We start from the raw sequence: 57,671 nt of genomic DNA, 5'->3' as shown, positions 1-57,671 counted from the left end.
TTTCCCTTAAAAGATCAATCTCTTTTTTCGACTTTTTTAATTCATCTCCTGTTGGAATTAATTGATCATTGAAGTCAGGAATTCGTACTTCCTCCTCTCCATAGGCGGCCACCAAAAAAGCAGCAAAGCGGAAAAGACACTGTATCAAGTGAACCGAGTCTTCTGGCTTGACCCGCTGATTGTGGACGGCATTATTACCAATTCTTCTGATTAGATGAAGCTCTCGATACAAATTACCATAGGAATCGAATATTTCTTTGAAATCTGCTTCATGCATCAAACTGGCCAGCTTTTTATCGAAAGGCCATTCTAAGTCAGCATCATTCTCATACATCCAGTTTACACCCAATTCCAGTGCAGCTCTTGCATTAAAGCAAGACTCCACCGGGCTGGTCAAAGCGAAAGCTTCAGCCTTCCTAGCACGGTCTGCTATCTCTGGAAATTCGGTTGATATAAACTGGAAGTTGCTCATTTACCTAAAAATACTACTTTCGTAGGAATCTATCGAAGCCAATAGATTTCCAATTGGTAGCTGTTGTAGATTGTGCTTTTTTTGTTTCCATTTTTTGATTTTATTTCACCAAGTTGCCTTTAAAAGCTTTCTGCAAAAGGTGATTGAAAAGATCCTCAGACCAATTCAAAGATTTGTTTACCTTACCTTTTTGATTTAAAATCGATTGAATTTTTTGTTGATATGAATCCTGTACGGGTTTAGGCGGAATCAGTATTTTAATCTTTTGAAGTTCCTTAGCATTGATGTTAGCCATACCTACTATATTTTTGCACATATTCTCTAGTGTGAGTTTGGACCATTTTGAATTTAGGTGAGACCAAACGTAGAAAGGGTTTGCTTTACTATTCAATCTGACACGTATCAAATAACCGGCTATTGCACGAATTTTATCATCCAAAATTATCCCTGTTTTACCTACTAATTCTTTACTATTAGTTCGATTAAAAAGGAGATCAAACTTTTGAGTTGTATATTTATCCAATTCATTATCCTCAAGGCTAATATATTTTAAATTTGAATAATTCATATCACCATTATACGTGATATTATTCATCCTTAAATACTCCAAATTTCCATTATCTTCCGCTTTGGAACTTGTGCCATATTTGACTTCAGAAACAACATCAGCAATAATTCCAACCTCCCACCCCTTCGGATTCGTCACAGGATCCCCAAACATCTCCAAAAAGATGCTTTGGGCAAGTTGATCGTATTTGGTGAGGAGTTGCTTGGTTTTTTGGCGGTGGGCATCAGCTGCATCCAAGATGGCCGCTATTTTCTTTTGGGTGGATAGTGGCGGGAGATTAAGCTCTAATCTATTTATATGTTCAATCTTGATTCCTTTAACTGTTGCACCAGATGACACTTCTTGAAAATAGGCATTATTTGCTTTTAAGAAATAAAAAAGGAATTTTCTATCTAGCTCTTCTTGAACTTCTATTACCTTTAAATCTTGATTTATAGCCATATCAACAGAAGCAAAAGCTACTTTACCTACAGCCATTCTTGTAGCAATGATAAGGCTTCCTTTAGGTACTACTCTTGTAGCACTATACTTTACACCATCTTCAGAAATTCTATCTGTAGGGAATACTAAATTCCCTTCCCTTAAATCCTTTACGCTAGCCCAAGGAATGTTTCCACTCCAATAGGCATCAACCTCTTTACTAGGGGTACCTCCTCCGAAAAGTTTAATATGATTACCTAACAGGGTCTTCATAACAGCAATTCCTTCAAGGCTCTTAAAGATTGGTTTCTTTCCATGTCCAATTCTTCAATCCTCTTTATAATTTCTTCAGGCTTCTCATACTCCACCTCCTCATAAACAATCTCCTTGTAGCGGTTGATGCTTAGATCATAGTCGTTTTCAGCTATCTCGGCTTTGGGCACTAAAAAGCTTTGTTCCGTACGTGCCCGGTCAGCTTCCTTGTCTCGGTTTTGCCAGCGGTTTTGGATGTCAGGAATATTATTTTTTGCATGTGATTCTTCAGAAGATTTTTTACCATAGGGCACTCGCTCCTCCGCTGCTATCCCCATTCCTAGTGCATTTTCTATTTCTTCTTCTACCGTTTCATTTTTATTGAGTAAAGGAGTTCGTTTATCATCCAAACTAAAGCCATCGGCTTGCATATCGTAAAACCAAACCTGATCAGTACCTCCACTATTGGTTTTGGTAAAAATCAGCACCGCTGTACTTACTCCCGCATAAGGCTTAAATACTCCAGAAGGCATGGAGATAATGGCATCCAGCTTTTGGTTCTCGATTAAGGTTCTGCGTATTTCTTTATGCGCATTAGATGAGCCAAAGAGTACGCCGTCTGGCACAATCACGGCTGCACGTCCGCCCACTTTCAGCATTCGTAAAATCAGAGAAATAAATAGAAGCTCCGTCTTTTTGGTCTTGGCAATGCTAAGCAAGGAGCTTTCCACCACATCATAATCAAGACTTCCCTTAAACGGTGGATTGGCCAAAATCAAGGAATACAAATTGGTTTGATCTTCATTGGATTCACTCAGCGAATCTTTACCAATAAGCTTTGGACTTTCGATGCCATGTAGTTGCAAGTTCATTGCACCGATTCGAAGCATGGTCGCATCAAATTCTATCCCTGCAAACATCTGATTATGGAAGTGCTTTCGGAACTTTGCATCGAGAAACCAGTCTTGATGATTTTCATATAAATACTCGGCAGAAGACACCAAAAAACCTGCTGTACCAGCCGAAGGATCACAAATAATATCCTCCCGCTGTGGCTGCATCATATCTACCATCATTCGGATGATATGCCTTGGCGTGCGGAACTGCCCGTTGGTACCTGCTGTAGAAATCTTCGAAAGCAAATACTCATACAGGTCTCCTTTAGTGTCTCGATCCTGCATATTGATTTTATCAATCATTTGCACCACCTGATCCAGCAAGCGTGGAGTAGGAATCATAAAGGTGGCTCCTTTCATAAATTCCGCAAAAGCACCCGCTTTCTTGTCCATTTGCTTCATGTGTTCGAACACCGTCAAGCCATTGGCATCGGGACGAGTGAAAAGGGCATACATGGTTTCAGGATCCTTGTCTTTGAATCGACTCCAGCGAAAGTTTTGCTGATCTGCTGTAAAAAACTCTAACTGCTTGTCAATACCCATTTGATTGGCCTTCTTCTCTTCGAGCGTTTCCATTTCATCTATCCTTCGGATAAATATGAGGTAAGTAAGCTGCTCGATGACAGTGAGAGGATTAGCCACACCTCCCGTCCAGAAGGAGTTCCAAATTTTATCTACTTGTGATTTTAAGTCTCCTGTTATCATCTAATTTCTTCTATTGTTCCTAAAGCTCGATATAAAAGTAGCTCAAGCTGTTGTTTTTCGAGATTATTTAAACTTATCATTCTTTCCATTTCTACTAAAGTCCATATTTCTTGCTGTGATAATATTTCTGGCAAGGCATTTCTTAATCCATAATCCTTATATTTTTCAATGTATTTTGTAATAGCTTCATCCTCCAAGTAAAGAAACCCAAAACTTAAAAATACTGAAAGTGCATTATGTTCAAAGGTCTCTTTCAACTCTTGATACAATTTATCCATAGCCTCATCTAGATCATCTGCCTCAACGAGCTTTTTGGCCATTTGAGATCTAAGGCCAATTTTCTTATGAATTTTACTCCATACAGATTGCGGTACTTGATGCATGGGTTAAGACTCTTCCAACTTATCCTGGATTTTGATTTGGTTCGGGCGACATTCTTAGGATTTAAAAACCGAATCCAAATTATAAATATAATGTGATAATTCTAAACTGTTTCTGAACTATTGCAAAAGGACTTGAACAATAGTGAAAAAGAAAGAGTGAATTTTTAAAAATTCACTCTTCCAAAATCGATTAAATGTCGATGTATTTGTGGCGATTTTATTTCGCTTTATTTACTTAAGTAAACCCAAAAACCAACGGAAACAAAAAGGTGACAATCAGCAACCAAATAAAGTAAAGTGGAATATATCTGGCGATGGTGTTGCCTACTGTGTGGATGTCGGCTTTGTTGGTGATCACCTTGTAAAGTTTCGTAGCAATCAAAAGCAGATTGCTTAAAATCAGAATATTAGCACCAAATACAGCTAGTCTGTTTGGTGTGATGCCCATTTCAATAATTCTGAAAACAATCGCAGAAAGTGCAATTCCATTTACCAAAATAGTCACTGAAGAAAGCAGGAAGAGCACCCAAACTTCTGCCTTGGTTTTGGAGGAATTTGAGCCTTCTGCTAGTGCAAAGAATATAATGGCCATTACACCAATAAGCATGGCATTGAATATCATTAAGAACTCACGGTCGTTGTATGGATTCTTCCCTGAAGAGATAATAGCGATCAAATAAATCACTAGCATCACCAACACAAGTGGACTGAAAATTCGGGCAATAACCGGCGACACTTTGCCTACTAATTGCGGATTGGTTTGCGTGAGAAAAGTGCCAATAATTGGTGCGGCGGCAAGTCCATAAACACCCACGTTTTCCATATACCATTCCGTAATTTCAATACCAATCAGCGAAAAAAGGCCAATGGTAAGTCCAGACAAAATTCCTCCCGCTATTAGAATAAGGGTGGTCATCACTATCAAATCTCCATTGAATTTTAGGAAATCTAGTCTGCGACCCAAATCTCCCAATTTTTCACCTACAAAAGCTAATCCCATAACAACCCACAAAACCAAAGGCAAATGAATGCAGGCGAGGATAAATGTATCGCTTTCGTTGTTTTCTGGGAGTAAATTGATGTAGGTAAGTGAAGCGAGTGTCACCAAAGCAAGCAGCAATACCCGCTTGCTAGACAAATTATTTTTCCATGCGAAATAGGCTGCAATCAAGGGCAAGAAGATAAAGCCCATATTTCTGGGATAGAAAAAATCTTCGCTAATTGGAAACCAAGAAGGAATTTTGGCGATGCTGCCGGCAATAAGTCCAGCGATAAGGATAAAGCTTAATTCGAATTTGCTGCCCCAATTAGTTTCATCATTTTCGAAATTGAGTCTTTCGTTCCAAGCTTCGGCTATTACATCGCCTTGGACTGATGGGTAAATGGAGTTGAAGTCCTTTTTGAATTGGGACTTATTGCTGCGATACAACTTCTCGAGCGCACTCGGATTATTTAGATTGGATTGTATTTCGGTTTTCATGGTGGTAAATGCTAATGGTAAAAAGCAATATTTTTTAGCGGGAGGATAATTTGTTTAATTCCAAAGAGTGCCGTTCAATCCTAATACACTACCCATCCAAACAGCAACAAAGTAGCCAATTATACTGATGAGATAAGCTGCGATTTTGATCCAGCCATCCATCTGGCGAAAGTGATCCATGTAGTAATAGAAAAGACCTCCCATTGCACCCATCATTGGAACGACTAAAAGTGGTTTTATCATCCAATATTTCCCCCAAGATGGATCCGAGTTATTGACTCCCGAAAGGAACAGCACTATTAGAAATAGGGCGATACCGGCGCCTTGGAGCATACGCACACTCGCTGGACGAGAATGAATTTGCTGATTTTGAGTTTGATTAAGCTGTGTCATGATAAATTGATTTTGTGGTTTAAATATTTCAAAAGTACTTTGTATTACAAAGTTTATGGACAAATTTTTTTAGCTTCTATTTTTGGGTTTTAATTAAGTTTTCCAATGCCGTTAAATGTTCTTCGAAAGCTTTTCTGCCTTCTTTAGTCATGAAATACTGCGTGTTTGGTTTTCTGCCCACGAAGGTCTTTTGCACTCCAATAAACGCTTCCTTTTCCAGTCCCTTGAGGTGGCTGGCCAGATTGCCATCTGTGACGTCTAGAAACTCCTTGAGTGAGTTGAAATCGAAGGTATCGTTAACAGCTAGGGCGGACATAATGCCCAACCTGATTCTGCTTTCGAATGCCTTGTGTAAACCATCGATTGATATCTTCACCGCTCGTATTTGAAATGCATATAAATGCCATAAACAATATGCACCACGCCAAAACCAAAGGCCCAAATTACCAGTCCATAAGCTGTGAAATAGGCTGCTACTAATCCCAATGCGATTTGAACTAGTCCCATGGTCTTCACTTCGTCGTAAGTGAATTTACCTGCATTGAACAATGCCATACCGTAAAACAGAAGCGTAACCGGAGCAATGAGGGAAATCAATCCTTGAGAAATTAAGATAAGAACTAGTAACCCTCCCGCCATTAAAGGAACTGCCATATTCACTACTACCCTCTTGGCAGTGGCGTTCCAAAGCTTCTCCCCTTTTTGCTTCGCTTTCTTTATTGAAAATAAAATTGCCGTGCAAATAGCCAATGCCAAAACACCCAAACCCAATAACATTATCTGCTGGAAATTATCAGGAATACTGTTAGGACTGGAAGTAATTTCGCCAATATTAAAACCAAATGTAGCCGAAGCAAAGTAAGCTCCAAGCAAGGCATAAATACCCGCCATGATACCTGCCCAGCCAGAGAGGGACACAAACTTGGAAGAACGCTCCATCATGGTGCGTATTTCTGAAATGTCCCGAATGTAGTCCCGTTCTTCTTTCATTTGAAAGTACTTTTTTTTTCAAAGTAAGATAGGAAAACATTGCAATCCAAATTTTGGGAAATAATTATCTGCAATAATTGATGTGAATCTAAAAAACCTGTACTAACGGAAGATCAACTGGTTAAAATTTAGAGGAACTTATTAAGCAACCCTATTTTTAGTCGCCAGACGACCCGCTAGGTAGCTCATCGGAATATAGGCGATCAATAAATCGACAAGCGTAAACCACAGAGGAGACGGCAATACCGCAACCATGTAGATGCCTCCCATTAGAAAAAATCCTCCAATAATCAGTGACATGATCATTTGATGGCTACTTGCCACAACTCCTGCTACTAATGCGCCTGCAAAAGTACCTATAGCATGAGCCAAGAATGGAAATAAAAAATGCTGTAGCTCAAAAAATTCCATGGCTGCTTGCAAGCCTTCCATCGTGGATGTATCAGATCCTGCTGGTGGAGGGATGATATTTCCACCTACGCTAATAATGGCTCCGTTGAATCCGCTGCCTACTACGAGGCCAATAATTACCGCTAAGATATTTCTTACTGTAGAGTTCATGGTTGGTTATTTTAGGCTTTATAAAATCAAGCCTAAGCTAAATAATTTTTGGGAGAGATAGAATAGTAAAAAAAATTTCGAAGCTTATAAGTTACTGATCAATAAGAATTAAAATGAGATGCCCAGGTGAGACGAAATAGAAGGCAATACATCAATCCCATAATGAAGAGCCAGCAATAAGTAAATATTTCTGTAGCGATTCCAGAGAAAGCCGAAAACCAAACCTAATATAAAACTTGGCAATATGGTGCCTACCATAACAGATGTAAAATCTCCAGCTAAACCTTCAACTCCGGAAGCAAGTACATAGCGAGAGGGGAAATGAAACAATGCGAATAATACGCTGGAAAGCAAGATGCTGATTAGCCATCCAAACTTCTTTTCGATTCTTGTTTGAAGCATTACTCTATAAAATAATTCCTCAGGTAATGCCGCAGTGAAAAATGGAATGATTAAAGCCAAAACCAAACTCAATACTTGCGTCTCATCAATTTGCTTTAACTCAATGAAAATCTTTGGCAAATGAGATTGATTCAAGAAAATTCCAAATGCTAATGAAATGAGAATATATCTAAGTGTGGTCAATTTTGAAGACTTGAACCGGAACAAAGATTTGATGCTGTATCCTAAATACTTCCAAAGTAGCATTGGTACAATCAGGAGAAAAATAAACTTGCTGAATAATAAATACCAAACATCATCGGTGAAGCTCGCTGCATTTAGAATGGGCAAAGGATAAGCTTTCTGAACCAATGCGAATGTCCAAACCAAACCAATAAAAATTAGTGAATAAGCAAGCAAAACCTTTAATTCCTTTGTAGGATCAAAAATCTCTATTTCATCAATTTCGACCCTCTCTTTGGTAATCCATTTCACAAATTTGCTCATCCTATTTTTCTTAAATTCAACGTATTGATCGGCAAAAAAGGAAACTTTGAAATAAGAATATCCTCCAATAAGAGGATTGGTTTAGCGTGAAGATTGGTGGTAATATCTCCATTTAATATTAGCGAAGCCATCAAATTACAATACTTTTAATATTTCATCTAATTCCTAAAAGCATTAGTTATAACTTCCTACAATTCATTTTTATTCTATTAATTTTGGCCTTCAAATCTCTTGGAATTATGCGTCCTATACTTGTATCGATTTCTCTGTTTTGCCTAGCCATATTACACATTCAGTGCAGCAATCCACCCACTGAGCAAGAGCCTATGAATCTCACTTTTGCCACTTACAATGTAAGTATGGAGTCCGAAAATTACCTAGGACGCTATGCCGATAGCGTATCGGCTCAGATATTAATTGATGAACTTGCATCTGGCAATAGCCTACATATCAAAAACATCGCGAAGATTATCCAAACGGTGAGGCCTGATGTACTTCTGCTTAATGAGTTTGATTACATAGAAGACCCTGCACAAGGCGTTGAGCAATTTATCAAAGCTTATCTGGAAGTGCCTCAAGACAGTGCCCAAGCGATTAGCTATCCATATTATTACTATTCTACTTCAAATACAGGAATAGAAACTCCTTTCGACTTAAATGGTGATGGCAAATTCGAAGGCTCTGGAAATGATGCATTCGGCTATGGTCGCTACCCTGGTCATTATGGGATGGTACTACTTTCAAAATATCCCATTGATGTGGCCAATATTCGCACATTCCAGCTTTTCAAATGGATGGATATGTCCAATGCCCTCCAAACCACCAATGCAGATGGCAGCCCTTGGTATAGTCCGGCGGCTTGGCAGGAATTCAGGCTTTCATCCAAATCGCATTGGGATGTACCGGTCCAAGTTGGCGACAAAACGATCCATGTTTTAGCCAGCCATCCTACACCTCCCTCCTTCGATGGTGAGGAAGATCGCAATGGCAAAAGAAACCATGATGAAATCAGATTTTGGACTGATTATATTGATGCGAATAATGGCTCTTACATTTATGATGATAAAAAGCAAAAAGGTGCATTGGGTGATAAATCATTCGTGATTATGGGCGATTTGAATGCCTCTCCAGATGGAGGAAATGCCTTAATCGAAGGCATTAGCAGTCTATTGAATCATCCCAAAGTAAATAACAAATTCACTCCATCGAGCAAAGGTGGCGAGCTGCACAGTCCGGATATTCCGACAGGTAAATATCACACGGCACTGTGGAGAATGAGAGCGGATTATGTATTACCATCTGTAGATTTGAATGTAATTGATTATGGCGTTTTCTGGCCAGCGTCTGGAGAACCACTATACGAAATGATGGAGAATAGAGAAGCCAGCTCGGACCATAGAATGGTATGGGTGAAAATTTCTCTCGAAAATTAAATCCAAAAAAGGCGGGAGGTAAAGGGATCTAATTCGCTTCCAACAAGCCAAAGCACAAATTTGAATCAGCAATGAGTAATTCCAAAGATATCATAATAATAGGTGGAGGTATTGTGGGCTTGGCCACCGCATTACAATTGTTGCGCAAAAATCCCTCTCTTAGCCTTACCATTATTGAAAAGGAAAATAAAGTCGCAGCCCACCAAACCGGGCATAATAGCGGTGTAATCCATTCTGGACTTTACTACAAGCCTAGTAGTTTGAAAGCCCAAAACTGCCTCCTCGGATACAAATTGCTTGTGGAGTTTTGTGAACAGGAAAACATTCCATTCGACCTCTGTGGCAAAATAGTGGTAGCCACTCGCGAAGATGAAATTCCAAGACTCAAAGATTTGCATGAGCGTGGTATCGCCAATGGCCTTGTAAATAATAAGTGGATTGGGCCTGAAGAAATAAAGGAAATCGAGCCTCATTGCACGGGTATTGCCGGACTTTGGGTGCCGTATACAGGTATTGTGGATTACAAAGCCGTATCCGAGAAAATTGCAGAAATCCTCCAAACACGCTTTGGTGCTGAGCTACATCTTGGAGAGAAAGTAATTGACATCAAGCGCGTCGATGGATTGATGGAAGTTATTACCGACAAGCGGGCTTATCTTACCAAGCAAATTATCAATTGCGCAGGACTGTATTCTGATAAGGTAGCCAAATTCACCGTTCCCAAACTCGATGTTAAAATCCTTCCCTTTCGAGGTGAATATTATGAGCTAAAGCCAGAAAAAGAGTATTTGGTCAAAAACCTGATCTATCCAGTACCTGACCCTGCTTTTCCATTTTTGGGCGTGCATTTCACCCGAATGATGGGCGGTGGTGTTGAGGCGGGACCAAATGCCGTGTTGGCATTTGCTAGAGAAGGCTATACCAAATCGGACATCAATTTAAAGGAATTAGGCGAAGCGTTGATGTGGCCGGGCTTTCAGAAAATCGCTGCTAAATATTGGCAAACTGGCTTTGGCGAGTTTTATCGATCCTATTCCAAAGCAGCATTTACCAAAGCGCTACAGAGGTTAATTCCCGAACTCCAAGCAAATGACTTGGTGCATGGCGAGGCAGGAGTTCGCGCGCAAGCTTGCCATAGAAAGGACGGTCTTATTGATGATTTTATGATCTTGCAAGAACCTGGAGTAGTGAATGTATGCAATGCGCCCTCCCCTGCTGCTACCTCCTCCCTTAGTATTGGGCTTACGGTGGCTAGTCTGATTCAGCCTTAAATTATATGGAAATTTTTGTTTGTAGGATTTGAATTCTACTTCATTCTACATTATGTAACCGAGGAATTGAAACTGAATGGTCAGGTCATTAGGCTTGATGCGACAAGGTTAAATACAAAGCCTTGAGACTTTTGCTTATTGAATCGCGAACTTCAGATGGGGCTTGATTTACTCTATTTGTCAAATAGTCTACATCCAAAAGCTTGGCTTTTACATATTCCCTTCGCTCACTTATCATTTTTATATTTTCTCGTTCAGATTTGAAATTATTAAGTATTTCGGAATTCATCCTGTCCAAATCTCTATAGACAAGTGCTTGGTCACTAGTATCTCGGAAATAGCTAAGATTTCGATGCTCTATAATGGCAGCATAGTTAGAAAATAGGCTTTTCATACAATGAGGAGGTTAACAGAACACAGTAATTAACATATTACATTGTCGAATTTAAGTATTTCTTAAACGTAAACAAGTATAAACATGAAAAACATAAGATGACTATCTCAAAATATAAAGTTTACCAAATCCATTTTTGAAGCCTTGATCGCCCGCAGAAGCTCTTGTAGCCATGGTTCCTCCCGCTTTTTGCACTAAAACTCTGTAGAAATACACACCATTTGCGAGCCTATCGCCAAATTGATCAGTACCATCCCATGCGAATTCTGTGAGATTATTTCCAATCCGTACATTACCAATTTCCTCCATTCCAATTTCCCGTACCACTTTACCTGAAATGGTCATCACTTGTATGCGAATATCATCCGGTATTTCGGATCCTGTAAGTGTGAATACGAATCGTGTACTGGTAGAAAATGGATTTGGATAAGGATAGAAATTAGTAATTTCAGAAGCATTCGACACTTCGAAACTGATAGAATAAGGCTCAAACCCAGCGGCATTTCCAGCCGCATCGGCTGCTTGCACACGCAATGAATAAATACCATCTTCTAATAGTTCCGGCTTCAGCTCTACTCTAAATGGACTCGTTTCTGTAGCGGCAAACCACTGTACTTTTGGGCTAGAAAAAGGAATCGTTTGAAATACACACGCTGCGCAAGGACTCTTCAGAGAAATGACCATTCCGGTAGTATCGGTTTTGAGTAAAAATGCATTATCATCCCTCAATTCCACACTGATGGTAGGGCGGGAGGAAACGATCTCACCGTCCATAATATACGCTCCATCAAAAGCAACATCTACTACAGGTGCCACCCCATCCGAACTCACATTCAAGAAGTTGTTTAATGTCAAACTGTTGTTCAAATAGTCTTGCTCTGGAAGTAGATTGTCGTTGACAGAAATCACCAAATCATTCACCCCTACCATATCGACAGTTGAAATTGGCAATTCGATAGTAATCCCTTCACCAGCATTTGGCGCATCCACTAAAAACTCACCTGCTTTCTTGAGGCTTGTTTCGTGGTTGGTAATTTCATATTTCACCAAGAGCGAGTCTGAAAAAGTGCCAGATGAGATATTGAAAAACTCAAATTCCGATCTGAAAACAGCTCCTTGCACTACCGAGTTTTCTGAAGTTGGCTGGAGACTGTAAAGTACTCCCTCAGCCAATTCATCATAGCTGATTATCCAATTTTTCAACTGCGCCGGAGAGAAGGTTTCTTCATTTTCCAAAATCAATTCCATCCTCATATAAGGGTAGATATTGGCTGGTATATTACTTAAATTGAGACTACTACCTTGCACATTTGAAAAGAGCAACTCTTCACCCTGCAATGGAGTGATTCCATAAATATTGAATTGTCTTTGTTCCAAAGCTGAATTCGCTTGAATGTTTCTGGTGAACCTACCCCATGATACCGCCGGGCCAATATTACCGGTTTTGAATCTACCGGACCCAAATCTGCCTGTAATAGTTTGTTCAATGATTATCTCCTGCTCTGAAGCATTTCCTCCCGCTTCAGCTTTTACAAAAGTAGCTGTTCCAGTAGCTGCTCCTTTCACTCCATACACAATCATCGGCTCGCCATTTTGCAGGGCTTTTATGCTTTCGGGATCCAAACCAATTTCTGCAAATGCCTGATAAGTAGCTTCTGTCCATGATTGGTATTGCACCAAACCTGCACTATAAATTACTACTACATCACCTTCTTTCACCCTGCTCACATAGGTTTCCAACATTCTACGACTTCCTGTAATATCAGCTTGGGTCATATTGTTAATTACCTGCGGCACACGCCCACATGAAGCGGGGTCGAGCACTTCGAACTGATTGTATGACAGCACTCTATACGGAACCGACGAATACTGATCGAAGGCGATTGCATTCAAGGTATTATTTCGGCAAGCCCCATAGCTCGCATTGATAATAAATTGAAAATCATTCAATAGCACTTCGATATTGGTATTGTTGAAGTTTGGATGATTGGCGCCATAAGTTCTTACAAACAACTCATTGCGGCTACTTTGGAATTCCCATCTTCCGTCAGGATAGTTTGGCTCCAATCCAGCCGTTAGATTTTCCTCCAACTGCATCTGATGGGCTTGCGCCCAGCCTTTTGGCCCATTATTGATGTAAGTAAATGAACTTACTGTCCAAGCAGTATCCTCATTTGCTAATGCCTGCCCGTATTTACTTCTCCAATAGAATACGGCGGTGTCTTGGTTGGGAAGAAGATTTGTGAGATCTACTTGCCATTTGCTAATTCCATCTCCAAACTGACTTATCCGGCGAGTTGCAGGGCTATTGAAAAAGCGGGTGGTATCGAGTTCCATCAAGAATTCACGTTCACCTTCCAATAGATCATTTGCTAGCGTAATTAATTCTAGGTTAGTCTTATTTTGGATAGAGAAATTGCCAGGAAAGATATTGGCAGTACCCGAAATGGAGATATTGAACTGGAAACTGGCTATATTATTATCCTTTCTCAATTCATCCAACTTATTATCGGGATCGAGCCTTACTTGAATAGTATTGATGCCGGCAGGTTCTAAATCCTCCCTAATTATGCTTACATAAAGCGTATCTTGATTAAAAATATTTTCAAACACACTTGTCGATTGGTTTACCACTCTTCCATCCGGCAATGTTCTTCTAACATCTATTTCCAATGTTGATAATGTAGCCAAACCAAAATTCTTAACTGGTATAGCAAGTCTAAAGGAATCCAATTCAATGCGCACGTTTCTGCCATCGAAAGCCTCTACATATAAATCCTCAGAAGCTACAGCATAATCCGCTTTTGGCGCTGCAAAAAGCCTTATACCCGGGTCTCCCTGAAAGTTGGTTTGTTGCAAATGAGCTACATCACCAAGATTTTCGGTGCGTCCTTCAAGTTGTTGTCTGAAAGCTTCGTAAAAAACTTTACCAATCGGCTGATTGATATAAGCAGAATCTGTAAGTGCAGTACGATAAAAAAACTCTGTAAACCTACGAAGCTGACCGGTAATCCCTACGTGACTATGAGCAATAAAACCTATTGCACCTCTATCTTTGGTAGTCATCCAATCTTCACCAAAGGTTTTTGTAGTCGTACTATAATTTCCAGCATCACAACCATTTACCAGGAGGATTGGATATTTTCCCTTATTTCGATAACCGAAACCATCGATAGAAGCAAAGCCAATATCAATATCGGCCACGTCCGCACCACTATGGCCGAAAAACGTAATTAGAGCAACTCCCTCATTTACTTCTTGAGAAATATTGATTAGCTCCACCGTACTTGTGGTTCGCTTGCCAACGGTTGTAACATCCGCTCCCAATAAAGGCCCTTCTGCAATTGTTTTAAAGGAATTTAAAAATGATCTAAAAGCATTGAGCTCTACCGTATTTGCTCCTCCACTAAGGTGTAGCATTTTCTTGCGATCCAAATCATCAAATGGCCTCGCTTCATGCTCAATCACCTTGTCAAGGTAATTGGCTACTTGCTCTGAGTTTCGGGCATTCAAGCGCCCGGTTGGCACATAAGGTAATAGCGGATTATCGCCTAAGCCTAAAGAGAAGAGATTGTCTGACAGAGGTTCGCCAGCAGTTGGCACAAAGTCTCTATTATTTTCATTTGGGTTAGGATTGCGGTAAGGCGAAAGTCTTGGATTCACAGGTTTACCAACCAAAAACATTGAAGGTTCTCGTCCACTATCATAAATGTATTTGGTAAAGCGCAACAAACCTGTGGCAGTAGCTTCACCGTAAGAAAATTGATTGTAGATGTCGTTGATCTCAACTGCCAATGCATCGAAACCACCTCCTTGAGCAGAAGCACGATAATCACGATAAGCCGCTACAGGATTGGAATAACTTCCTCCCGCTTGCATCAATAGATAATGAGAAACTATATAGTAATTGTAATCGGCAGGATTGAATTCGCTAAAACTCACTTTCTCCAAAACAGGCATTTTTATATCAGCTGTTGCTGCTTTCCACAAAGTCTTTTCTGTTCCAGCCTGGAGCACTGCCACTTCTGTATTTGTGCCACTAGAGGCCTTTCTTAAAATTCGAATATTATTGGTATCTGTAATATCCAACACTTCAAATAAGCCCGTTGAATTTGGCAAAGCTATTTTGGCATTTCCTGTTGCTTGTGGTGAAGTAATTATTTTTTCGCTACCTGCTCCATCGAATGTTTTGGGATATTCGATAAGGAAATATGCAGGGCAATGAAAATCATTAGAAACCCCAGCTACTCCAACAGAGGACACTCTCACGACCATTTGCCCATTCTCGCCAATATCCGACCAATTGAGTTCGAAATTCCCTTTGATGGCATTATGATCCTCAAATTCAAGAAAACCCAATGAACGAAGATTAGCGGCATTTGGTCCTACAAGTATTTGACTTCTATGCGGCCCTATATTTCGACCAATAAGCATCAACTCCAATGTAGGATTTGGGCCTGAGGTATTTCGACCTGTTAGGTTTGTAATTGCATGATCTCGGCTCTGCCCCCTGCGAATTTGAGTACCCATAAATGCCCCACCATAATCGAACCATGACATGAAAATATTGGTAACAGCACCTTGCGTGTAGGATAGCCCCGCATAAAAAGCTCCTACTTCAAGTCTGAAAGCTTCAGCTTTGGTAACCGCTTGCTGACTCATTGTAGCTATATTCCCTCCCGCTGTTTCGCGAACCATGCGCTTACCTTGGCCTGCATCTAATCTGTAAGTGAGGAAATATGCAGTAGTATCTGAATAGATATTGTGATATTGATGTGGCTGCGCTTCTCGTGGTCGATACAATTCAGCATCTAAGGTTCCATCATTTTTCTTTCCATAGAAATAAAGCAAGTCGCCTGTATTAAAGCTCCCATCTGCTTGACCAGTAATTTCTATAGCTTGCTCTATACCTCTATGAAACAACTGAATTTTCCTTGGATCGATAGAATTAACAGGAAAGCCCGCAGCAATCAATTGCTGATAGGTAAGACGGTAAATTCCATCTTCTGCAGTTTTTACTTTTAGATAGCTTTGATCGTAATTGATCCACTCATTGCCAACTTGCGCATTAACACTAAGCCCTGTCCAAATTACCAATCCGGCGATTAACCATAAGCTCTTTTTCAATATCGTATTCAGTATTTTCATCAGAAGGAAAGCATAAGTGAGAAAATATGAGAATATGGTGTGTCGGAAACATCGCCGATATCGGTCATGGCGTAGTCGATATGGAATTTGCTAAGCTTGAGACCTAGACCAAAGTTTGGCTGCATAGTCATGACTTCGGCATTTCGCAAGCCTTGTACTTTTTGAAAATTATTCAATCCCGTTCGCAAATAGAGCATATCCTGGAAGCCCAATTCCAAACCAAACGACGGGTCGATAGAGGTGAAATTACTCCCTAGCAAAACATTTCGCTGTCCATCGAAAGTCATGGAGAGGTCGAGCATAGCGAGTAACTTGAATTGCTCGTTGATGGGAAAATTCCGACCTCCGCTAAGTATTGCTCTTGGTACGGTCACTTCAATTCCATTTTGCGGGAGGGTGTTTCCTGTGCTTTGGTAAATCTCCTCCACCATTGAGGCTTCATGTACCCAAGCGTTGAATGTACCTGTGATATCTCTCAGCATTAAGCCAAATTGCCAAGCTCCATTTTCGTATTGCGCGCCAGCATCTAAGCCTACACCCCATGCATGAGCAAACTCACCAACATTGCGATGAATTACCTTCATGTTGGCTCCAAGTCTCAATCCATCCAATTTGGGAATTACTCGCGCATAAGAAACAATAAAACCATAATCGGCAGCTGAGAAAAATCGAATATTATCATAATTGAGCCTACCGTCTGCATCGTAAAGAAATCTGGTATCAGGAATATCATCAACTGCAAAGCGAATAGCTGATATGGCTAAACGCCCAAGAGAATCGGTGGGTAAAGTGAAAGCTAGGTAATCATAATTGGCCATGCCTGCGAAATAGGAAGCGTGCATAAGTCCTGCTTGGTACTTTTCGGTAATCCGCGTAAGTCCGGCAGGATTCCAATATCCGGCCATTACATTATCTGTGGCAGCAACTTGCGCATTGCCCATACCGAGCGCTCTCGCACCAACTCCCAAATTCATAAACTCATTAGAGTATTTGGGTGTGGTTAACTGCGCAAAGCCTGAAAATGGGAAAACAAAACACAATAAAAGCAATGCTTTCCAACAAGACGAATAAATAATGCTTCGTTTTTCCAATTAAAAAATGGATTTAAATTCTTGTTAATCTAAAGACAAATGTACTATGTACAAAGTGATACCCATAAATAAATCTATTTGGTTCAATTTTCAGCAAATATAAAAATGTGTTCACTTCCTTACAGTGAGTGTTCGCAATCGCACAATTTTACCCTCCCGCCTATTTTAGACAAAAGTCTTCGAAAAAAAAATTAAATTTATAAATCGGCCTTGAATACGGCCTAATAGCAGTTTTCACCTTCTCCTAAACCAGTACTTGGCATTGCATAGTAATGAGGTAAAGTATTTGTCATTCTATAGAAAAATGAAAAGCCCATGAATCTGGAAAACACACAAGTGCAAATGCGAAAAGGCTTACTTGAGCTTTGCATTCTGCACATTATCGCAAGGGGCGAAGTATATGCTTCTGACGTGCTAGAAGAATTGACCGCCGCAAAGATGATTATAGTAGAAGGTACCTTGTATCCGCTACTCACTAGACTAAAAAGTGCAGGCCTAGTAGAATACAAATTGGTAGATTCGCAAGCCGGTCCGCCACGCAAGTATTATAAAATTACTGCTGAGGGCGAAGCTTTTCTAGCTACTTTAGATAAAAGTTGGCTGGATTTAGTTTCTACAATCCATCAAATAATCGACAGAAAAAACGAAATTTAAGCCCGCCATGAAAAAGAATATAAGTATAAACATCAGTGGAATCATCTTCCATATAGAGGAGGACGGGTACGAGAGGCTAAAGAGTTACCTTGATTCTATCTCAAAGTATTTTTCCACCTTTGAAGACAGCCAAGAAATTGTAGCTGATATCGAAAACCGTATTGCAGAAATTTTTCTTGCACGGCTAAAAGATGGCAAACAAGTAATCAATAGCGAAGATATTGAAACGCTAATCTCCACAATGGGTAGCATTAGCGATTTCGAAGCAGTAGATGAGTTGGAGGAAATGAAAGCTGAATCTGCCAAAGATGAACCAAACTTCAATACTGAGAGTAGCCATGAATTCCATGAGCAACAAAGGTTGCGGAGAGATAAAGGAAAGCGCATTTTCGGTGGAGTAGCATCAGGTATCGCCCAATACTTCGGTATAGATGCGGTATGGATTCGAGTATTATTCCTTTTACTTTTCTTCGGATTTAGTGCACTTGATACACCTATCGGTGGAATTACTTTACTGGTTTACATCGCATTATGGATTGCCCTTCCAGGAAAAATCTATAGAGATGAAGATCGTAAGAAGATCCGCAAAATGTACAGAAATCCATCTCAAAAGGTACTTGGTGGTGTAGCGGGAGGATTGGCTAATTACTGGGGTGTAGATGTAACTGCCATTCGCTTGATCTTTATCTTGCTAATAATCCCAGGTGGTTTTGGTATAATCGCTTACATCATCCTTTGGATCATATTGCCAGAAGCAAAAACCATTACCGAAAAGATGGAAATGCAAGGGGAGCCTGTAACACTAAGCAATATTGAGTCGAACATCAAAAAGTCACTTAATGTGCAAGAGGAGAAGGAAGAAAGTTTTATCACCAAAGTAGTGTTGTTTCCTTTCCGATTGATTGCAAGTTTGTTTAAAGCAATTGCTATGGCATTTGGACCGGTGTTAGTATTCTTAGTAGAATTCATAAGAATAGTTGCTGGCTTATTTATCCTACTATTTGGCTTATCAATGGTATTCAGTGTATTAGTTGGTGGTGGCACCTTGATCGGCCTCTTTTCAAGCTTCTCTGGATTCGAAACTGGCGACTTGATTCCTTTTGAGTTGATTCGCGAGGTAGTTCCAAATCTATCTTACTTTGGCATATTTGGATTGATTTTTATCCCAGGTTTATTGTTAATAATAGTAGGCTTATCCATCATGATCAAAAGAAGCTTGATGAAGCCAGTAATAGGCTGGATAATGCTGGGTCTGTGGATTGTGTCGCTTATTATAGTACTGATCACTGTACCAAAAGCCATAACGAACTTTGGAACAGAAGGCGAATACAACGAAACAGAAACCTATTACTTGGATAAATCTCCTGTGCTTACCATGCAAGATGTAGGAATGGAAGGCTACCAAACCACCCGCTTGGAAATAAGATCGCATCAAGACTCTACTATGAGATTGGTGAAAAGATTCCAAGCAAGAGGCCAAAGTAGACTAGACGCTGCCAATAATGCCAAAATGGTAACCCATCAGGTTCGCATTCAGAATGACTCTATCATGGTAATTGATTCTAATATCCTATTTAATGAAGATGCCAAATTCAGAGCTCAAGAACTTTCCTTAGTATTGTACATGCCATATAACAAGGTGTTCTACATGAATGAAAATCTGAAAGAAATATTACGAAACACATTATCCAGAAATGGCTATCGTGTATCGCAAATGGAAGGCAACCAATGGATGTTTGATGAGAATGGCAAATTGACTTGCCTCACCTGCGAGTAAGCACCTAGACAATCATAACGAAAGCAAGATAAATTGATGCAAATCGTAATTTATCTTGCTTTTTTTTGTTACTTCAACTCATGGATGTAAGAGTAAAATTTCTTGGTGGAGCAGGTACAGTTACCGGCTCCAAGTATTTATTGGAGATTGATGATTTCAAATTACTGATAGACTGCGGCTTATTTCAAGGGCTGAAGGAATTGAGATTGCAAAACTGGGATGATTTCCCGATTTCGCCGAGTGAGATAGATGCCGTAGTTCTAACTCATGCACATATCGACCACTCAGGCTATCTGCCTCGGCTGGTAAAGCAGGGTTTTGGCGGCCCAGTCTATTGCACCAGCCCGACCCTAGATTTGGTCACCATACTGCTGACAGATTCAGCCAAACTCCAAGAAGAAGAAGCTGCTTATGCAGCAAAAAAAGGCTATTCCAAACACGCCAATCCTAAGCCTCTTTACAATTCGGAAGATGTGAAAATGGTCATTCCAATGCTGAGAAGCAGCGAATTGAATAAAGAAATAGAAATCAATGAAAAAATAAGTCTTCACTTCTTATATGCCGGTCACATTTTAGGTGCTTCATCGGTGTATCTTAAGCTCAAAGGCGATCATCAAACTAAGTCCATCTTATTTTCTGGAGATTTGGGACGCTACAATCACCCTATTTTCTACGATCCTGTAGCTCCGCCATCACCTGATATTCTGTTTATAGAATCTACTTATGGCAATAGGGTAAATAATGCCAGCAATGTGGAAGATGATTTTGCAGATGCCTTGAATGAAGCACGCCGAAATGGTGGCTGCACTTTGATTCCAGCCTTTGCAGTTGGACGTACGCAGGAAGTATTGTATTACATAAAAAAATTATTAGATGATGGGAAAATCGAATCCCAAAGGGTCTTTGTAGATAGCCCAATGGCGATTGACGCAACGAAACTATATGTGCATCATCCATCTTACCACAGGCTTACAGACGCGGACTTACACAAAGGAGATAATTTCCTGCATTTCAAAGAATTGACCTATTGTCAAACGCAGGAAAGCAGTATGGCATTGAATGAAATAAAATCAGGTGCTATAATTATCTCAGCCTCCGGAATGTTGGCGGGAGGTAGAATCCTCCACCACCTCTATCATCGATTGCCAAGGGAAAATGACACTTTACTTTTTACTGGTTTTCAAGCAGCAGGCACAAGAGGACGAGACATACAAGAAGGCAACAAAGAAGTGAAAATTTTCGGCTTAAGTGTTCCTGTTAATTGTAATCACCTAAAAATAGATGGATTATCTGCACATGCCGATCAGCCAGAATTGATTCGTTGGGCTTCAAGCTTTGCCGAAAAACCAAAAATGGTCTTCCTCGTTCATGGCGAAAAGGAGAGTTCACAAGAACTTTCCAACATACTCCATGAGAAATTGGAATGGAATACTGTTATTCCAGAATATTTAGAATCAGTTCAACTATTTACAAGCATTTAATATGAAACGCCTAATACGTTTGAGTTTACTTTCATCTGCATTCATGTTACTTATCATGACTAGCTGCGTGAGTCAACAAACAATGCAGGCAAGTAAGCAGGGTCTATTTGGCAAGGTGCTTTGGGTTGCTGGCAATCAAATGCCGATGATCATTGAAGAAGGTCAACAAGACGATCGTAAAGGCCCTAGACCTATAGAAAGGGAAATTGTAGTGTTTGAACAAACCAGAACTAGCGACACCGAAATGGAAAATGGTTTCTACAAAAACATCAAAACCAAAGAAGTCGCTAGGTTCAAAACAGATAAAAATGGCCAATTTTTCATCAATCTAAAGCCAGGAGTTTACAGCTTGTTTACAGTGGAAGAGGATGGCCTTTGGGCAAATACCTTCGATGGTGAGAATAGAATAAATCCCATTGAGATAAAGGAAGATGAAATTTCGCTAATCACGATAACCATAAATTACGACGCTGCTTATTAATAAGGCTTCTCTCAAAAAATCAAATACCCTCCCGCCTTTTGCCAATTAGAATTGAGCATAACACATCTAATGAGATATTATGCTCAATTCCAACAATCCTCATTAGCGTTTTTTCTCAAATCAAATAATCTGACTATTAACAGATTACAGAAAACTAATTTCCTAAATTTGACAAAATCAGTGACCCAAATACCTATTTTTCAAAAATATTATTCACCCAAAGCAACCTCCAAGTCACTATCTGCATCTTGCTATTGAAACCTTGACTATGAGACTAGAGATCAGAAAATCTGAACAAGAGAATCAACTCGCCGAAGGCTGTCGAAATGGAGATCGGAAATCCCAAAAGGCAGTGTATGAGAGATATAGCGGGAGGATGCTTAGCCTTTGCCAAAGGTATATTGCCCAGCAAGACGAGGCCGAAGATATCATGATCAATGCCTTTATGAAGATTTTTCAGAAGATTGATCAATATAAAGGAGATGGGAGTTTTGAAGGCTGGATGCGCCGAATTGTAGTAAACGACTGCCTTTCGCATCTACGAAAAAGCCGAAATATGTATTTGGAAAGTAGTATTGAAAAACTGGACTCAGAGCCGGATTTGCAACTACTAGAAGATCATTTGGAAGTGGAAGACTTGATGAGCCTCATTGCAGATTTGCCAATTGGCTATCGTACCGTCTTCAACCTATATGCAATTGAAGGCTATTCTCACAAGGAAGTAGCTGAGGCATTGAACATACAAGAAGCTACTTCTAAATCGCAGCTGAGTAGAGCGAGAGTGCTACTGCAGAAAGAATTGAAGCGATTGGAAGAGCAAGTAAACATTAAAAATCGAAGCTATGAGCAACAATAAAATAGATCAGTTCTTCAGCAAAAAGCTGGAAAACCACTCTGCGACTCCATCGGCTGATGCTTGGAGCCGCTTAGAAAGCAAGCTTGATAAAAAAGAAAAGAGAGTAGGAATGATTTGGTGGCAATTCGCTGCGGCAATCCTTCTGCTGTTGACAATAGGTGGATTATTCTATAATTCAATGCAAAGTAATGATCCTGCGAACATGGTGAATGAAACAAAACTGCTTGCAGAAGAAGGCGAAACAAACAATAATAACATTGTGACAGAGGAAGAGAAAGTGCAAGAACCTGAGGAAGTTGAAGAACCTGAAACTCTAATAGCTGATAATAAGCCAGCTGTAAGTGAGAAGTCGAAAGCTACAGTAACTAACACAAGCAGCAGTAATTTGATTGCTCAAAATGAAGTAAAAGTAATTGAGAAACCAATTGAAATTTCCATCGCAGAATTAGAGAAAGTAGTAGCAAAATCTGACTTGGAAGATGTAGAAACTTTAGGCTTGGTAATTCCTACAGAAGTGGTAAAACCTACTAAAGTGATTCAAGTAGCTAGCTTCGAAGTGGAAATTTACAGAGGCTTAAATAAGCCAGAACAGACAACTGCAAAAACAACCGAGAAAAAGAGCACTTTCAAAAGAGCTTTAGAAATAGCAATGGATGTGAAAAACGGTGAAATCGCTCTAGATGACTTAAGAGGCTTAAAAGATGGCTTTATTTCAAATCTAGATGATGACAATAAAGCTGAAAGAAACAGAAAAGTCATTAACTAATCGTGATTCAAAAGTAAGCAAGATCAGAAAACAAAAACCAATTAATATGAAAAAGCAATTAATCATCCCAATACTCATGGCTCTGCTTAGTTTTCCGGCTATGGCACAACAAACACAAACTCCCGCAGCACAAGATTCCATTGTAGTGAAGTTTGGCGACAATAGTAGAGTAGTTTTCCTCGTGAAAGATGCAAAGGATTATGAAATCCTGAGAACGATGGACTTAAACAAAATTGCTAGGGAAATCAGTGACGCTAATAGAGAGTCAATTCGTAACGTGGCTTATGTAACTGTAGGTGGCAATGGCAAAACAAAAAACATTGAAGTTGAGGTAAATGAGTTGCCGGGAGAATCGTATACGGCCCGAGTAAAGCTAGGGAACTGGGAAATTATTACAGATGATAGGATCGAAGATTTAGATGAAATTGAGAGTATTCGTTCTGAAAAGAAAGTAGAAGTTAGGGTTGACGAAACAGTGAAAACGAAGAGAAGCTTCAATATTGATTTAGGAATAAATAATTTTATTGAAGGAGAAACAACCCAAGTCAATTTTTCTCAAATCGAATCTCAATTACCACCTCAGTCAATAATCCTTGGAGATCAATATGATGTGAAGCCTTGGGGCTCTTGGTATGTAGCACTTGGTTACAATAATCAAACAAAAGTTGTCGGCCCATTTACGATTAATTACGGTGGTAGCTTTAGCTTCTATAACTTTAAATTTGGCAACACGGCTACAGTCGTAGAAAAACTAAATGATCAAACGGTCTTTTATGAGAGGCCAAATGCAGATGGCATCAAAAGTAAACTAGCAATTTCTCACGTGAACTTACACTTTGTGCCAATGTTCGATTTCGGATTTGGAAGAAAAACAGTGATCCAAAGAGAAAATGGTCCTGTAACTATTAATCGCTACCGTGATTATGGCTTTAGGATTGGCGCTGGTGTATATGCCGGCCATAGGTTGGGTACCCATGCAAAATATCGCTACAGAACTGATGGAAATGCACAACGCGATAAGGACAAAGATAATTTCTTCCTTGAAGACTGGAGGTATGGTATAAGAGGTCAGATAGGATGGAGAAACCTAGATGTATTCGTAAATTATGACATGAACCACATGTTCAAAAAAGATAGAGGACCAGAATTAAATGCAATAAGTTTTGGGTTAATTCTCTAAATCAATAATTCTAATAAATTCGAAAGGTCTCAGCAAACACTGAGGCCTTTTTTAGTATCTTCTTTTCAAAGGCTTTTCCTCTTTCACCTTTTTAACCCTTTTCTTAAGGCCTATTTCAAATAGTATCTTATTATTATCAGGTCTAATAGTAGTGGCATAAACCAATAACAATACGTAGATCGCAGCAAAAAATGGATCTTTGTAGATGTATAAGCTCAAAATCAGAATAAAGGCAGCAAATGCTACAAGCAAATAGCGTTTGAATGCAGATTTTACATACTCCTTATATTTCTCATCAATGTCCTCAATCTGTTTAATTCTCACTAAAGATTTGCTGAATACTCTATAGGATTGCCAAACCAAAACAATAACAATCAGTACAATCCCAACAGAAATAGTGACCTCTTCGCCCTCAGCAACACCACCAAGCCATTCATTTCCGCTTTCAAAGCCCAAATAAAGCCATAGGAATAAGCACATGTGAAGGACAATAAGTCCCAAGTAGTTCATCTCTAATTGTACTACATCTTTTCTTTTTTGCTTTATTATTGGCTCTTTCGAATCAGACATTTGGCTAATCATTAATTTCTTACAAACTTAAGGTTAAATTGAATCTATCAAGAAAGCGCATGAAAATTAGCTCAAACAAAATCTTGCTAACGAACGTTAGGTTGTTTATATTTGTTAAATGAACGAGGCATTAAATATATCTCGCAAGGAGCAGATTGAAGTTACTGCAACTTCACTTTTCCAGGACAAAGGCTACGCAGCTACTTCCATGAGGGATTTGGCGACAGGTCTTGGTATAGAGGCCGCAAGCATTTACTCGCATATCAAATCCAAGGAGGAGATTTTGCAGAATATTTGTTTCAAAATGGCCGATGAATTTTTTGCAGCGAAGGAGGCTATAGAAAAAAAGAACCTCCCGCCTATCGAAAAACTGAAAGAAGCTATCAAAGGCCATGTGAAAGTGGTAACTAAAAATGCAGCTGCTTCGGCAGTATTTTTCACAGAGTACAAGCACTTAAGTGAACAGGCACTCAATGAATTCTTACAAATGAGAACTCATTATGAAGATTGGTTTCGCAACATCATTATTGATGGAATGAAACAGAAAAAAATGCGGGAGGTAGATCAGAAATTTACCATACTTACCATTTTATCATCCATCAATTTTATTTCGAACTGGTACAAGCCAGAAGGAAAAATGAGTGCTGACGAAATTGGAGAAAGGCTCTCCAAACTATTTATCAAAGGATTGAAATCATAAAAACACTACAATATGTACGGCGGAGGAACCATATTTGAACCAACTAAATTAGACGCATTGAAGGATGAAGATCCAATCAAATTAGCGGAATTTGAGGCTCGAATTGAGCGGGGAGAGAAAATAGAGCCAAGCGATTGGATGCCACAACTCTATCGCAAGCAATTGATCCGAATGATTGAGCAACATGCTCACTCAGAAATTATAGGATCTTTGCCAGAAGGCACGTGGATTACAAGAGCTCCTGGCTTCAAAAGAAAACTAGCATTGATGGCCAAAGTCCAAGATGAAGTAGGTCATGCGCAACTGCTATACAGTGCAGCCGAAACCTTGGGCAAGTCCAGAGAAGAAATGATCGAAGACTTAATTTCAGGCAAATCTAAATACTCAAACATATTCAATTATCCGGCATTTACTTGGGCAGATTCATGCTTCATTTCATGGCTGGTAGATGCAGGTGCAATTGTAAACCAACTCGCAAATTCCAAAGGTAGCTATGGCCCATATTGCCGAGCATTAGAAAGAATTTGTGCTGAAGAAGCATTTCACTTAAAATACGGCCACCATTGTGTTATTCACTTGGCAACAGGCACTCCAACCCAACGCAAAATGATGCAAGAAGCACTTAATCGTTGGTGGGCGCCAATGATGCACTTCTTTGGCCCGCCGGATAAGATGTCTGTTCACACCGAAACATTAATGAAGTGGAAAGTAAAAATGGCTTCTAACGATGATATGCGCCAGCAATTCCTCGATATGTATGTGATGAAAATTCGCGAAATTGGATTGACAATACCAGATCCAAACCTTCGCAAAGACCCAGAAACTGGCAAATGGATTTACACTGAGCCAGATTGGGAGGAATTCAAAAGAGTAATTAATGGTGATGGCCCTTGCAATAAGGAAAGACTTGCTGTGAGAAGAATGGCTGAAGAACGTGGAGCTTGGGTAAGAAAAGCCCTAGCTGCTCCAAAGAAAGAATATATTGCTCCGCTCGCCTAAGGAGAATAATACTAACCTAAAAATGCATGGAAGTGATACGCTTCCATGCTTCCTAACCCTTTGAAAACCACCATGAGTTTATCTTCATTAGACCCTAGAGTTACTAGACTACAAATCCCAGATTGGACTACTCCAATGGATGCCAAAAAGCCAATGGATCAATTCCAGACTTTTCAGGCATTTGTGCAGCATAAGGAAAATAAACCAATCGAGCATGTTGGAGTAGTTCATGCTCCAAATGAAGAAATGGCCTTTCTCTTTGCAAAAGAGCAATATACTCGCAGAGGAAATACTTGTTTTGCGCTTTGGGTGGTGGAAACTTCGAATGTGATGGTAAGCCCATACACCGAAAAAGGTGAAAGCTTATACAATATGATCGATAATGAAGCGGTAGAAAATCTTGAAGAAGGTGAAATGCCTTTTGAGATATTTCATCTTTACAAAAGAGGCAAGCAACATATCTACGCAGGTCGTGTAATGGCAGATAGCCCAGATGAGGCAATTGTCCAAGCAAAAAAACTCTATGGCAATGAACCTAAGCCAGTTTTAAATATCTGGGTTGTTCAAACAGGCGATATCCTATTCTCTGACGAAGATGACAAAGAGATTTGGAACACATTGTCCGAAAAAGTTTACCGCGAAGCCATAGATTACAAAGGCGCTGATAAAATCAAGCAATTCAAAGAAGAGAACCAAGCTAAATAAGAAGACAGAAATGAATACCGAAGCAATAAAAGATCTCCTATACAAAATGGCCGATGACCAATTAATATTGGGACATCGAAACTCCGAATGGACTGGTATGGGGCCACTCTTGGAAGAGGACATTTCATTCTCTTCTATGGCGCAAGATAAAGTTGGCCAAAGCTATGTGCTTTACCAAATGCTTCATGACTTAGGCGAGCAAGAACCTGACACCGTGGCTTTCACTCGTAATGCAGAGCAGTTTCACAATTGCCAAATGGTAGAATTACCAAATGGTGAATACGACTTCAGTTTGGTTCGTCACTTCTTCTACGATAATGCTGAAATCTTGCGTTTCCAAGCTTTAACCACCTCAACATTTGAGCCCTTAGCAAAAGCGGTAGTCAAATTCCGTGGTGAAGTAAGGTATCATGTGCTTCATGCAAATACCTTTATCAAGCAACTCGGAAGTTCTACGGACGAGGCCATTGCCAAATTGCAGGCTTCAATTGACATCCTTTTTCCGTATGCTTTGGGAATGTTTGAGAAATCGAAATTTGAAAAAGAACTGATTTCCGATGGAGTATTTACAGGCGAAGAATCACTAATCGAGCCTTGGATAGAAGCTATCCAAAAAGTAATTGATCAAACAAGCCTTCGATTGCCGGATTATAAAACGATCACACCGGTGTATGGCGGGAGGTACGGAACTCATACCGAAGACCTACAGCCATTGGTCGAAGAAATGTCTGCTGTATTCAGAGTAGATCCTGCAGCCGATTGGTAAAAAAGGAAAATTATGAAACTTACTGAGAAAGAGATACTGGCGTGGTTGGAAGAAGTAAAAGACCCTGAAATACCTGTGTTATCATTGGTAGATTTGGGTGTTATTACTAAAATAGATATTGATGATAGCGGCAAAGTAAGGGTAATAATGACACCCACTTTCTCTGGCTGTCCAGCTATGGACATGATGAAGCGGGAGGTGGAAGAAAGCCTCGAAAGAAAAGGAATTCAAGAATTTGAAGTTAAGATTAACTTTGATGAGCCGTGGAATTCCAATAAAATTTCGGAAAAGGGACGCAAAGCCTTAAAGGAATTTGGATTAGCTCCTCCACCAACAGATACACTAATTGTAGATTTGGATATTCTAGAGCACGTGGCTTGCCCATTTTGCAATAGTGAAAACACCATAATGAAATCTCCATTTGGGCCTACACTTTGTAGATCATTACATTACTGTAATAATTGCAAGCAGGGTTTTGAGCAGTTTAAACCTGTGAATCAGTAAAGCAGCTGAATTCCAATTCAGTCTTCAAACTTCTTCTCAATATAATCAGAGCTTAGTAGCGCCAAGGCGCCCATATATTTCAGATTAAAAGTTACCAAATCACCAACTTGGTAATTATGCTCATTATCTCCCAAATCGAGGATAATCATATCTGAGCTAGCACCAGTTACTTCAAAATCTTTGTCTACAGGAATCAAATAATTTGGTGATATATCCAGCAATCCCAAATCCAATATTGCTCTGAAAGACATTTTACCATAATCATCTTCATTAATCTCTAATACTTCACCAGAAGGATTCGAAGCTAATGACCCAATTGGTACTTTTGGTTTTTCGTATAACTCAATAATTTCTGCCTTGAGTTTGATCACATCATGATACATTTCATCAATATTTTCCCCGGTAAATAGATTATTGCCAAAGAATAACATCTCACCGATACGAAAGTGATTAATGCCCTTAGGAACCATTCTGTGATATAATAAAGGCACCACAACCGAAGTACCACCCGTAACCCAAGGAATATGAATATTAAATTTTGCTTCCACCAATTGCTTATACAAACTCAATTGAATTAGTTTGTCCTCACTAGGCATGACTCCATGTAAACAATTTAGATTAGAGCCAATACCTGAAATTTCGATGTTTGGCAAATTGATAATACTTGCATAAAACTCGACTAGGTGATCACCCATTACACCCTCCCGCAAATCTCCCAACTCAATCATTACAATTACTTTATGAATCTTCTTTTGGCGAACAGCCTCATCAGAAAGCAATTGCATAGTTTCGAATTGTGTATTGAAACTCACATCTGCATACTGCACAATCATTTCTAAATGACGTTTTGCAGGTGGCTTTATATACACAGTCTGCACATTCGGATCGATCTCTTTTACTGCTTTAAGGTTTGAAATTCTAGAATCACAAACCTCCTTGGCACCTAATTTTATAACTTCCTCTAAGTACGGCTTATGTCCACAAAGTAGTTTCGTAACTACTGCCCAAGAAATATTGTGCTTTTGAAAAAGTGCTTCGAGGTAATTATAATTTGAAGCTAACTTTGATTTATTAAGAGTTATAAATGCCATGTTATTCTACTATTTGTCTAGGTATTGCTTGGTCAAGTCTGGTTATTGACTCGTAATTAAGCTGATGACTTAAGTCGCTAAATGACCCGATGGAAACATCCATATCACCTTGCTTTCCAATTAATATTACTTCATCTCCTTTCTTAACATCAGGCACGTCGTTAAGGTTTATAACTAGTGCATTCATGTTCACTAGGCCAATCACACTTACTCTATGCCCACTTACTAAGACACGCCCTAAGTTGCTAAGTGAACGGCTAAAACCGTGTCCATAACCAACCGGAACCACACCAATGATTGTGTTTTTCGGTGTGTAATAAGAATTTCCATAGCCAATATACTCATTTGCCGGCACATGTTTCAATTGCATAATGGTACTCTTCCAAGTAAGTAGTCTTTTCGGCAGATTTTCAACCTCTGGATTCTTAGCTCTAAACTCCACGAAAGTTTCTCCATTTGGCCACAATCCGTATTGAAGTATTCCTACCCTCACCATATTACCATGTGCTTCAGGATAGCGTAGCATGGCAGCTGAGCAGGCGGTGTGGATATATCGAAACGCGAAATTTTCATCTTGAAAGAAGCTTTTCCATTTCTCAAAATTTTCAATTTGCTGTTTAACCCTTGGCATATTACTTAGACTCTCTGCTCCGGCAAAATGGGTACACAATCCATACAAACCGATATATTCAATATTATCCTTTATAACCTCAGCTAACTCAACACGTTCCGACCATGACCAGCCGGTGCGATTCATTCCTGTTTCTACTTCGATATGAATTTTAGCTTTTTTACCAACTTCCTTGGAAAAGGAAATCGCATCATTCAGTCGCTCAATATCAAAAACGAAAAATTCAATCTCATTCTCAATTGCCCATTTGAGTTCATCTCCTTCGATCATACCCATCACAACTATATCTGCATCGGTATTCTTCACCTGAAAAACTCTTAAAGCTTCATCGCTACTGAAAACACCGAAATAATTGACTCCATAAGATTCAGCTAGCGGGACATAAGATTCAATTCCATGTCCATAAGCATTGCCCTTCACCACAGAGCAAAAGCGTACATTTTCGCCGATTTGTTTACGGATAAATTCAATGTTTTGCCTAAGGGCACTTCGACTGATTTCGATTAAGGATGTATTAAACACGAGCTTAAAGTAATTTTCTCACTATTCTATCAAAAACGGCGATACCATTTTCCATTATTTCATCTGGAAAGTCATAATCTGGATTATGTAATGCTGGCTGATTTTTGCCTGAACCCAATCCAAATAAAGCTCCCGGGTAGCGGCTAGAAAATTCTCCAAAATCTTCGCCCCAACGTAAGGGATCAGATATACGAGCATATTCGATATTCAATTCATCGCAGGCATCTGTGATTAATTTCACTGCCTTCTTGCCATTGATATTGGCTGTAAATGGCTCCATCCACTCAAAATCAGCTGATAGATTTGCTGCTTTAGCTTTGTCCTCAACAAATTTCACCAACTCCTTTTTCTTCTTTTCAAGCAATTCATTATCAAAAGCCCTTAATGTGAAATGAATCTCTCCATCGCCGGCAGAAATTCCATAGGCCTTTTCACCAGCATGGATATATACTGGTGTAATCAAGCAAAAACTATCGCTTTTGGCATTAGTATTTTGCAGCCTCAATACCTCTGAAAGTATTTCCCCAATCAGCCAAGTAGGATTATGACCTTGCTCAGGCTCAGCAGCATGAGCCGTTTTGCCAGATAGTCTAATTGCGACACTTTCTACAGCCGCTGTGAATGCGCCTTCTTTTACTACAATTAATCCCTTTTCATGACCGGGCAAATTATGTAAAGCATACACATAATCAGGCTCGAATGGCTTGAAATTCTCATGTTCTATAATTTCTAAAGCACCTTCGCCGGTTTCCTCAGCTGCTTGAAAGCACAGAATAACGCGGCCTTTAGCGGGAGGATTTTCAGCCAATTTCATAGCCAAACCACACACAATCGCCATATGACCATCGTGCCCACAGGAATGTGCTTTCCCATCAAAAGCAGAAGTGTAATCTAAATCAGTTTTTTCTTTAATAGGAAGCCCATCCAATTCTGCTCGCACAAGCACACTTGGCCCTTCCACCATTGTATCCAATACCGCTACAAATCCAGTTTCAGTAATCTGATAAATTTCAAAAACTTTTAAATCAGTTAAAAATTGCTGGATCTTTGAGGAGGTTTTAGTTTCCTCTTTTGATAGTTCAGGATACTTATGTAATTCTCTTCGTAGAGCTATTATTTTATCAATCATGTTATCTATTCAATCGCATTTCGAGGTATTTGCTAGTAAAGCCCAATTTCTCATATAAGAATTTGGCGGGGTTGTTAGGTTCTACATGTAGCGCAATATTTCCTTTAGCTTTGGCAATGGCTGCTTGCATTAATTTTTTACCTAAACCCTTCCCTCTTTGATCTTGATGCATAGCAATGTACACAAGGATATTTTCAGGGATATAGCCTGACATACCTGTTTCATTTATTACGACAGCACCTTTGATTTCACCATCAATAACACCAAGCACAATGAATCCTCCACGTGTGTGTACGTAATCCAAGCACTTTTGAATATCCTCCTTTTTGTCTCCAAATTCATCCAAATGCACGAACAGAAAATTTACAATTTTATCATCTGTATAAACAGCATGACGTCCATCTTTAGGGTCAATAATTATCGTTTCCATGTTTTTAAACTTTTTCGATTTTAACTTTTTCCTTTCCAGGAATAAGCTTACTAAATATAATAAATACGATGAGACTTGCTGAAAGTCCAAAGAAATTAGGATCTAATCCCAAAGGTGTTTCCCAAGCACTATAATTTATAGCAATGGTTACCCCACCTCCCGCTATCATAGCAGCCCCTGCACCAAAAGCACTACTTTTTTTCCAGAAAAAGGCTCCTATTACTGGTACCAATAATCCAGATACCATAAATGAGTATGAGAGCAACATTAGGTCTAATACACTTTCCAAGGTCGAAGCAATCATTATTGCCACAGCACCTACAATAAATGTGACAATTTGCGACCAACGCAAAATATCCATTTTTCCATTAAAGAAATATTTTCCGAATATATCTGTAACAATATTACCTGATGCCGCCATCAGACATGAATCAGCAGTGGACATAATCGCCGAAAAATATGCTGCCATCATTATTCCCATTAAACCTATTGGCAAAATAGACCGAAGCAATAATGGTAAACCCATTTCAGGGTCGATATCACTACCCGCAGCAAAACCTAGCTCGGCAAACATGCCTTGCTGAAAGGCTACTTTCGCAAATAAACCGAGCAAAACTCCCATAAAAGCCATAATTGGCCATTCGAATAAACCAGCTACAAACCAAGCTTTTTGAGCTTCTTTCGCATCTCGGCAAGCATAAATTCTTTGATAAAGCGTCATACCAACAAACCAAATTGGGATGATAGTAATAGCCCAATTGAAGAATTGTACCCAGCTAATATTTGTCAGACTCAGCATGGCCGGATCCAACTCAGCTTTAATAGATTCCCAACCTCCAATGGCATGGTAACCCATAGGAATTCCAATAAAAACCAATCCTGAAAGCAACAATGCCCATTGGATGGTATCAGTATAAATCACTGCTTTTATTCCACCCATTACGGTGTATACCACAGCAATTACCCCCATTATTATAAGGGCATAGTTCATATCTAATGAGGGAAAAGTAGCTGAAGCAAGTTTAGCACCCGCAAGTATTTGTGAACTAGTAAAACCTAAGTAGCCAATTGCCGATATAAAACCAGCAAGCAATGCTACTTTGGCTCCATAAAATTGCCCGAAAATTTGAGGAAAAGTTTGAAGGTTAATCCGCTTGCCCAATTCAGAAACTTTGGGAATAAGCAAAACAGCACTCAGCCACGCACCTACCAATCCTGTAAAAAGCATCCAAGAGCCCGATAAGCCGATAACAAACCCAAGCCCACCAAGGCCTATAGAAAAACCGCCTCCTACATCAGTAGCCACAACTGAAAGGCCCACGTGACCATAACCTAAATTTCGTCCGCCCACAAAATAGTCATCGGTGCTTTTGTTCTTTTTCATAAAAAAGTAGCCAACACCGAGCATGGCAATCATATAAAAAACGAAAATACTTAAGTCAATGTAATGCATATAATAAAGCTAAACCAAAAGATTCTATAAAGACAAAATTCTTGGAAAATGCCTAGGATGGAAAAAGAAGTGGGTTTTTCTGGGGAGTCTCACTTTGAAAAACGCGGGAGGTTTTCAAAGTCAAGGGAATGGTAACAAATATCCTGTTGCTCTTTGCTAAGTCAAACATTGATACAAAGGTACGAAAATTAAGGGAAAGGATGTTGAATAAACCCCTTTCTAGATTCAGAGTAGGCCTGAAAAAATTAAACTTCCTTGAGTTTAAAGCATATAGGAATACTCAATAATAGTAAGGCTGCCAAAAAACCAACCATCAATTCTAAACTGAACACTTCAGCAATCACACCTAAACCCGCTGCCACTATCGTCAAAATCCCAATTATCGAATTTGACAGTGATACATATAAAGGGCGTTCATCTTTAGGAGCGAAGTCTATTAAGTATGTTTTGCGACTTAACCTGGCTCCACCATGAGCAATTACATTGAGCAAAATTGCTGGAGCAAATGTGTAGATATTTTGCCAATCGGAAGGCAACATTGGAAATAGCAATACATAGGCTGCATTGACAATTCCTAGAGCCGCAACCACCATCATCATTTTACGACTGGATTTGTCTGCAAACTTACCCCAAATAGGACTGCTGACAATCCCTGCAACTCCTACGGCAATTACCATAAGCCCTAGACCTGAAACTTCACCTCCCGCATATTCCTTTCCGATTATTACATAGAAAGGCTGTGCTAAAGGAATAGCCATCAATAGCCCTCTTGTGAAAATGAATTTCCTTAAATTATCATTGCTGAACCAAAGTTTTTTGGCTTCCTTCAATTCTTTGACAGGTGTACGACCTCCTTCTGTAGCACCATCCATTTCCTTAATTGCTATAAAAAAGACTGCCGCAAGAAACCACAAAATCGCTGCGATTATGAGCAACCAAACATAGGCCTCCTTGTCTGCATCTTTATCAATAAACAAATGCAAATAAATCCCAGCCATTAAGGTAAGAATGCCTCCGCTAGATGCTCTATAAGCAAGCAGTTGACCACGTTTTCCCTTTGGGATGGTCTTGGCCATTACATCCTTAAAAGCAACCGATGCTATGCCACTAGCAATGCTAAAAAGTAATAAAACCAGCACCACGCCTAACCCTGCTGAAAACCCTTCTTGAGAAGAAACTACCCAGGCCATGGCGAGCATGCAGAGAGATTGGATAAATGCTGGAACTACCCAAAACCACTTGCGCTTTGGAAATGACCTAATTTTGGCTGATACGAATAATTGTGGCAGCAATGAACCAGCATCCTTGATGGGAATGAGCATCCCCGCGAAATAGGCTGGAGCAGCTAAGGCAGAAAGTATCCAAGTAATTACTAAACCAGGTGAAGCGATTTGCTCAGCTAATTTGGTACTCGCGCCATTGAGCATATTCCGAAAGAAATTTCCCGGCACCACATTACAAGCAGAATCAGGAATAGCTTCACAGGCCCTTTGCTCGCCTTCATCTGTCAGTAATTCGTATGCTCTTTCGGAAATTTCTTGCTTCATTTGGAATTGCTTTTTTCGCTTCTGTTCGTCCAGACCAGATACAGGATCAAAGCAATAATGGGAATAATAATTGAAATTAAGAAGCCAGTATTCTTCTTGGCTTTGGGTAAATCACTTTTGGTATAAACAAAGATCATCACTACCCTAAAGCATAATAGCAAAAGGATAATGATGATGCTCCAAAAATTTTCAACAAAATATTGAAATAGATAACCCAAAGGATTAGCCTATTTCTATCACTACGTCATCAGTGAGTGGATGCCCAACACAAGTTAATACGTAACCTTCTTCAATTTCTGAATCCGATAGACCTTCCATTTCATCCATGCGTACTTTACCGCTTAAGCATTTGCCACGACAGGCTGTACATAAGCCACTTTGACAAGAAAATGGCAAATCTATATCCAATTCAAGAGCCGTTTCTAGAATAGTTTTATCTTCTTCTACAGCGAAAGAATATTCTTCTCCATCGTAAATCACTTTTACTTCTTTTATTCCGGCAGCTGTATTAGAGCTTGGAATTGGTTCGTCTACTGTTTTAGCAGCTGGCGTGCCTGCAGTAAAGCTTTCCTTGCGAAGCTTCTCCTTTGGCAACCCAAGTTCTCTAAAAGCAGTGGATATCGCCATCATCATTCCTTCTGGTCCACACATGAAGTATTCGGTAACGGCACCTTGATCTGAAATCTTACCAAGCACATCTCCAATAATGCCTGGAGTCATTCTTCCTCTGTATCCATTCCAGTTTTCAGGCGCCGATTCTAGCACGTGAAATACCTTGAATCTACCTTCATAAGTATTTTCTAAATTGGCTAGTAAGCTGCTAAATATAATAGAATCAATATCTCTATTTGCGTAAACTAAGGTGATTTTAGTTTTTGGCTCCAATTTTAAGATGCTCTTGGAAAGTCCCATGAGTGGCGTAATTCCACTACCTCCACCAAAAAATACTAGGTTTCGTTCTTGGTTACTTGAAATCTCAGTAGTAAAGGCTCCCAAAGGTTCCATCAATTCAATCTCATCTCCTGCTTTCACTTCATCATTGATGTAATTGGAGACAAGACCACCTTCCACCCGCTTTACTGTCACGCCTGGGTATTCATCGGTATCAGGACTTGTACATAGTGAGTAGGATCTTCTCACACTTTGATTATTAATATTCATTATCAAAGTGAAAAACTGTCCAGGCTTGTAATTAATTTCTCTACCTGCTGGATCGAAATAAACTGTTACTGCATCATTTGTTTCTCTCACTACTTCCTTCACTTTCAAGGAATAATAGCGGGAGGATGGTTTATTTTTATCATCTGCCTTTTTTGCAGAATTCGAGCTCTTTTTGAATAAATTGAATACCATAAGATTGTAAAATGAACTAAGTCCTAATTAAACAGTAAGCCAATAGGAAAGTTTCAAAATTAACGCTCTATTCTTAACCTTTAAATGATCTGGGAAATAATTATCAGTGTAAACTATAAAAAGATCTGATACTGGGCGAAATCTCCATTGCAATCGAGTATTTAGATTGATGTTGTCAATTTGGCTATTGTATTGAACGAAAGTTGACATGAACAATTGATCAGTGAAGGAAATATCAAACTTAGGCCCTACTAAAAACAAATCTGCACTATTATAAGGCTCTGGGAAATCAAGCTTATTATATTGAAAATCTAATGATATGGAGCCAAAAGGCTGATAACGATAACTTACACTTGAATTAAAAAACACTCTGTTACCATTGTAAAAGCCACCGTTGAATAATGATGCGTCATAAAAGAAATTCTTGCGGGAATCCGAACGATAGGTGATTCCATATCGGAAAAATCTAAAATCTTGACCCGTCTGCAATTGTTCTCCACCTGATCGAGAAGGATCAAATGAATTGAGCAGTTTGACATATTCATTTGATACGTTAAAGCTAAGAAATGCAGTACTTCTAAATTGAATGTTATACCGAATTCGTGTATCCTCATCAGTAATATTCAATTTTGCATCCGTATATACATCTCCTTCCAGACCTAAGGAATGCCTAAATACAGATCCAGACTCAGGTAATATTCTAAATTCAACTTTCGGTTCAATTCTCCAATAATTAGATCGGGGAACATAACCAACTTCTGCATTGAAACCATCGCCTACTGTTTCATGATTCCAGGTGATTTGAAAATTCCGGGTATTAAAATCCAAATAAGTCGCATGGGCAAAACTCTTTTTCAATTTTTCTGGACCAAACGATCTATGATAGAATATCTTACCTGACCATACATTATCATTAGACTGTAAATTGAAGTCCAAACCTGCCACGCGATTAAAACTGGATGGACTATTAATTGCAGGATCATTTGCTTGTTGCTCAGCAGTGACAAAGCTTTGCCTGTTCACTAGTATTCCTGCAATGTTGGATCGACCAAAAAGTTGTCTTTGAAAGGTTGCTACAGTGAAATTCTGAGTTGGCACACCAATATCATCATCACTGGCAGTTTGCATATTCAGTAAACCAACTCTCCAGTCTTGGTTGAGCTTTCCGCTAAGTCTAGCTCCACCTAGTATTCTATTTTCCTGTGTTCTACCAAGGCTATCTTGCGCAATCCCAATCCTTCTGGAGAAAAACGGCCGAATAGTTCTAAAACCAAAATCACCAAACAAGTCATTATTCTCTAAGAAAAATTGCCTCCGCTCTGGAAAAAACAATTCAAATCTATTGAGATTGGTTTGCTGCTGATCCACTTCCACTTGGGAGAAATCTGGGTTAACGGTTAAGTCCAAATTAAGGCTTGGCGTTACAGCAATTTTGGCATCAAAGCCTGCGCCACTCACAAACTCCTCTGACGTTCCAGCTAATTGGTTTTTGCTAACTCCACCGGATAGGTATGGAATCACTGCTATATTAGCTCCTGGTTTTGAAGGACTTTGTTCCCAATCAATATATCCAGTAAAAGCCAAAGACGAAATCTGAAAATTAACAGGAATCGGCACCCAAGAAGAGCGCTCGAAATTTTTCCGATCGTTGCGACCGAAATTGATTCTCCAAAAGGGCTGATCTTCACTGTATCGCAGTGTTTTGAAAGGAATCGCCATCTCTACTACCCATTTACCTTCACTTCTTTCTACTTTGCTAAACCAGATATTATCCCAATCTGCCGCAACTCTTGAGCCATTGAAAACCAAACCCTCCCGCTGTACATTAAATGGATTTACCGCAAAGGAAAACCCATTGGTTTTATCATCAAACGGATCAATATAAACCACAAAGGCATCGTTCTGTTCGAATGGAAAGTCACGTTTCAGTGAAGAAACTATATAATCATCCCCATCAGGATTTTCGCAAATAGCGGCAATGTAAAGGAACTGTTCATTATAAAGCATTTTCACTTCTGTTTGTGCAGAAGCAAATTTCGTGTCATCCGGGAAATTTTGAGTAAAACTGCCTATACCTTCCACATTTTTCCAATCTGCTTCATCCAATTTACCATCTATGGTAATTACATCGGTAGCTTGTTTAGCAGGAATCCTATAATCCTGAAATGTAGTTTGAGCTCTACTTAAGTTTATAGTAGCAAACAATAGAAATAATGGAATAAGTATTCTTTTCAATTTGTTGAATTTTGCGACGCCAAAACTAGTTCTATTCACTCCCAGACTACGAGGCAATTATTTTAAAGGCTTCATAAATTTTTATAATGTAATTTTGACGTATTAATGGCCAAGATTATTTGGTCAAAAATTGAAAATTTGAATATTACATGAACTTAACAAGCCTCACCTCCATTGGCCCAGTTGATGGCCGCTACAGAAGACAAACTGAAATCCTTGCTCCTTACTTTTCTGAATTTGGGCTTATTCACTACAGAGTCTTAATCGAAATCGAATATTACATTGCTTTAAGCCAGATAGAACTTCCTCATTTTGAGAAAATTAATAAAGATCAGATTGAGACATTACGAAAAATTTATCTTGAATTTTCGGAAGCTGATGCCTTAGAAATAAAGGAGATTGAAAAAACTACCAACCATGATGTAAAGGCTGTAGAGTATTTTATAAAAGACAAAATGGATGGCTTGAATTTGGGTAAAAGCAAAGAATATATCCACTTTGGCTTAACAAGCCAAGACATAAACAACACTGCCATTCCACTATCCCTAAAGGACGCAATGGAGCGGGAGGTAATCCCAATGATAGCGCAAATCGCAAACTCCCTTGCAAACCTTGCTAATCAATGGCAAAATGTACCAATGCTTGCCAAAACTCATGGGCAACCAGCTTCTCCAACTAGACTTGGGAAAGAAATTCAGGTATTTGAAGTGAGATTGAGAAAGCAACTTGAACAACTTTCTCAAATTCCATTTTCAGCGAAGTTTGGTGGTGCTACAGGGAACTTCAATGCGCATTATGTCGCATTCCCTGATAATGACTGGCATGCATTTGCAAATGGCTTTGTTAATAATACACTAGGCTTAGACCGCAGCTACCCTACTACACAAATCGAGCATTATGATAATTTAGCTGCACTATTTGATGCCTTGAAAAGAATTTCAATTATTCTGATTGATTTCAGTCGTGATATTTGGCAATATATCTCCATGGGCTATTTCAAACAGAAGATTAAGGAAGGCGAAGTAGGTTCATCTGCAATGCCTCATAAAGTAAATCCCATTGATTTTGAAAATGCAGAAGGGAATCTGGGTATTGCGGTTGCACTTTTCGAACATCTTTCAGCCAAACTTCCGATTAGTAGACTGCAAAGAGATTTGACTGATTCTACTGTCCTTCGAAATATAGGTGTACCATTTGCACATTTCGTGATTGCCCTTAAATCATTAGAAAAAGGGATAGGGAAAATGGAATTAAATGAAGCTGCAATCAATGCAGATTTAGAAGATAATTGGGCAGTAGTTGCCGAAGGCATACAAACGGTTCTTCGAAGAATAAATTATCCTCAGCCATACGAGGCCTTAAAAAAGCTAACGAGGACAAACCAAAAGATTAATGAAACAATCATTAAAGAATTTATCGATTCACTAGATGTGGCAAAAGAAATCAAGGATGAATTGAAGGCTATTACGCCATTCAATTATGTAGGGAGATAATTTGATCCCATCTGTCCGAAAACAAAAAAGCCGCGATTTGCGGCTTTTTTAATGTCAAATATTATTAAGATTAATTATTCAATGCAGGATTGTACAATAATCTATTATTAGCAAAGTCATAGAGAGTAAGTCTTCTTAAGTCGTAATAAGCTCTCCAATAATCTCTTAATGAAGTGATATATTGTAATTTCTTAGAATCCTTATCACTAAGTGCTTGATTCAATTCAAGAATTGTAGTAGAGCCCGTTAAGTAGCGACCTTGAGAAACAGTATATCTTTTGTCTGCAACCTCATCTGTTTTCTTAGCAAGCTCTATCTGCTGTGAAAGCATGTCAATTTGTGTAACCTGCGTTCTAATCTCTTGCTCAAAGTTAATAAGCTCCTGAGCAATGGTAAATTCAGTTAATTGCATGTTTGCGGCAGCAATTGCCATTCGCGACTTATTTCTGCCCCAATCAAGTATCGGAACGTTGAAGCTAATGTTTGCTCTCTGTTGACTATTTGGATCTACATAAATATCTGCAAACTGCCCAGCTCTATTGTTTAGACCGTAAGAGGCATTAAAATTCACCTGAAACCTATTGCCTTTGGCTTGCGCAACTTCTGACTCTGCTTCTAACCTTCGTCTTTCAAAGGCAAGATAATCTGCCCTGTTTTCCTTAGCATAATTTAAAGCCGTCATATAATCGACAACAAGTTGAGGAATTTCATCAGGCAATATCAAATCAATTTCAACGTCTTCATTCAATCCAATAAACGATCGCAAACGAAGCGAAGCACTTTCAAAATCAAGTTCTGCTTGAGCTACATTTTGCTGTTCGTTCAGGTATGATAGTTCAACTTGTAATACCTTATCCTCAGTAGTAGTACCAATATTATAACGATTTTTCTCAATTTTAAGAATGGTATCAGTATTTGCTAAGTTGAAATTAGCAATCTCCAATCTTACTTGGGCTTGTAGTAGTTCGAAGAATCGATCCACAGCAGTACTTGAAACAAACTCCATATCTTCCACATAACTTCTACGTGATTCTTCATAGCGAAGAGGTTCGATCTTTCTAGCCCACTTCAAACTATTATATGCGAATAATGGCTGGTTCAATTGAACATTCACAAGAGTCCCACTCCAAAGCTGCGTATTTCTATCAATATCATTGAAGAAAATAGTTTCAGAGTTTACGAATACAGAACCTCCAGTAACCGCAAGAGGTTGCTCCAAGAAAAGACGACCTGTAGAGGTAGTCTGACGTACTGGCTGGAACTGAATGGTACCATCCGGCTGTGTTACTTGAGTAAAAGATCGGTTGAAACTTGGAATCGAACCTGACAACCTGAACTGAGGATTATAATCAGATAAAAAAAGTCTGTTTTGTTGAAACTGAACTTCCTTTCTAGTCTCGGCTTGCTTTGCTGCAGGTGATTGCTCTTGAGCTCTTGTAATTACATCTTGAAGAGTAAATCTTCTTACTTCACGTGTTTGGCTATAAATATCTGTGCTTATAAACGCGAGAAAAAGCACTGATAGTAAAGAAATTCTTGTAGAAATTTTATTCATGGCGTAATGATGTTATTGGGTCTTGATTGGCGGCTCTTCTCGCAGGGGCTATGCCAAATATAAGCCCTACTGAAGCGGCAACTCCGAAAGATATAAAAATTGAACTAAAAGACACCACAGTTGGGAAATCTCCAAAGGCAGAAACGATTAATGCTAAGGCTATACCAATGGCAACTCCTACTAAACCTCCTGTAATTGAGATCATTACCGCTTCAAATAAAAATTGAAAAACAATATCGGTTTTTTGCGCCCCTAAAGAAAGTCTTAATCCAATTTCCTTAATTCGCTCTAGAACTGAAGCAAGCATGATATTCATAATACCGATACCTCCTACTAAAAGTGATATTCCTGCAATTGCTCCCAACACAATATTAAATATTTGTTGAGTTCTTTGCTGTTGTTTAAGAAGAAGCTCTGGAATAGTTACCTCAAAATCTACAACACCATAATGTCTTCTTTCAAGCATCCTAGCAATTACATCTGCAGTTGGGTTCAGCATTTCAGATTCTGTCACTTGTATCGTCAGCTTATCTATTTGATGGTAGTTGGCAGAACGGGTCGTCGTCGCTGCAGGTTGGTCATCTTCTGATATCGAAAACCTAAACCTCCCGCTTGCCATTGAAGGCCCACCGCCAGCACCCAATTGGGAAGCAGTAATCATATCTCTATTCTTATATCGCACCAATGCAGTTTGTATAGGAACATATACATCCATATTGAAATCGCGAATCCCCAAATTGCTCATAGCCTTTTCAGAAACTAACCTTTCCTCTAAAACACCAACAACTTCCATCCATTGATTACCAACTTTGATTCTCTTACCAATAGGATTCTCTCTGGAGAAAAAACGGGTACTAATACTCTTACCAATAATACATACTGGCTTGCCACTAATTAACTGATCTTGAGTAAACATTTTACCTTCATATAATTCGAAGTTTGACACTTCAAAATAGGAAGGCTCAACACCCACCAGCTTGGCAGACCTTCTAAAACCATCCTTGATGATATAGGTATCTAGAATTATTTCAGGACTGATTTTTTGAACACCTGGAATTACTTTAGTTATAGCTTCTACATCAAGCATTCTTAGTCCTGGAGAAAATTTCTTCTTTTCGTTTTCCTCTCCACCAACTTGCTCATCTACTTGTTCTACTACTGGATTGATAATGATATTATTGACGCCAACCAGTTTGATTTGCTCCATAATATCCTGTTGCGCTCCGTTACCAATGGCTAGCATGGCAATTACAGCCGCTACACCAAATATAATCCCAAGTGCTGTAAGCAGTGATCGAACTTGATTAGCTAAAACAGCCTCAAGGGCAATCGAGAAATTAGCAAAAATTCTTTCCCTATTTTCTACCCAATATTTAAACATAATTTCCTTATTTAGGTGAAAATAAAATTATCTACCTGAGGCCGCAGCACCAGCACTTTTTCTCATCTCCTCCATTCGCTTCTTCATCTCTGGAGTCATCTCAACTTCTCTTCCATCAGGTAATGTTACTTTTTCAGAACCTGACTCACTAACTTCACTTTCTTGTTCTACTTGCTCAAGCTGTCTCTGACGTTTTCCATTCATAGATGGCAATAAGTTTATTTCATTATCGCGATGAGCGGGAGGTTCAGATAGATATATTCTATCGCCAGCTGCTAAACCCTGTAGTATTACCGTTTCATTGTTGTTAGATAGCCCAAGTTCAACTTCTTGTTTTTGGCCGTTAGATCTGTAAACATAGTTGATTGAATCACTCTCTACGAACAAGCCTTCCAAAGGGATAAACAAAGCATCTTCAATTTCTTCGGCAATGATCGTATTACTTGTAGTCATTGCTGGTCTTAGAGATGGGTCCGATTCGTTAATCAAAATCGTAACTTCAAAAACCTTCGCATCAGAATTTGGATTCTGCTGACCTACGTTCGAAACACGAACAACTTTACCTGTTAATCTTTTATCAGGAAATGCATCTAAGCCTAATTTTACTTCTTGGCCATTTTTAACTCTTCTAATATCAACCTCATTCACGTAAGTAATTGAGTTCATAGTAGTAAGATCAGGCAAAGTAGCTACTACAGGATTCCAAGAAGTAATAGTAGAACCTTCCATTACTCTAGAACCATCAAACCCCTTTTCATAAATTACCATACCATCTTGAGGAGCATAAATAGTAAACTCATCCATTAAGCTATTCAATTCTTCAAGTTCTCTTTGCTCTTCCCTTAATCTTGAAGCTCTTTCTCGCATTCTAGCTTGACTTTGTTGTACTTTGATTTGGTAGCTTTCTTTTGCTTGTTCCAAATCTCTCAATGCTTTATCTAAAGCAATTTCATTTTGTCTGATAGTTGCAGGTGGCTCGAATTGCGATTGCTCAAGAATAAGTTTACGCTCTTCAACACCATATTCAAGGTTGATAATTTGATCCCTCTCTGTTCTTAATGTTAAAGCAGTATCCAATTGTGTTTGCTCAAACTGAGCTGTCTCAGTTTCTACCTCTATTTCTGAATCAGCAATTCGACCGTACAATTCAGATCTATCGAGCATTGCTACGAAGTCACCTTGTTGTACAACTGTTCCCTCTTCTACTAGTCTCTCTATTTTAAGGTTATTTAGTCTAAAATTTCTTGCTCTTTCTGGACCGCGAATTTGCGTTGATCTTGCTGCAATTAATTCACCAGTGGTTGAAATTTCAACTGTAAATTTGCCCTGCTGTACAGTTGTGAAAATTTCACGTTCATCCGTGCTACCACTTTTACTCCAGATAACGGCTGCTATCAATATTACTACCAATGCTATTGGTAAAACAATTCTCTTCTTCATATCAATTTGGGTTCTTAATTTATGGGATCCGAGTTACATGTGTTCAAACGACAAAATTAGCGGGATAGTTTGTGAAAGACATTCCATACAAATATGAAAAGTACCATTAAAATAAATAATGATACAAAAATCGCTTGAAACTTAACAAGACCCTTTTAAGACTTCCTAAATCAGAAAAAGTTTAATTTTTTTTCAAAAAACTTTCCCGACAAAAATATGTCGGGAAAGCAGAAGAGTGATAAACCAAAACTAATCAACCTTTAAACTTAATTTTCAATAACTTTCAATTTTGAAATTGCCTGAGATCTAGATAACTTTCCTTGATTGTAATCCTCTATCGTTGCCCTATCCATTTCTACCTTTAGCATATTTGGAATACCGCAACCATCACATTTTGTCATTCTAATATTGAATACAATCTTCTCGTTACCCTCTAATGACTTTACTGTACGCCCATAATCAACAAGGTTCTCTTTGAAACTTTTCAAAAAATTTGGATACGCTGCTTTTACTAATTCATTCCTATTCTTCTCATCAACAGTTTCCGCTCCCATAGAAAGGGTTGGTAATCTATAACCAAAACTATCATTATAAGCAGAGTAAACAGCCCATGAATATATCGCCCCCATTCCTTTTGTCTTCACAATTGTCGGGTTTGTTGTAGAGAAGTAGGTTTTCGAATTTCTTTCGGAATAAAGACTATTCATTAACTCGCCTAATACACGTAAATCAGTAGCAACTTCTTCTGGTAGATTTTCTTCTACTTCAATTTTACTAAGCGCTTCTTCTTTAGTGATATTACCACTTCTGTAGGCATCAGCATCTTTCTTTGTAATGCTAAAGCTTCTTGTGGCTTTATTAGTACTATTAAAGCTCCAAATAGCTACATTATCCCTAGTCCCCTTCCCTTCAGTTTCCATTTTAACAAAAGGGTACTGAACCACTATTTTCTCATCGGGCTTCAGATCCTTTAGAAAGGACCCATACTCAATCAAAAACTCTCTTATTGATTCGTCAGTTTTTTCTTCTTGATCCTTATTGTTGTTTTCAGACCAAAATGAGGTTGTTCCTAAAACATTCTCTGTTGAAGTTGACCCATTATTCCCACTGGTCACACTAAGTGCTTTACCTGCAACTCTTCTATCTAATTCTTCAATCTCTTCAAAATTTACATTAGCTCCACTTGTTTGTGTTCTCAACGTCACATATTGACCTGCATTCAAAAAAACAAATCCCCCACCTTGGAGATCAAATACAACTCCAAACCCTTCATTATAAGACGTTTCAATCCCATCAGTACCAATTCTCGCAATCGCAAAAGAATTTCTAGTATTTGTTTTTAACAGGGACGAAAGCAAATTAGATGTTACCTCCATATCTCTTTTAAGAGACTCTGATTCCTGTGCTTGTAGCGAAAATGTAGTCGACATGAGCAATATAATGCTCAAAATCATCGACATAGACTTATTATTCTTCATCGTTTTCATTTCAATTGTGTTTTTAATTTGGTTGTGTCACTGATACTATCAGATTAGACAAATATTGTGTTGTTTCTAATTGGCGTTGCTCCGCATCTTTTGCAAGGCTTACCAATCCATTCTCAATCATCTCAAGATCTTCGAGGCGTTGGGAATTATAGTAAGTATTAAACTCATTAAGCGCACCTAGAATAGCCTGTTGCTGATCAATTGATGCCATTGCAATTATTTCCTCCATTTCACGTCGATTACTTTCTTGCATTCCCGCCATTAATGTTCTGAGCGTTTCATCTTCATTTAGCTTACGATTAATCGCTAAGGCCAACTCTTGTCGATATTGTGCCTTGAAGGCTTGCAATCTCCCATCTAACTGCTCACTATATTCGCTGACACTTTCTTCCATCGAAACCAGTCTGTGATCATATTTGCCATCCATATAATCTATGAGCTGTTTATCTCTAGATTTAAGTTCCGCCAAGATTTCAGCTTTCAGGTTTTCCCTTAGCTCAGCTTCATTGTTTTGCTCACCAAAACTCAATGCAAATCCTCCTTTCCCAATCTCAAAATTTGTTTTCGTCAGATTTCCGGCAATTAGCAATAGTGCAATAGCTGCAGCTATACTCAGCCATTTCCAGCCGGGCCAGTATCCTCCCGCTATTTGGGGGTTATGGCTTAGTACAATGTCCTTTCTATCGAAATGTACAGCCGGTTCAAGTACTTCCTTATCTTCAGCAAAGGCCAGCACCTTGCGCATTCCTCGCATGGCTTCATATTCCATTTTTACATCAGGATTTTCCTTAATGCATTGTTCGATATGCCTTGCTTCTTCGCTGTTACATTCACCATATATGTAGGCAATCAATTGCTCTTCAGTAGGTTGCTTTTTCATGATAACAAGGATTCTAATGTCAAATTTCTTCTTTCAAATTCACGTCTAAGACTCTTAAGCCCATAATACAGTCTCGATTTGGCTGTATTTTCTGAGATATCGAGGGTTTCGGCAATTTCTCGAAACCTAAATCCCTCATATTCCTTCATGATTACCACCACACGTTGATCGGGCGGGAGGTGATTGATCATTTCAAAAAGCATCTCACCTAGTTCGGCTCTATCCAGCTGCGCGCTTGGGTCAAGTGGCGAATGATGCTTTATTTCTCTTCCGCTCTCAATGCTTTCATCACCATGTTTCGATAAGGAAAATACTGAGAATATTTTTGTCCGATTTTTCCTGCGCACTTCCTCATGGCAACTATTAAAGGCAATTCGATACAACCAGCTTTTGAAATGCTCAGCTTCTTTTAGCGTATGTACTTTTCGGTACATGTTAATAAAAGTTTGCTGCGAAGCTTCCGACGCTAAATCGTGATCATTGAAATAGCGATAACAGAAATTGTAAATTCGCTTATACCAAACCTTCACAAGGTCGCTAATAGCATCTTTGTTGCCTTCTATGGCTGATTCAACTTGCGAAAATGAATTCAATTTTACGTCTGGCTTGGTCATTCGATCTTGTTTGCCTTTCTGTTAGCTTAGATGGCTCCTTGGTAAAAATAGTTTTAATCACCGATAATATTTTTTAATTGTTCCATAGATCTTCAGCAATTCCCCACAATTGATCATTTTTTAGCACCTTTGTGCCCAATATGAAACGGATTATCAGTTTTGTTATACGTAAAATTCCTCGCAAATACCTGCAAGTAATTAGCCCGTTAGCACTTTCGGTATTAGGTTTATTTTACGCAGGTAATAAGGTAACCTGCCCTATTAGCGGCAGGAGTTACCGCAAATTCCTCCCTTATGGCCGCACCAATCCAAGACCAAATGCACTTTGCCCGGATTCACTTTCTCTGGAAAGACATAGACTGATTTGGCTGTATTTAAAGGAGCGAACAAACTTCTTTACTGAAAAATTGCATTTCTTACACATCGCACCAGAACAGTGCTTCTTAAAGAAATTTGAACAACAACATGGCGAAGGCTATATCACTGCGGATATTGAATCGCCTCTAGCCAAAGTAAAAATGGACGTCCATGCTATTCCATTTGAAGATAATACCTTCGATGCTGCCATGTGCAATCATGTGATGGAGCATGTAGAGGACGATCATAAAGCTATGACGGAGATATTGAGAGTATTGAAACCAGGAGGCTGGGCCATAATTCAAATTCCTATATTTCATCCAGTACCTGAGGTTACTTTCGAAGATAAAACGATCACAAGTCCAAAGGACAGATTGAAGTATTTTGGACAAGAAGATCATGTTCGCTTGTATGGAAAAGACTATCCGAATAAACTTCGAGCTGCGGGGTTCATTGTGCGGGAGGATGACTTCGTAATGCAACTGCCTGCCGAAACAGTTGCCAAATATGCTTTACCAGCTGATGAAATTATTTATTTCTGTCAGAAAGCGGGTGCTTAAACCCGCGAGTAAGCTCTGTGAGGAATCCAACTCCATAAGCCGATAATTGCACCAAAGCTGCCCACAGGCTCAATAGCCCAATTTTCAAGCTCTTGTATTGGAATGTGGCGTCTATCGCAATTAGCAAAAAGTAAAATGCATAAACTCCTAGCAAAAACACTCCAATGCTTGGCAGCAAAAAAACAATTAATAGTGAAATGGCTAATCCTACAGTAAATACTGCCGGAAACAAATGAACGAGCTTAATTTCCTCTTTATAAAATCTACCAATGTTAATTCTTGCCCTCCCAAAAAAATGTAGCTGCTTATAAAACTGAGCAAAGTTGGTGCGTCGTTTATGAAAAACTATGGCTTTATCAACAAGTGCTACCTTAAATCCAGCTTTGATTATTCTAATGCTATACTCAATATCCTCTCCCATTCGGGTAATAGCAAAGCCACCAACTTTCTTAAAAACTTCTCGCGAAATTCCCATATTAAAACTTCGAGGATGATATATGCCAGCATGCTTTTTCCTCCCGCGGATTCCGCCGGTTGTAAATAGCGAAGTCATGGAATAGGAAATGGCTTTTTGGATATCGGTGAAGCTAGCATGGGCTGCATCCGGACCGCCCCAAGCATCGAGTTTTCTCTCTTTCAATACTTCATTTACTTCTGTAAAGTAATTGGGCGGAATAATACAATCTGAATCGAAAATCACGAAGTAATCACCTCCCGCCTTTTCCATCCCAAAATTTCGACTAAACCCTTGACCGGAGTTGGGCTTTTTGAAATAGCGAATATTTAGTTTTTCTTGAAAGTGGATTACCTCATTTTCACAATCTATTGTGGATCCATCCTCAATTACCAGTACTTCAAAATCTTTGAATTCCTGCAATACCAAACTTTCCAATAGCTCCCGAATTTCGTCAGGTCTATTATACACGGGTATTATTACTGAGTATTTAGGATTTTGAGCCATCTGAATTTAGAAGAACAAATAAACGATTAAATACAGGTTTATCCAGCCAAATGAAGCTTCAAAATGATTAAATTTAGCATTGAAAATCTAAAATTATGACAAATCGATTTATTCTCGCACTTTCATTTTTGCTTTTGCAGCTTTCTATAAATGCTACGGCGCAGCATACTGCGGCACAATTGGATGCCACCGCAAAGAAATATGCCGCACAAAGTTGGGATATGTTTAATGAACTCTTGAGTATTCCTAACGATGCCCATTTTCCGGATTTTATCGAAAAAAACATTTTGTGGTGCGAGAGTGCTTTTGAAGCTAGAAAATTCACAGTCAAAAGACTAGCGACACCAACCGTTCCAATTTTGCTTGCTGAAAGGAAGGTTCCTAATGCAGAAAAGACAGTATTAATCTACCTCCAAATAGATGGGCAGCCAGCTGATCCGAAGTTTTGGGCGCAAAAAAGCCCTTGGATTCCCGTATTGAAAGCTCAAAATGAAGAAGGAAAATGGGAGGAAATAAACTGGGAAAAAATATACGGTGATTATGATCCTGATTGGCGAATTTTTGCAAGATCGGCCTCTGATGCCAAAGGCCCGGCAGCCGCATTCCTCACGGCATTGGATGCCGCAAAAGAACTTGGAATCGAACCCAATTACAATATCAAAGTGATTTTGGATTTTGAAGAAGAGCTTGGCTCGCCGCATTTGCCGGAAGCCGTGGAAAAGTATAAAGCAGATTTTGCAGCTGATATGATGATCATCTATGATGGTCCACGCCATGCGAGTAATGAACCTACTTTGACTTTTGGCGCAAGAGGAATTTCATTGGTGACCTTGACAACCTATGGGCCGAGAGTACCACAACATAGTGGGCATTTTGGAAATTACGCTCCAAATCCAGCTTTACTTCTAGCACAATTGCTCAGCAGTATGAAAGAAAGCAATGGCCGTGTAAGCATTGGTGGCTGGTACGATGGTATTGAATTAACTGCCGAAGAGTTGGCAATTCTGAAGGCAGTTCCAGATAATGAGGAAGAAATAATGAAGAAAATTGGTGTGGCAAGAATTGATGCCGTCGGAAGTTTTTATCAAGAATCGGTGCAATTTCCTTCATTGAATATACGTGGAATGGCTTCGGCTTGGGTTGGCGATGAAGCTAGAACCATTGTGCCTGCTACGGCAACCGCTGAATTAGATATTCGTCTTGTACCTGAATCCGATCCTGCCTTATTGCTTGATTTATTAAGAAGGCATTTGCAGAGGGAGGGATTTTTCGTGACTGAAAATGAACCAACTGAAGAGGAGCGAATGAGTTACCCGAAAATTGTCCAAATGAATGGTAGAACGGCATATAAAGCATTTAGAACTCCATTTGATAGCGAGGTAGGAATTTGGCTCAACAATGCCATGGTAAGAGCATTTGAAAAAGACCCAGTGAAAATTCGGATTTCGGGAGGTTCAATTCCTATTTCGCCATTTGTAAGCACGCTTGATATTCCAGCAGTAACTGTACCGACTGTAAACAACGACAACAACCAACATAGCCCCAATGAAAATATAAGACTAGGTAATTATGTAGATGCCATTCGTACCTTTTTAGCAATAATGGGCGAAAAACTTTAAAAGGAATCAGGCTTTAGCTTGAGGTTCGCTCAGCAATATTGTATTCATCTTTGCGGTGATTTTTCATTGCCCATAACTCGGCAAGGAAACCAGCCATAAAAAGCTGCACACCAATGAGCAAGGCTACCAAAGCCAAGAAAAATAGCGGCTGATCAGTAACCTCCCGCCTAAGTGGGATTCCAGAAATGTAAATAGAGTATATCTTATCCCAAAGAATTTTTACAGTAAAAATCAGCCCGAAAAGGAATGATAAAGTTCCTAATGTTCCAAAGAAGTGCATTGGGTTTTTTCTGAATTTCATTACAAATGTAATGGAAAGCAGATCGAGGAAGCCGTTGATAAAACGCTCTAAACCGAATTTTGTATACCCATATTTCCGGGGGCGATGCTCGACAACCTTTTCTCCAATTTTCTTAAAGCCATTCCATTTTGCAATCACCGGTATATAGCGATGCATTTCGCCATACACTTGAATATGCTTAATAACTTGTTTACGGTAGGCCTTTAATCCGCAATTAAAATCGTTGAGGTTTATACGACTGATTTTGCGAGTCACAAAATTGAAAAAGCGAGAGGGAATGGTTTTGGAAATAGGATCTTTACGATGTTTTTTCCAACCTGAAACGACATCAAAGCCTTGCTCAGAAATCATTTTATATAGGTCAGGAATTTCATCTGGACTATCCTGCATATCGGCATCCATAGTAATTACTACGTCACCAACAGCCTCATTGAAGCCAACTTGAAGAGCCGCAGATTTGCCATAGTTTCGCATAAAGCGGATACCTTGAACTTGCTGAAATTTGGCAGATTGCTCTTGGATTACTTTCCAGGAAGTATCTGTACTGCCATCATCAATCAAGAGTACTTGAAAGGAAAAACCGTGCTTTACACAAACACGGTTAATCCATTCACATAATTCCGGTAAAGATTCCTCTTCATTGAAAACAGGAACAACTATAGAAATCTGAATACTTTTGTTCATTACATGCCAAATTCAGGCTCGTCCTTTTTGGTAATTGCAGCTATAATTAAGCTAATGATTACGCCAAAAATAAGGGAAAAAATCAATGCCATCACTAAAACTGCTTCAGCAGAGGTGAAAAGATCAATCATTTCAGCGGCTGGATTATTAGCACCACCTCCTTGACTTTCCATTTGCATAAGAGCTTGTTCTCTTGCTGCAATTAAACTAGAGCCATCAATAAATTTCAAATAAACATATACAATTATAGAATTTATGATTGTACTGATTAATACAACCATAAAGCCTAGTCTAAAGCCTTCACCAAAACTCATAAAACCATTTCCCGAATTTTTAAATTCGCGATGAGCCATAACTATCCCGCCAATCAAAATGAGTACGGTAATCCATTGAGCTGGATTCTGAGTTGATGATGATGTAATTAAGAAAATTACTGAAATAATAACTCCAATTAGGCCAACGATACCACCATATCGCATACCTAGTGAACTGATACTTGGTCTTTCTTCCATGATTATTAATGTTTTAGGTTCTCAAGCAAGATATTCATCTATCGCTTAAACTTCAATTCAATAGGGCTTAATGGTTCTTAATACCCTTGAGCGATTAATTTTTACTTCGATTGAGGTTTGAGCTTTCTAAAAATAACAGTAACTAATGGAGATAACACCAAACCCGCTAGTATTTTTTTCACAAATGCATCCAAAACCAATGCAGACTTTCCCATCTCATTAGTCTTATCAATTTGATTTTGAATAAAATCTTCACCTAGGCTCTCTAATTTAGAAGGCGGCATATTGTTGAGCTGCTCAATACTAGAAATGCGGTAATTCTCAATAAAATCCGGCTCGATCACACCAATAAATAGTAAAATAAATAAGCCAAAAACTGAGGAAAAAGTAATGTAATGGAAAAAACCAATCGTCATTCCTTGACCAAAACTCAAAAGCCTATTGTTATAATAATCACGAAATTCCTTCATCCCTACACCTAAAGTGAGGAAGATTAATAACCCATCAATAAATAACATATGCAAATTTACCATTGGCTCTTGACCCGTATAATGCAACGCCAAAAAAGCCATTATAGAGAGAACAGATGCAACTAAGCCATATCGACTACCAACGCCAGCCAAAAATTTTGTCATATGTAAAACTCTTGAAATTCACCTCTAATCACTCCAATCACTTTTCCTTTTAATTCCTTCCCGAAAAAGGGTGAGTTTTCTGATTTAGAAAAATTGTTGTTTTTATCGAAAGTCCAATTTGTGTCAGGGTGAAAAATGCTCAAATTAGCTTCTGCCCCTTCTGTAATTGTTGGGACTTCTAATCCTAAAAGTTTTCTAGGAGCTAGGGCCAATTTATCAATTAGTAATTCTATTGATAATTGGTCTTTCAGGCTATTTAAAATTGGATAGACTGTTTGCAATGCGATAATACCATTCTCTGCCAAATCAAACTCCAGATTTTTTGACTCCACATCTTGCGGCTGATGAGATGATACAATTACATCTATGGTTCCATCTTTCAAGCCTTCAATAAGTGCTTCTCTATCTCTTTTACTACGAAGCGGTGGATTCACTTTGTGATTTGTATCAAAATCTGCTACATCTTCATCTGTAAATAGCAATTGATGAGCTGCAACATCACAAGTAATTTGCATTCCTTCGGCTTTAGCCTCTTTTATTCGCTGAACACTTCCTTCACAGGAAATATTGGAAAAATGAATTCGGCCATTCGTGTATCTCAATATTTCGATATCTCGAGCTACCATCAATTCTTCTGCAAGAGAAGGAATTCCCTTCAAACCTAGATGGGTGCTTACCAAACCTTCGTGCATGGTACCAAAACGCGACAACAATTTATCCTCAGGCCTATTAATAAGCAGACCATTAATTGGTTGCAAATATTGTAAGGACTTCAACAAAATATCAGGATGCCATACTGGCTTCAAACCATCCGAAAAAGCAACCGCACCTGCATTACTCAAATCGAGCATTTCAGTCAAGTCTTCTCCTTCGGTTTCCAAACTAACCGCCGCAATTGGGAAAATTTGTACTAAGCGATGTGGATTTCCTTTTGAAACGGAAGTGACAGCATTTTTGCTTTGAATTACCGGTTTGGTATTGGGCAATATCGCTACACCAGTAAATCCACCAGCTGCTGCGGCATTAGCACCCGATTCCAAATCTTCCTTATGCTCGAAGCCCGGGTCAGCAAAATGTGCTTGCATATCGAACCATCCTGGCGACACAAACCCACCTCCCGCATCTACCAATTTATCAGCTGACAATATATCATCTGATATAGATTTAATCACTCCATTCTCAATCAAAATGTTCTTTTTCAAACTGTTATGAATTGAACGAGGATCAAGAATAGATACGTTTTTGAGCAGGATTTTCATTAGCATTTAATTGATTTTCAACATCAAGAGGAAAACACATTTGGCAAATTTACCAATCATTATAAATAAATGGCTAAATCTTGCTAGACAATTATTTTACTTGATGAATCGAATAATAAGGATTTCGCAAACAAAGAAGAATACAGCAATCAACAAAGCGTATTTCCAAAGTGGAAAACCAGAAAAGCGGGAGGATAGTTTTTGTTCAAAGTTATTCAGTTCCTGCGTTTCTGAAATGTTGAGATTGCTGATAAACTCAGCCACTCTTGTCAATTGAGCAGCATTTAGAAACTGCTGAATCGATTCTCCCTTCGGTAAGTTAAAAGCCAAGATTGAAACTATATCATCACCCTGCCTCACTTCATAAAAACCGGGCCTAAGAAAGCCTTCTTGTAAATTCATAATTAGCCTATTCCCAACCATTCTTTGATCTGGGATAAATTCTTCATTTTCGTTTACAAGCGTAAAAATATCATTAGTGTTTGCGCCCTCTACTTTCAGAGAAACAAAACTGCTATTGGTATAATGGTATAGTGAATTGCTGGATTGCCTTGACAAACTGGCCATTTTGTACATCAAAGGGACAAATAATGCATGGCGCGGGAGGTTTGTGAAGTCATCGGACAATGGGCTAGCAAAAGAGTAAAGATTACCAAATTCTCCCGTTGCAACCAAAAAAGGTGTACCATTCCGAAGAGTGATAAATGTATTTCGCTGGCTTGGCAACATATATTCAGCTCTGGCTGAAGGTAATTCAATATTTGATTCCAATTCAGTAAACACATCACTAAAAAGGGGGTTTTCAATATCAGGCTGGCTAAATTGTGACAAGCTTGGTTCAGTTGAAGACCTTATCATAGAAAACCCTTCGAGTAATGAAAAACTATTCAATTGCATCGTTTCTGAGGGGATAATCAAAACAGCTCCACCATCTGCCATAAAACTATTGATATTGCTGGCCAAAGGAGAAGATAGATTATCAATTTCATTTAGGATTATCAAATCCGCTTCTTCCAACAAAGTATAATCAACATTGGATTGCGGATAATAAGAAAAATCGAATAAGGCTTCATTCCCATAAACACCTTCTAAAAATGGCGAGGATCCTGATTCACCAAGCTGAATTATTTTGATTCGATCTTGTCCACGTAGCACCAAATCAAATTGGTTATCATACGTATTCGGAAAATCATCAATTACGATAGAGACTTGAGCACTTTCTTCAACATCGACATTGATTGGGAAATTAACTTCAGTACTACTCTCAGCAGAAATTCGAGTACTTGTACTTCCTTGATTATCTCCATTTACAATAAGTCTAACGGGAATCTCACCAGTATCTTGAGAGCCCGAATTTCGCAAGCGTACTACCAAGCTATTGGGTTCACCTTTAATGAAAAATGGACTAGCCAAGTAAGTTGAATCAATAAATACATTACTAGAAATTGTGCCTTCGATAGCTAAGAAATTGAATTGCCTGATACTATCTGCTGGCAAAAATTCATCAGCGGCAACATCATTCACTTGAAAGTCAGAAACAACATAAACCTCCTTATAATCAGAGCCACTCTCTTCTATAAGATCCTTTGTGAATTGTAATGGATTACCAATTTGAAAATCTGTATTCAATGAGGACAATTCATCAAGAACTTCTTCTGCAGATTTGTAAGTACTAAGTCTAGATGGGCTAGAATTAGTGTATAATTGAAATCGATACGTATCTGGATAGGCATTTACGATATCTTGAGTCAATTTAACTCCTTGATCAATTTTCTTAATCCCGCTAGCAAACTCACCTTCCATACTCAAGGAATTGTCTATATGGATAATTACTTGACCAGTGCTGTCTTGCTGTTCTCCATTTTTAAATGGTTGAGCAAATGCAAGAACAATAAATGTTATAAATAGCAATCGCGAAGTGAGAATCAACCATTCCTTAAGTTTGCGCTTTTTCTGGTTACTTTCCTTTACCTCCCGCAAAAATCTAGTGCTAGAAAACACTACACGTTTTGTCTTTCTAAAATTAAAAAGATGGATAATGATGGGTATAAGAAGAGCTAAAAAGCCCCAAAGAAAAATCGGATTGGCGAATGTCATGAGTTAAATCTACAAAAGGAAACGCATTGAAAAGTGAAATGTTATAAGGCTTACAATTCACCTATGTCCTCAGACCATAAAGCTGGATTATTCTTTATAAAACTATCCATCATCTCAAAACATTCAGGCAAATTCAGGTCTATCACTTCTACACCATGAGACTCCATAAATTCACGAGCTCCAGAGAAAGTTTGAGACTCTCCTACAATTACTTTTGGAATTTTAAACTGCACAATTGTACCTGCGCACATGTAGCAGGGCATTAATGTACTGTAAATTACAGTATTTTTATAACTACCAACACGGCCTGCATTAAATAAACAATCCATTTCGCCATGCAAGATTGGGTTCTTTTCTTGAACACGTTTATTGTGTCCTTTGGCAATCAATTTACCGTCTTTTACTAATACAGAACCAATTGGAATACCTCCTTCACTTTGGCCTAGAAGAGCTTCATCAATAGCCATTTTCATAAATTCATCCATAGCGCAATAATTTTTCTCTAAAATAGGGAATAAGCTAATAGCAGACGAATAAAATACTTGGAAGGTTGAATTAGCGGGAGGTTAGGACTACTTAATTTGATTTCGTATAAACGCAAAAACGCCCGATAGAAGTGCATCTATCGGGCGTTCGAATAAAAATACGGCGACGACCTACT

52 protein-coding genes (1 of these 52 running past the window's edge) are annotated in these 57,671 nt (G+C 39.0%); 17 read left to right on the top strand and 35 right to left on the bottom strand.

The genetic code is table 11. From position 1 onward, the window contains the following. The 10 genes from ACOXY8_RS13140 to ACOXY8_RS13095 form a co-directional block, all read right to left on the bottom strand. Nucleotides 1–472 carry the 5' end (the start) of a DEAD/DEAH box helicase family protein gene (locus tag ACOXY8_RS13140; RefSeq protein WP_458332062.1) on the bottom strand. The gene continues 2,957 nt to the left of window position 1, outside the view, so the window shows 472 of its 3,429 coding nt (coding positions 1–472); the start codon lies at nucleotides 470–472; its stop codon lies off the left edge, out of view. A 100-nt stretch (nucleotides 473–572) separates the two neighbouring features. After that, nucleotides 573–1,733, bottom strand: a complete 1,161-nt coding sequence (locus tag ACOXY8_RS13135; RefSeq protein ID WP_458332061.1) for a restriction endonuclease subunit S — start codon at nucleotides 1,731–1,733, stop codon at nucleotides 573–575. After that, nucleotides 1,730–3,313 carry a type I restriction-modification system subunit M gene (locus tag ACOXY8_RS13130; RefSeq protein WP_458332060.1) on the bottom strand — a complete coding sequence of 528 codons (1,584 nt, stop codon included), beginning with the start codon at nucleotides 3,311–3,313 and terminating at the stop codon, nucleotides 1,730–1,732. Before ACOXY8_RS13130 ends, ACOXY8_RS13135 begins: the two co-directional genes overlap by 4 nt. Then, nucleotides 3,310–3,633 carry a hypothetical protein gene (locus ACOXY8_RS13125; RefSeq protein ID WP_458332059.1) on the bottom strand — a complete coding sequence of 108 codons (324 nt, stop codon included), beginning with the start codon at nucleotides 3,631–3,633 and terminating at the stop codon, nucleotides 3,310–3,312. Before ACOXY8_RS13125 ends, ACOXY8_RS13130 begins: the two co-directional genes overlap by 4 nt. Before the next feature lie 298 nt (nucleotides 3,634–3,931). After that, the gene (locus tag ACOXY8_RS13120) at nucleotides 3,932–5,176 is read right to left on the bottom strand and encodes a hypothetical protein (RefSeq protein ID WP_458332058.1); all 1,245 of its coding nucleotides are present in this window, start codon (nucleotides 5,174–5,176) and stop codon (nucleotides 3,932–3,934) included. A gap of 54 nt (nucleotides 5,177–5,230) precedes the next feature. Continuing rightward, nucleotides 5,231–5,569, bottom strand: a complete 339-nt coding sequence (locus tag ACOXY8_RS13115; RefSeq protein ID WP_458332057.1) for a potassium transporter KefB — start codon at nucleotides 5,567–5,569, stop codon at nucleotides 5,231–5,233. Between the two features lie 76 nt (nucleotides 5,570–5,645). After that, nucleotides 5,646–5,945, bottom strand: a complete 300-nt coding sequence (locus ACOXY8_RS13110) for a winged helix-turn-helix domain-containing protein (RefSeq protein ID WP_458332056.1) — start codon at nucleotides 5,943–5,945, stop codon at nucleotides 5,646–5,648. Continuing rightward, on the bottom strand, nucleotides 5,942–6,559 hold the full coding sequence (locus ACOXY8_RS13105) for a hypothetical protein (protein WP_458332055.1): 618 nt from the start codon (nucleotides 6,557–6,559) through the stop codon (nucleotides 5,942–5,944). Before ACOXY8_RS13105 ends, ACOXY8_RS13110 begins: the two co-directional genes overlap by 4 nt. A gap of 141 nt (nucleotides 6,560–6,700) precedes the next feature. Then, nucleotides 6,701–7,120, bottom strand: coding sequence for a hypothetical protein (locus ACOXY8_RS13100; protein ID WP_458332054.1), 420 nt, complete (start codon nucleotides 7,118–7,120; stop codon nucleotides 6,701–6,703). A gap of 108 nt (nucleotides 7,121–7,228) precedes the next feature. Then, a complete protein-coding gene (locus ACOXY8_RS13095) occupies nucleotides 7,229–8,008 on the bottom strand; it encodes a CPBP family intramembrane glutamic endopeptidase (RefSeq protein WP_458332053.1) in 780 nt (259 codons plus the stop codon). A gap of 239 nt (nucleotides 8,009–8,247) precedes the next feature. On the opposite strand from ACOXY8_RS13095, the gene ACOXY8_RS13090 reads away from it, so the two are divergent. Together ACOXY8_RS13090 and lhgO are read left to right on the top strand one after the other, a co-directional pair. Next, nucleotides 8,248–9,441: an endonuclease/exonuclease/phosphatase family protein gene (locus ACOXY8_RS13090; protein WP_458332052.1), complete on the top strand. Its 1,194-nt coding sequence runs from the start codon at nucleotides 8,248–8,250 to the stop codon at nucleotides 9,439–9,441. A gap of 71 nt (nucleotides 9,442–9,512) precedes the next feature. Then, the gene (gene lhgO / locus ACOXY8_RS13085; protein WP_458332051.1) at nucleotides 9,513–10,712 is read left to right on the top strand and encodes an L-2-hydroxyglutarate oxidase; all 1,200 of its coding nucleotides are present in this window, start codon (nucleotides 9,513–9,515) and stop codon (nucleotides 10,710–10,712) included. Between the two features lie 88 nt (nucleotides 10,713–10,800). Here the strand turns inward: lhgO and ACOXY8_RS13080 are convergent, their stop codons facing one another. From ACOXY8_RS13080 to ACOXY8_RS13070, 3 genes are all read right to left on the bottom strand, one after another. Next, entirely contained in the window at nucleotides 10,801–11,106 is a 306-nt protein-coding gene (locus tag ACOXY8_RS13080; RefSeq protein WP_458332050.1) for a hypothetical protein, read from the bottom strand. Between the two features lie 102 nt (nucleotides 11,107–11,208). Next, a complete protein-coding gene (porU2, locus tag ACOXY8_RS13075) occupies nucleotides 11,209–16,254 on the bottom strand; it encodes a putative type IX secretion system sortase PorU2 (protein ID WP_458332049.1) in 5,046 nt (1,681 codons plus the stop codon). Beyond that, a complete protein-coding gene (locus ACOXY8_RS13070) occupies nucleotides 16,254–17,303 on the bottom strand; it encodes a putative type IX sorting system protein PorV2 (protein ID WP_458332119.1) in 1,050 nt (349 codons plus the stop codon). The genes porU2 and ACOXY8_RS13070 overlap by 1 nt, the downstream gene beginning before the upstream one ends. Nucleotides 17,304–17,660: 357 nt before the next feature. On the opposite strand from ACOXY8_RS13070, the gene ACOXY8_RS13065 reads away from it, so the two are divergent. The 7 genes from ACOXY8_RS13065 (at nucleotide 17,661) to ACOXY8_RS13035 (ending at nucleotide 24,540) form a co-directional block, all read left to right on the top strand. Beyond that, the gene (locus ACOXY8_RS13065) at nucleotides 17,661–17,999 is read left to right on the top strand and encodes a PadR family transcriptional regulator (protein ID WP_458332048.1); all 339 of its coding nucleotides are present in this window, start codon (nucleotides 17,661–17,663) and stop codon (nucleotides 17,997–17,999) included. A gap of 7 nt (nucleotides 18,000–18,006) precedes the next feature. After that, complete coding sequence (locus ACOXY8_RS13060; protein ID WP_458332047.1) at nucleotides 18,007–19,776, top strand: PspC domain-containing protein; 1,770 nt, start codon at nucleotides 18,007–18,009, stop codon at nucleotides 19,774–19,776. Nucleotides 19,777–19,856: 80 nt separating this feature from the next. Further along, on the top strand, nucleotides 19,857–21,257 hold the full coding sequence (locus ACOXY8_RS13055) for an MBL fold metallo-hydrolase RNA specificity domain-containing protein (RefSeq protein WP_458332046.1): 1,401 nt from the start codon (nucleotides 19,857–19,859) through the stop codon (nucleotides 21,255–21,257). Nucleotide 21,258: 1 nt separating this feature from the next. After that, nucleotides 21,259–21,738, top strand: coding sequence for a carboxypeptidase regulatory-like domain-containing protein (locus ACOXY8_RS13050; RefSeq protein ID WP_458332045.1), 480 nt, complete (start codon nucleotides 21,259–21,261; stop codon nucleotides 21,736–21,738). A gap of 268 nt (nucleotides 21,739–22,006) precedes the next feature. Beyond that, complete coding sequence (locus tag ACOXY8_RS13045) at nucleotides 22,007–22,594, top strand: RNA polymerase sigma factor (protein ID WP_458332044.1); 588 nt, start codon at nucleotides 22,007–22,009, stop codon at nucleotides 22,592–22,594. After that, on the top strand, nucleotides 22,581–23,360 hold the full coding sequence (locus tag ACOXY8_RS13040) for a hypothetical protein (protein WP_458332043.1): 780 nt from the start codon (nucleotides 22,581–22,583) through the stop codon (nucleotides 23,358–23,360). The genes ACOXY8_RS13045 and ACOXY8_RS13040 overlap by 14 nt, the downstream gene beginning before the upstream one ends. 46 nt (nucleotides 23,361–23,406) lie before the next feature. Beyond that, entirely contained in the window at nucleotides 23,407–24,540 is a 1,134-nt protein-coding gene (locus ACOXY8_RS13035) for a hypothetical protein (RefSeq protein WP_458332042.1), read from the top strand. Between the two features lie 51 nt (nucleotides 24,541–24,591). Here ACOXY8_RS13035 and ACOXY8_RS13030 read toward each other — a convergent pair whose 3' ends face one another. Continuing rightward, a complete protein-coding gene (locus tag ACOXY8_RS13030) occupies nucleotides 24,592–25,110 on the bottom strand; it encodes a hypothetical protein (protein WP_458332041.1) in 519 nt (172 codons plus the stop codon). Nucleotides 25,111–25,228: 118 nt separating this feature from the next. Here ACOXY8_RS13030 and ACOXY8_RS13025 point away from each other — a divergent pair, with 118 nt between their 5' ends. The 5 genes from ACOXY8_RS13025 (at nucleotide 25,229) to paaD (ending at nucleotide 28,784) form a co-directional block, all read left to right on the top strand. Next, nucleotides 25,229–25,810 carry a TetR/AcrR family transcriptional regulator gene (locus ACOXY8_RS13025; RefSeq protein ID WP_458332040.1) on the top strand — a complete coding sequence of 194 codons (582 nt, stop codon included), beginning with the start codon at nucleotides 25,229–25,231 and terminating at the stop codon, nucleotides 25,808–25,810. 12 nt (nucleotides 25,811–25,822) lie between these two features. Further along, nucleotides 25,823–26,809: a 1,2-phenylacetyl-CoA epoxidase subunit PaaA gene (paaA, locus tag ACOXY8_RS13020; RefSeq protein WP_458332039.1), complete on the top strand. Its 987-nt coding sequence runs from the start codon at nucleotides 25,823–25,825 to the stop codon at nucleotides 26,807–26,809. 72 nt (nucleotides 26,810–26,881) lie between these two features. Continuing rightward, nucleotides 26,882–27,514, top strand: coding sequence for a phenylacetic acid degradation b (locus ACOXY8_RS13015; RefSeq protein ID WP_458332038.1), 633 nt, complete (start codon nucleotides 26,882–26,884; stop codon nucleotides 27,512–27,514). A 10-nt stretch (nucleotides 27,515–27,524) separates the two neighbouring features. Further along, nucleotides 27,525–28,280: a 1,2-phenylacetyl-CoA epoxidase subunit PaaC gene (paaC, locus tag ACOXY8_RS13010; protein ID WP_458332037.1), complete on the top strand. Its 756-nt coding sequence runs from the start codon at nucleotides 27,525–27,527 to the stop codon at nucleotides 28,278–28,280. Between the two features lie 12 nt (nucleotides 28,281–28,292). Continuing rightward, complete coding sequence (paaD, locus tag ACOXY8_RS13005; RefSeq protein WP_458332036.1) at nucleotides 28,293–28,784, top strand: 1,2-phenylacetyl-CoA epoxidase subunit PaaD; 492 nt, start codon at nucleotides 28,293–28,295, stop codon at nucleotides 28,782–28,784. Nucleotides 28,785–28,801: 17 nt separating this feature from the next. On the opposite strand, the gene ACOXY8_RS13000 is transcribed toward paaD, so the two are convergent. The 8 genes from ACOXY8_RS13000 to ACOXY8_RS12965 form a co-directional block, all read right to left on the bottom strand. Next, on the bottom strand, nucleotides 28,802–29,875 hold the full coding sequence (locus ACOXY8_RS13000) for an alanine racemase (protein WP_458332035.1): 1,074 nt from the start codon (nucleotides 29,873–29,875) through the stop codon (nucleotides 28,802–28,804). Between the two features lies 1 nt (nucleotide 29,876). Then, nucleotides 29,877–31,028, bottom strand: coding sequence for an alanine racemase (gene alr, locus ACOXY8_RS12995; RefSeq protein ID WP_458332034.1), 1,152 nt, complete (start codon nucleotides 31,026–31,028; stop codon nucleotides 29,877–29,879). Nucleotides 31,029–31,032: 4 nt separating this feature from the next. Continuing rightward, a complete protein-coding gene (locus ACOXY8_RS12990) occupies nucleotides 31,033–32,157 on the bottom strand; it encodes an amidohydrolase (RefSeq protein ID WP_458332033.1) in 1,125 nt (374 codons plus the stop codon). A 1-nt stretch (nucleotide 32,158) separates the two neighbouring features. Further along, nucleotides 32,159–32,587, bottom strand: coding sequence for a GNAT family N-acetyltransferase (locus ACOXY8_RS12985; protein WP_458332032.1), 429 nt, complete (start codon nucleotides 32,585–32,587; stop codon nucleotides 32,159–32,161). 4 nt (nucleotides 32,588–32,591) lie between these two features. Next, the gene (locus tag ACOXY8_RS12980; RefSeq protein WP_458332031.1) at nucleotides 32,592–34,040 is read right to left on the bottom strand and encodes a sodium:solute symporter family protein; all 1,449 of its coding nucleotides are present in this window, start codon (nucleotides 34,038–34,040) and stop codon (nucleotides 32,592–32,594) included. 245 nt (nucleotides 34,041–34,285) lie between these two features. Then, a complete protein-coding gene (locus ACOXY8_RS12975) occupies nucleotides 34,286–35,587 on the bottom strand; it encodes an MFS transporter (protein WP_458332030.1) in 1,302 nt (433 codons plus the stop codon). Between the two features lie 222 nt (nucleotides 35,588–35,809). Continuing rightward, complete coding sequence (locus ACOXY8_RS12970) at nucleotides 35,810–36,940, bottom strand: 2Fe-2S iron-sulfur cluster-binding protein (RefSeq protein WP_458332029.1); 1,131 nt, start codon at nucleotides 36,938–36,940, stop codon at nucleotides 35,810–35,812. Between the two features lie 27 nt (nucleotides 36,941–36,967). Continuing rightward, nucleotides 36,968–39,175, bottom strand: a complete 2,208-nt coding sequence (locus ACOXY8_RS12965; RefSeq protein WP_458332028.1) for a DUF5916 domain-containing protein — start codon at nucleotides 39,173–39,175, stop codon at nucleotides 36,968–36,970. A gap of 149 nt (nucleotides 39,176–39,324) precedes the next feature. On the opposite strand from ACOXY8_RS12965, the gene purB reads away from it, so the two are divergent. Next, nucleotides 39,325–40,668 carry an adenylosuccinate lyase gene (gene purB / locus ACOXY8_RS12960; RefSeq protein ID WP_458332027.1) on the top strand — a complete coding sequence of 448 codons (1,344 nt, stop codon included), beginning with the start codon at nucleotides 39,325–39,327 and terminating at the stop codon, nucleotides 40,666–40,668. A gap of 70 nt (nucleotides 40,669–40,738) precedes the next feature. Here purB and ACOXY8_RS12955 read toward each other — a convergent pair whose 3' ends face one another. From ACOXY8_RS12955 to ACOXY8_RS12930, 6 genes are all read right to left on the bottom strand, one after another. Further along, nucleotides 40,739–42,223, bottom strand: coding sequence for a TolC family protein (locus tag ACOXY8_RS12955; RefSeq protein WP_458332026.1), 1,485 nt, complete (start codon nucleotides 42,221–42,223; stop codon nucleotides 40,739–40,741). Then, the gene (locus ACOXY8_RS12950; RefSeq protein ID WP_458332025.1) at nucleotides 42,216–43,604 is read right to left on the bottom strand and encodes an ABC transporter permease; all 1,389 of its coding nucleotides are present in this window, start codon (nucleotides 43,602–43,604) and stop codon (nucleotides 42,216–42,218) included. The genes ACOXY8_RS12955 and ACOXY8_RS12950 overlap by 8 nt, the downstream gene beginning before the upstream one ends. 27 nt (nucleotides 43,605–43,631) lie before the next feature. Further along, nucleotides 43,632–45,044 carry an efflux RND transporter periplasmic adaptor subunit gene (locus ACOXY8_RS12945; protein ID WP_458332024.1) on the bottom strand — a complete coding sequence of 471 codons (1,413 nt, stop codon included), beginning with the start codon at nucleotides 45,042–45,044 and terminating at the stop codon, nucleotides 43,632–43,634. Between the two features lie 266 nt (nucleotides 45,045–45,310). Continuing rightward, nucleotides 45,311–46,522, bottom strand: coding sequence for a hypothetical protein (locus ACOXY8_RS12940; RefSeq protein ID WP_458332023.1), 1,212 nt, complete (start codon nucleotides 46,520–46,522; stop codon nucleotides 45,311–45,313). 22 nt (nucleotides 46,523–46,544) lie between these two features. Further along, the gene (locus tag ACOXY8_RS12935) at nucleotides 46,545–47,411 is read right to left on the bottom strand and encodes an anti-sigma factor family protein (protein WP_458332022.1); all 867 of its coding nucleotides are present in this window, start codon (nucleotides 47,409–47,411) and stop codon (nucleotides 46,545–46,547) included. Next, the gene (locus ACOXY8_RS12930; protein WP_458332021.1) at nucleotides 47,408–48,025 is read right to left on the bottom strand and encodes an RNA polymerase sigma factor; all 618 of its coding nucleotides are present in this window, start codon (nucleotides 48,023–48,025) and stop codon (nucleotides 47,408–47,410) included. The genes ACOXY8_RS12935 and ACOXY8_RS12930 overlap by 4 nt, the downstream gene beginning before the upstream one ends. Before the next feature lie 140 nt (nucleotides 48,026–48,165). Here ACOXY8_RS12930 and ACOXY8_RS12925 point away from each other — a divergent pair, with 140 nt between their 5' ends. Next, on the top strand, nucleotides 48,166–48,942 hold the full coding sequence (locus ACOXY8_RS12925) for a class I SAM-dependent methyltransferase (RefSeq protein ID WP_458332020.1): 777 nt from the start codon (nucleotides 48,166–48,168) through the stop codon (nucleotides 48,940–48,942). Here the strand turns inward: ACOXY8_RS12925 and ACOXY8_RS12920 are convergent. Next, complete coding sequence (locus ACOXY8_RS12920; RefSeq protein ID WP_458332019.1) at nucleotides 48,911–49,903, bottom strand: glycosyltransferase; 993 nt, start codon at nucleotides 49,901–49,903, stop codon at nucleotides 48,911–48,913. The genes ACOXY8_RS12925 and ACOXY8_RS12920 overlap by 32 nt on opposite strands. A 95-nt stretch (nucleotides 49,904–49,998) precedes the next feature. Between ACOXY8_RS12920 and ACOXY8_RS12915 the strand changes: the two genes are divergently transcribed. Beyond that, a complete protein-coding gene (locus ACOXY8_RS12915; RefSeq protein WP_458332018.1) occupies nucleotides 49,999–51,522 on the top strand; it encodes a M20/M25/M40 family metallo-hydrolase in 1,524 nt (507 codons plus the stop codon). Nucleotides 51,523–51,535: 13 nt separating this feature from the next. Here ACOXY8_RS12915 and ACOXY8_RS12910 read toward each other — a convergent pair whose 3' ends face one another. The 6 genes from ACOXY8_RS12910 to ACOXY8_RS12885 all read right to left on the bottom strand — a co-directional run bounded on the left by ACOXY8_RS12910 (nucleotide 51,536) and on the right by ACOXY8_RS12885 (nucleotide 57,495). Further along, nucleotides 51,536–52,507, bottom strand: coding sequence for a glycosyltransferase family 2 protein (locus ACOXY8_RS12910; protein ID WP_458332017.1), 972 nt, complete (start codon nucleotides 52,505–52,507; stop codon nucleotides 51,536–51,538). Further along, complete coding sequence (locus tag ACOXY8_RS12905; RefSeq protein WP_458332016.1) at nucleotides 52,507–53,019, bottom strand: DUF4199 domain-containing protein; 513 nt, start codon at nucleotides 53,017–53,019, stop codon at nucleotides 52,507–52,509. The genes ACOXY8_RS12910 and ACOXY8_RS12905 overlap by 1 nt, the downstream gene beginning before the upstream one ends. Nucleotides 53,020–53,120: 101 nt before the next feature. Beyond that, nucleotides 53,121–53,654 carry a DUF4199 domain-containing protein gene (locus ACOXY8_RS12900; protein ID WP_458332015.1) on the bottom strand — a complete coding sequence of 178 codons (534 nt, stop codon included), beginning with the start codon at nucleotides 53,652–53,654 and terminating at the stop codon, nucleotides 53,121–53,123. After that, nucleotides 53,651–54,913, bottom strand: coding sequence for a dihydroorotase (locus tag ACOXY8_RS12895; RefSeq protein ID WP_458332014.1), 1,263 nt, complete (start codon nucleotides 54,911–54,913; stop codon nucleotides 53,651–53,653). The genes ACOXY8_RS12900 and ACOXY8_RS12895 overlap by 4 nt, the downstream gene beginning before the upstream one ends. Before the next feature lie 96 nt (nucleotides 54,914–55,009). Beyond that, the gene (locus ACOXY8_RS12890; protein WP_458332013.1) at nucleotides 55,010–57,010 is read right to left on the bottom strand and encodes a BatA domain-containing protein; all 2,001 of its coding nucleotides are present in this window, start codon (nucleotides 57,008–57,010) and stop codon (nucleotides 55,010–55,012) included. Nucleotides 57,011–57,060: 50 nt separating this feature from the next. Beyond that, a complete protein-coding gene (locus tag ACOXY8_RS12885) occupies nucleotides 57,061–57,495 on the bottom strand; it encodes a nucleoside deaminase (protein ID WP_458332012.1) in 435 nt (144 codons plus the stop codon). Nucleotides 57,496–57,671: the final 176 nt, after the last annotated feature.

It is taken from the genome of Peijinzhouia sedimentorum (assembly GCF_049340005.1).
In the GTDB taxonomy this organism is placed as follows: domain Bacteria; phylum Bacteroidota; class Bacteroidia; order Cytophagales; family Cyclobacteriaceae; genus CAXBDP01.
Note: the sequence above shows the minus strand (reverse complement) of the source record. Positions and strands in the feature narration are given on the sequence as shown.

Coding starts and splice junctions, on each gene's coding strand:
- ACOXY8_RS13065 (WP_458332048.1), top strand. CDS start 17,661: ATGAATCTGGAAAACACACAAGTGCAAATGCGAAAAGGCTTACTTGAG.
- ACOXY8_RS12900 (WP_458332015.1), bottom strand. CDS start 53,654: ATGACAAAATTTTTGGCTGGCGTTGGTAGTCGATATGGCTTAGTTGCA.
- ACOXY8_RS12980 (WP_458332031.1), bottom strand. CDS start 34,040: ATGCATTACATTGACTTAAGTATTTTCGTTTTTTATATGATTGCCATG.
- paaC (WP_458332037.1), top strand. CDS start 27,525: ATGAATACCGAAGCAATAAAAGATCTCCTATACAAAATGGCCGATGAC.
- ACOXY8_RS12910 (WP_458332017.1), bottom strand. CDS start 52,507: ATGAACAAAAGTATTCAGATTTCTATAGTTGTTCCTGTTTTCAATGAA.
- ACOXY8_RS13000 (WP_458332035.1), bottom strand. CDS start 29,875: ATGGCATTTATAACTCTTAATAAATCAAAGTTAGCTTCAAATTATAAT.
- ACOXY8_RS13130 (WP_458332060.1), bottom strand. CDS start 3,313: ATGATAACAGGAGACTTAAAATCACAAGTAGATAAAATTTGGAACTCC.
- ACOXY8_RS13135 (WP_458332061.1), bottom strand. CDS start 1,733: ATGAAGACCCTGTTAGGTAATCATATTAAACTTTTCGGAGGAGGTACC.
- ACOXY8_RS13125 (WP_458332059.1), bottom strand. CDS start 3,633: ATGGCCAAAAAGCTCGTTGAGGCAGATGATCTAGATGAGGCTATGGAT.
- ACOXY8_RS13105 (WP_458332055.1), bottom strand. CDS start 6,559: ATGAAAGAAGAACGGGACTACATTCGGGACATTTCAGAAATACGCACC.
- ACOXY8_RS13030 (WP_458332041.1), bottom strand. CDS start 25,110: ATGTCTGATTCGAAAGAGCCAATAATAAAGCAAAAAAGAAAAGATGTA.
- ACOXY8_RS13100 (WP_458332054.1), bottom strand. CDS start 7,120: ATGAACTCTACAGTAAGAAATATCTTAGCGGTAATTATTGGCCTCGTA.
- ACOXY8_RS13045 (WP_458332044.1), top strand. CDS start 22,007: ATGAGACTAGAGATCAGAAAATCTGAACAAGAGAATCAACTCGCCGAA.
- ACOXY8_RS13080 (WP_458332050.1), bottom strand. CDS start 11,106: ATGAAAAGCCTATTTTCTAACTATGCTGCCATTATAGAGCATCGAAAT.
- ACOXY8_RS12975 (WP_458332030.1), bottom strand. CDS start 35,587: ATGAAGCAAGAAATTTCCGAAAGAGCATACGAATTACTGACAGATGAA.
- ACOXY8_RS13095 (WP_458332053.1), bottom strand. CDS start 8,008: ATGAGCAAATTTGTGAAATGGATTACCAAAGAGAGGGTCGAAATTGAT.
- ACOXY8_RS12895 (WP_458332014.1), bottom strand. CDS start 54,913: ATGAAAATCCTGCTCAAAAACGTATCTATTCTTGATCCTCGTTCAATT.
- ACOXY8_RS12945 (WP_458332024.1), bottom strand. CDS start 45,044: ATGAAGAAGAGAATTGTTTTACCAATAGCATTGGTAGTAATATTGATA.
- ACOXY8_RS12920 (WP_458332019.1), bottom strand. CDS start 49,903: ATGGCTCAAAATCCTAAATACTCAGTAATAATACCCGTGTATAATAGA.
- ACOXY8_RS12935 (WP_458332022.1), bottom strand. CDS start 47,411: ATGAAAAAGCAACCTACTGAAGAGCAATTGATTGCCTACATATATGGT.
- ACOXY8_RS13060 (WP_458332047.1), top strand. CDS start 18,007: ATGAAAAAGAATATAAGTATAAACATCAGTGGAATCATCTTCCATATA.
- ACOXY8_RS12955 (WP_458332026.1), bottom strand. CDS start 42,223: ATGAATAAAATTTCTACAAGAATTTCTTTACTATCAGTGCTTTTTCTC.
- ACOXY8_RS13015 (WP_458332038.1), top strand. CDS start 26,882: ATGAGTTTATCTTCATTAGACCCTAGAGTTACTAGACTACAAATCCCA.
- ACOXY8_RS12940 (WP_458332023.1), bottom strand. CDS start 46,522: ATGAAGAATAATAAGTCTATGTCGATGATTTTGAGCATTATATTGCTC.
- ACOXY8_RS12930 (WP_458332021.1), bottom strand. CDS start 48,025: ATGACCAAGCCAGACGTAAAATTGAATTCATTTTCGCAAGTTGAATCA.
- ACOXY8_RS13050 (WP_458332045.1), top strand. CDS start 21,259: ATGAAACGCCTAATACGTTTGAGTTTACTTTCATCTGCATTCATGTTA.
- ACOXY8_RS12890 (WP_458332013.1), bottom strand. CDS start 57,010: ATGACATTCGCCAATCCGATTTTTCTTTGGGGCTTTTTAGCTCTTCTT.
- ACOXY8_RS13055 (WP_458332046.1), top strand. CDS start 19,857: ATGGATGTAAGAGTAAAATTTCTTGGTGGAGCAGGTACAGTTACCGGC.
- paaD (WP_458332036.1), top strand. CDS start 28,293: ATGAAACTTACTGAGAAAGAGATACTGGCGTGGTTGGAAGAAGTAAAA.
- ACOXY8_RS12985 (WP_458332032.1), bottom strand. CDS start 32,587: ATGGAAACGATAATTATTGACCCTAAAGATGGACGTCATGCTGTTTAT.
- ACOXY8_RS12915 (WP_458332018.1), top strand. CDS start 49,999: ATGACAAATCGATTTATTCTCGCACTTTCATTTTTGCTTTTGCAGCTT.
- ACOXY8_RS13040 (WP_458332043.1), top strand. CDS start 22,581: ATGAGCAACAATAAAATAGATCAGTTCTTCAGCAAAAAGCTGGAAAAC.
- ACOXY8_RS12905 (WP_458332016.1), bottom strand. CDS start 53,019: ATGGAAGAAAGACCAAGTATCAGTTCACTAGGTATGCGATATGGTGGT.
- purB (WP_458332027.1), top strand. CDS start 39,325: ATGAACTTAACAAGCCTCACCTCCATTGGCCCAGTTGATGGCCGCTAC.
- lhgO (WP_458332051.1), top strand. CDS start 9,513: ATGAGTAATTCCAAAGATATCATAATAATAGGTGGAGGTATTGTGGGC.
- ACOXY8_RS12950 (WP_458332025.1), bottom strand. CDS start 43,604: ATGTTTAAATATTGGGTAGAAAATAGGGAAAGAATTTTTGCTAATTTC.
- ACOXY8_RS13115 (WP_458332057.1), bottom strand. CDS start 5,569: ATGACACAGCTTAATCAAACTCAAAATCAGCAAATTCATTCTCGTCCA.
- ACOXY8_RS12970 (WP_458332029.1), bottom strand. CDS start 36,940: ATGGTATTCAATTTATTCAAAAAGAGCTCGAATTCTGCAAAAAAGGCA.
- ACOXY8_RS12885 (WP_458332012.1), bottom strand. CDS start 57,495: ATGGATGAATTTATGAAAATGGCTATTGATGAAGCTCTTCTAGGCCAA.
- porU2 (WP_458332049.1), bottom strand. CDS start 16,254: ATGAAAATACTGAATACGATATTGAAAAAGAGCTTATGGTTAATCGCC.
- ACOXY8_RS13090 (WP_458332052.1), top strand. CDS start 8,248: ATGCGTCCTATACTTGTATCGATTTCTCTGTTTTGCCTAGCCATATTA.
- ACOXY8_RS13035 (WP_458332042.1), top strand. CDS start 23,407: ATGAAAAAGCAATTAATCATCCCAATACTCATGGCTCTGCTTAGTTTT.
- ACOXY8_RS12990 (WP_458332033.1), bottom strand. CDS start 32,157: ATGATTGATAAAATAATAGCTCTACGAAGAGAATTACATAAGTATCCT.
- ACOXY8_RS13025 (WP_458332040.1), top strand. CDS start 25,229: ATGAACGAGGCATTAAATATATCTCGCAAGGAGCAGATTGAAGTTACT.
- ACOXY8_RS13120 (WP_458332058.1), bottom strand. CDS start 5,176: ATGAAAACCGAAATACAATCCAATCTAAATAATCCGAGTGCGCTCGAG.
- ACOXY8_RS12925 (WP_458332020.1), top strand. CDS start 48,166: ATGAAACGGATTATCAGTTTTGTTATACGTAAAATTCCTCGCAAATAC.
- paaA (WP_458332039.1), top strand. CDS start 25,823: ATGTACGGCGGAGGAACCATATTTGAACCAACTAAATTAGACGCATTG.